This window comes from Micromonospora sp. WMMC264 (assembly GCF_027497275.1).
In the GTDB taxonomy this organism is placed as follows: Bacteria; Actinomycetota; Actinomycetes; order Mycobacteriales; family Micromonosporaceae; genus Micromonospora; species Micromonospora chalcea.
The window spans coordinates 4,556,847-4,612,014 of record NZ_CP114907.1 but is presented as its reverse complement, the minus strand read 5'-3'; the positions used below and the strand labels follow the sequence as shown (position 1 = coordinate 4,612,014).

The following is a 55,168-nucleotide window of genomic DNA, read 5'->3' as shown; positions in this document are numbered from 1 at the left end:
GCTTGGCCATCGTGGTGAACGTGCTGGTGCCCTCGTACGTCTGGCCGTCCTTGCCGGCGCCGGTGACGGTGGCGGTGTACTTCGTGCCGTACTTCAGCGCGGCCGACGGCACCCAGCTGGACCCGTCCCGTCGCATCCGTCCGGCGACGGCGGTGCCGTCGGCGGTGGCGAGCACCACCTTCGACACGGTGCCGCCGCCCGGGATGCGGGCGCTGATCTCGGTGCTGACCGGCCGGCTCGCCGCGCCGTCGGCCGGGCTGACAGTCAGCGCCGCCGCGGGGGCGCCGCCGGTCGGGGCGGCGCTCGGGTCGGCGGGCGCCGAGGCCGAGACGCCGCCGACCTGCTGCTGGCCGGGCTCGAACGCCGGCTTCTTCCCCTCGTCGCCGCCGCCGCACCCGGTCAGTGCCAGCGACGCCGTGAGGACCAGGGCGCCCACCGTCGCCCCGGCCCGCGAGAACCTGCCCATGCCCACCCCTGTCCTCACATGCCTGGCGGACATCGTGCCGTATCGACGCCATCTGACCCGCCCCGGCGCTGAACAGTCTGACCGTTTTGGTCGCTTTCGCCGGTTAAGCTCGACCGAAGGGGGGACCCCGGTATCGGATTGGAACCCGGCTCGGCGGGCGTGCTAATCTTCTTCCCGTTGTCAGCGAGCGCCGCTAGCTCAACTGGCAGAGCAGCGGACTCTTAATCCGCGGGTTCGGGGTTCGAGTCCCTGGCGGCGCACCAACGATCAAAGCCCCGACCTGGTGTCACGCACCGGGTCGGGGCCTTTTTCGCTTACGCGGGTCTCGTGTGCGTGTGGCGCGTACCGCTGGTTCTTCCCCGGGGTTGAAGGGCCAGACGTGTCCGGGCGTTAGGCGAGAGCTTCCGGAGCGCGCCGCCGCCACCACGCGGTGAAGAGGGTTACTACGTGCGTCTTGATCTCGTCCGTGATGATTTCGTGCGCGTCGTCCATGAGCGGCCTGACGGCGTGCTTGTAGACCTCTGGGTGGTGTTCGACCGAGGGGCAGGTGAAGATGGCCAGCATCCTCAGGACGCGCAGGGTGTCTGTTCCGAGGAGGGGAAAGTGAGCCTCCAGCAGCCTCGCCAGGGCTGACCACACCTTGTCCACGACAAGGCGGATTACGGCGTCGGTCACCAGCCGGGGCACCCCCGAACCGAACCGCTGCGACAACACGCCGGTGATGAACTGCTTGGCGGTATCCGAGAGCAGGTCGACGGCCTTGTTGATCCTCTCGATCAACTGGATCGGGGCCACCAACAGGCTGCACCACGTGTGATCGGCCAAGCATCTCTTGACCTCCCTGGCGTCAGCCTTGTTCCGGACGAGGCTGTCTATGCCGGCTGAGATCTCGGGCCACGTGTTCCCCATGACCTCTCGGCCGACGGTGTCTATCCGGCCAAGGTCTGATGACGTCGATGATGGTTCAACATCGCGGGGCAACCGACCGTTGATCTTGGCTCGATCGTCGGCGGCCCACAGGTAGTCGGCGATGTCCAGGCGTGCAAGGTCGAAGTAGACCTGGCGGTTGCGGGCGTTAAAACCCAGGCGTCCGGATCCTTGGTCTGCTTCTGCCTCTTCCTTGAGTTCGCGCCGCCGGTCGTCGCGTTTCTCTGGCTGGTCGGCGGCCAGGCTCATCCATGAGCCTTTTCCAGCCTGATCTTGCAGGTCAGCCCGGGTCGGCAAGGGGTGCTGATCGATGAGGGCGAGGCTCCAGGTAGGACAGCAAATCGACCAAAACCCGATGCCCCGACCGGGAGCCTCGCCATGCTGTCCTACCCTGCCACGATCCCGTTGTCCAACCGGACCCTGAACCACCTCGCCGAGCGAATCCGCGGCCACCGCCAGCAGCGCAAATCCCGGTGGAGGCGACTGACCCCGGGCCGCCAGGCACTACTCGCCCTGGCCCACCTGCGCAACGGCGACACCTACACCCGCCTCGCCGCCGGCTTCGAGATCGGCGTCGCGACCGCCTGGCGCTATGTTCAAGAAGCAATCGCCCTGCTCAGCGCTGCCGCCGAGGACCTGGACACCGCCATGCGGCGCATCCGACAACTGGCCTACGCGATCCTGGACGGCACGCTGACCCCGATCGACCGGGTCGCCGACCAGAAGCCGTACTACTCCGGCAAGCACAAACGTCACGGCGTGAACGTGCAGGTCATCGCGGATGCGGCCGGGCGTCTCGTCTGGGCATCGGCCGCGCTGCCCGGTTCAACGCATGACCTGACCGCCGCCCGCACCCACGGCATCATCGAAGCCTTGACCAGCGCCGATGTGATGACCTTCGCGGACAAGGGCTACCAGGGCGCCCGCGGCAGCCTGCGCATCCCGTTCAAGCGGCGCCGCTTCCGGCCGAAGCTGTCACGCCGGCAGAAGACGGTCAACCAGGCGCACGCGAAGATCCGCGCCCGCGGTGAGCGCGCGATCGCCACGCTCAAGACCTGGAAGATCCTGGCCAAGCTTCGCTGCTGCCCGCGCCGCGCTACCGCGATCGTGCAGGCCACCCTCGTCTTGCACCACGTCGAAGCCGCCCGCTACGCAGGATGAAAAAGGCTCCATCCTTGCCAGCCGTGTTGTGAGCCCCCGCAGCCGGAGCACTCGCAGCCCGGCCGTCGGGCGTTTGCGCAGTTAGCCCTGTGGGTGTTGGTCATCATCCGCAAGCCACCACCCGGTCTGTTGCACTCAAAGCGACTAGCTGATGACCTACGTAAGATAGTTATGGGTGCCAATGGGTGTCTGAAGGGGGTGGGGTGGCTCGACCCTTTCGGCCTCGACCTTCTGCGGGTGTTCTGCCTGTTGGGTGCCTATAGATCCGCTCCTTCGGCTGAGCTATGACGGATTATTGATAGACCACTCTTCCCTCATTTGCATTCACTTGCTTCGGTTGCGCAGGCCGATGACCAAGGCTCGGGCTGGACAGGTTGTGGTGCTCCGGAGCCTGTGCTGATCCCACGAGGGGACACCCTGAGAGCTCATCGTGGGTCTTTCGGATGCCACCCCAAGCGCCGACTCTGGATGGGCTGTCGACTCGGCCGCCATTGACTTGATGTGACGGCGCGGATGCGCTGTGCTGTCAGGTGGTCGTCGTCCGATCGGAGGTGATCGTGGCCGTGCAGGTGGATCCCGAGTGGTGGAGTTCGGGGCTGTGGAACGGCCGACCGATCCTCGAGCTCCTGCGACAACGTGACATCACTACGGTCTTCCGCTTCCTTCACGCCCGGGGCATGTCCTACGGCAGGATCGCCGCTCTCGTTGGCCTCTCGCCCCACCGCGCTACTGAAATCGCCAAGGGCGTCCGGCAGGTCACGGCGTACGAGGTGCTGGAACGGATCGCCGTGGGTCTGAATATTCCGCGTCCGGTCATGGGGCTCGGCCGCAACGAGGACAGCACTATGCCGCGCGACGTCAGCATCGAGACCGTGGCCGGTGGAGCGGATCGATCGCCTGCCCGTATGGGGAGCAGTGAGGCCGGAGGCCTGGTCAGACTCCGTCTGGGATTGGACGAGGCTCTGGCGGCGTCGAGTGTCGCCCCTCGGCAGCTTGAGCTGATCGAGCAAAGCGCCGGTTCGTCCATCGCGGAGGCCAACCAGCCGACCGCCTCCTCGAGCCGAACCGCCAGGGTGCGCGGCTGGTCTTGCCGCGGTGGTGCGGGTGATCCGGACGGCTTGGTGGGCGTGCGGAAACAGGATGTCGCCGCGATGTTCATGGAGACTGCCTTGGTGGTGCGGGGTCTCGTGGCGGCCGTGGCCACGGTCGCGGGATCGGTGGCCTACCGGGGTCTGCGCCAGGACGGTCTTGAGCTGGGCGTGCAAGGTCGGCTGCTTGGCCTTGACCGGGATCAGTAGATGGCCGCCGTGCCGTGTTTGGCGATCTTGTTCACGTGGCCGGTCGGCGTGTGCAGTTTGTCCGCGACGAATTTCAGAAACTTCAACCGATGCCGGGCAAGGAACTCCTGGGTATCCTCACCGTTTGTCAGGTTACGGCTATCGGAGGGGATGTCGCGTGCGGGCGATCGACCAGTATCGGAAGACCGAGCAGACGTTTCGCGAAGCCCCGGAGCCCTCTAGCCTCTACGAGAACATCGCTCAGGTCGATTTCGAGCTACGGTTTCTGACCCTATGCGTCGCCGGTTGCCTGCGGCAGAACGACCGAGAGGCGGTGAACCTGGGCCGTGCTCCAGGCTTCGGAAGCTGGACAAGCTATCTGCGCCGCTTCCTCTCGCTCGCACCGAACCTGCCGAGCACCCCGGCCGTACGCATTGTCACTAGTGCCGTGAGCCGAGTCCTCGGCGCGCTCGACTCCCGCTGGCCCAACGACTCCGGACTGACAAGCCTCCTGAAGCTGCGGAACCACCTAAGTCACGGGGGCCCCGTCCCCCATGAGCCGGATCGTTCGGCACTGGCAAGACATGTCAAGCGAGTTATCTCCGAGGTCACCGAGGCCGTTCACACGATGCTGGCCGACGCGGAGATGATGCAGGGTACGCGCACTGGCGACAGCATGTTCGGAGTGACGCTCGCCTGGCCGGACGGATGCCTTCCGCTGTGGCCGTTCGTGCTCTCCGACAACGCCGGAAGCTGGTGTCTCCTCGCCCAGTTCACCGGACTTCAGCCGGTCTATATTCGGCCCGGCGAATACGCGCCGGTCCGGTTCAATCTGGCCGACGAGGAGCTGGTGCATGCCATAGGCCAGTCCATCGAGGCGAAGAACGGCGACCGCGCGTTCGCCGCCTTCATTTCGGACGTGCGTGCCGACCTAGCCGGTTTTCGTGATCCGGACTTCGATCCCTACCACGATGAAATAGCCGGTGGTGTCGCGTTTTTCTGGAAACGCGCAACCAGTGAGGGAACCGAGGATCGCATCGACGGATTCCGGTTGGGCCCAGACGAGGCGCGGCAGTGGAAAGATGGTACACAGTGGCAGCCGTACTCGCACTTCCTCCGGCAGTTGGCGAACCTGACCGTGGTTGCTCGCAGGATCCGGCAGCAGCTTGTCGAACTCTACCAACAGTTGGTTACTGAGGAACAGACCGCGCTCGGCTGGGCTGCGATGCCGCCGAACCCAGTGGAGTCGAGAATCCGGATAAGAGATCTCTCCGGTCAACCGGCGGCCGAGAGCAGTGACATGCAGTCCTTCGACCAGCTCCTCACTCAGATCGACACCAGCGTCGAGTCACGAGGAACCCACACTCAAGTCTACTTCGTTACTGGTGAGGCCGGTATCGGCAAGACCCGGGTTCTCCTCAAAGCGGCACTCGACCGCGCCAGTCAGATCGAGGAGGGCAAGAGCCCGGAGGGCCCGCTCTTCCTCTACGTGTCGTCGGCCGGGCATGTTCTGGCTACATTACCGATGGTGGTGGACGCGGCGGTCACAGCGACCAGAAACCTCACCGAGGCCGCAGTTCGGGCGTTGTGCCGCAATGGCCTCATGGCACTCTTTGTCGACGGATTCGACGAGTTGCTCGGCGGCGTCGGTTACGACGACGCGCTGGGATCCTTGAGGCCCTGGATCGAGGATCTCGGCGGCCGCGGAGTGATCATCGTTTCTGCGCGCTCCTCTTACTACCTGAACCAGTACCGGTCCAGCATTCAGCGGGCTGACGGTTCACAGCGCCTCGCTGTCCGACACCAGGTGGCCGAGATCCAACGCTGGGACAAGTCCCTGGCGGCGCGCTTTCTGCAAATTAATGGCGTGCCGGAACGGGAGACCGCGGTCCTGAGCGAACAGGACCGCGATCTGCTAGGTCTACCCTTCTTCGCCAGAGTCTTCCTCGAGGATGTACGCAGGCGTGCGGCCAGCCGAGACGTCGAGGCCGCTGCCGGCCGGCCCCTGCCGCAGCGTCTCATCGATCAGTACATCAACCGGGAGATCGCGAAGCTCACTACCCCAGGCAGCAAACCACTCCTGACCAATATGGAGTTGGAACGAATGTTCGAGTATCTGGCCCAGCTGATGGCCGACCAGCGTGAGCGCGAGGTGTCCGTCGAGGAACTTCGGTTTGCCGCCTCGCTGGCGATCAATAGCGAGGATCTGGAGGTGCGCCGCGGCCTGACGAATCGTCTATCGGTTCTGTGCGGTGTCGCGTTCGCCGGGAACAGCAGATCCACCGAGAAGCGCTTCACCTTCCAACACGAACTCTTCTACGATCAGTTCCTCGCGAATGCAATTTTGGAGATGATTCGCAACGATAAACATGTCGAGTTTCATGACGTTCTGGCCAGCGTGGAATGGCGAGCCGCGACTGTCACGCATGTGGTCCGGTACAGCGCCGAAACTATCCCTGACCTTATGATCACCGAGATGGGCCAGACCCGGCACGTGTCGCCGGAGCGGCAGCAGACTTTCCGCAAGAACCTTGGTTCTCTCTGGGCTGAGGTGGCCCGGGTGCTTCGTCGCCTCGGTTCGGTGCGGATCCACGACGTCGAGTTCGACGTGCTGGATCTTTCGGACGTGACATGCGGGCAGCTGACCTTCGCCCATTGCGCCATCAACGAACTGATTCTGCCGTTGACACCGTGTATCAACTTCGACGACTGCGACATCGAGACCCTCCGGGTGAGGATGTTGATGCGGCTGGGAAATGTGACCGGACTGGATCCGGAACGGATCACGCTTCTGATCACCCCGCAGTCTTTTTGCGAGGGGACAGCGGATATCTCGCGCGAGTTGGTCCGGCTCGGTGTACCGCTGCAACGGGTGGCTGAGAGCCGTCCGGACAGCCAGTTCGCCAACCACGTCGACGTCTTCCTGTCCCGTGTCATCAGCCGGGCGGACTCGATCGTGGTCTACGAATCGGACTACCGCAGCGCCGAGGAACAGTCCGGCTGGCAACATCGCCATGGCCTCGACGTATGGAGGGATTTCGTCCGCTTGCTGGTCAACGCGGGCTTGGCGGATCTCGTACCGATCACGTCGGCCGGACCAGCGAAGGCCAAGGTCCGGTTCAAGGTGCCTCCCACGACGATCCGGGCAGAAGGCCCGGACAATGACAACGTCACCGCTTTCTGGAGTCAGGTCCGCGCTAAGCCCTGAGCTGAGCAGGCATCGTCGACGAATTGGCTCATGACCGGGTGCTCCACGGGTGCTCCGGCGCGATGGACGGACCAGCTTTCGACGGACTGGGCGGGACGCCGACCGGCCGAAGTCGGGGCGTGACCGCGAACAGGTGGACTCAGTCGGCCGGACTGGACGTCATCGCACGTTGTCCGTCTATCTCTTAATCCGCGGGTTCGGGGGTTCGAGTTCCTGGCGGCGCACCAACGAGCAAGGCCCTGAACAGGCGTTCCACGCCGGTCGGGGCCTTTTCGGGTACATCGCCGGCAGGCGGGACGGGCGCGCGCCGGGGCGACCGCCCGCGGGTGGAACGCCATGGATGTCAAACGGGCCGGGAGACACCCATGACGTTCCACCGAGGGGCGGTCAGCCCGGTGGCGGGGAGGGAACCGGCCCATGGGTGCGCCGCCCAAGTACCAGTCGTCGTGGACGAAGCCGCAGGCGTGCCGCCCATGTACAACTGGGACGGCACGAAGGTGATCGGGTACGCGTTCCTGGTGATCACCCGGACCTGATCGGCATTCGCCTGCGGCACGTGACGCCAGGGATGGAATGTGCGCGCCGAATCGGCCGGCAGCCCGGACACGATCCTCGTCTGAATCAGGGGCAACTCCGGCTCGGGCAAGAGCAGCATCGCCCGCGAGCTACGACACCGGCACGGCCGGGGATGCGCCCTCGTCGAACAGGACTACCTGCGCCGCATCGTCCTGCGCGAACGGGACAAGCCCGGCGGCGTCGCGCCCGCCCTGATCGAGCAGACCGTCCGGTTCGCGCTCGACCACGGCTACCACGTGGTCCTGGAGGGCATCCTGTACACCGGCCGCTACCGCGACATGCTGACCTCGCTGCGGGACGGCCACCGGGGGCGGTCGCTGTTCTGCTACCTCGACGTGTCGCTGGCCGAGACGCTGCGCCGGCATCTGACCCGCCCGCAGGCCGGTGACTTCACCGCCGAGCAGATGAGCGGCTGGTACGCCGCGCACGACATCCTGGGCTGGCCCGGCGAACTCGTCCTCCCGGAGAGCACCGGCTTGGAGCAGGCGGTCGAGACGATCGCGGCCGCCGCCGGGCTGCCCCAGCATTAGGCGGCGGCGCTTGCCCTTGCGGTTACTGAAGGGGGCAGGCTGGGATCATGTTGTCGATCAGCGAGTTCAGCCAGATGTGTCACCTGTCGCCGCAGGCGCTGCGCTTCTACCACGCCGAAGGGCTGCTCGTGCCCGCCGAGGTCGACGACCGGACCGGCCACCGCTCGTACGCCTTCGAGCAGGTGGAACGCGCCATGCTGATCACGCTGCTGCGGGACACCGGGATGAGCGTGAAGCTCGTCCGGCGTGCCCTCGACGAACCGGACCAGGCGCTCGCCCTGCTCGATCGGCACAGCGACGAGGTCAGCCGGGAACGCCAGGCGCAGGCGGACGCGATCGCTGCCGCCCGCGCCGTCTTCGAGGCGCAGCCGGAGCCGCGGCTGCGGCACGTGCCGGCCACGACTGTGGTGGCGCGGCTCGTGCCGGGCACGCCACTGGGCCGGGACGCGCAGGAGTGGGACCGGGCCGAGGAGATCATCCAGGCGGCGGCGGCCGAACTGGTCACCGCCGTGCGGCAGGCGGGCCTCACCTGCCTGGGTGAGCCGTGGCGGACGCTGACGCTGGAGACGCCGGAACAGGACCGGCGCGTACTCGACGGCACCGGGCCGTTCTGGACGGTCAAGGTCGCTGTGGCGGACACCCCGGAGACGCTGCCGTCCCTGCCTGCCGACCTGTTCGTGCAGACGCCGGACGCCCACGACGAGCTGTCCATCCTCATGCCGGGCCGCAACACCATGGCCAAGTACTGCACTGTGGTCCTGCGCCTGCTCGACGCCGTACCGCCCGACGGCGACCGGTTCGTCAACCTGGCGCGTCTGCGTCAGGAGGTCCGCCCCGACGGCGTGGTGAGCAGCGCGCCGGTCGAACGACGCCCGGAGTGACGGATCAGCGCCCCGGAACCGCGCCCTCCTCGGCGAGCCGCTTGAGGTTCAGCAACTGCCGGCGGGCCATTACCAGGTCACCGAGGCATCCGCCGAGGGCGATCACCGGGTTCGTCCGCATCACGACCTTGAGCAGCAGGCGGGTCGTGTTCCCGGCATCCGGCACCAGGACGTACGACAGGACCGCGCCCATGATCGAGGCGGTGAGGTGACGCCCCGGCTCGACCGCGAGGATCCGGCCCCTTCGCCGCCCGCCCGCGGTGGTGAACGGCTCGCCGACCACCGGCTCGGGAAGGCCCACCAGCAGTTGCGGTGAGCGGCGGCCGAGGTTGTCGATCCAGTCGTACGAGTAGGGCGCGAGCCGGATCTGGCCGACCCACTGCCACACGGCCGCCGGTGGCGCGTCCACGCTCACCCCGCGCCACGCCCGCAACGTGGGCGCGGGCACGAAGTCGTCGCACGGGTAGCGGCCCAGCGTCTCGTCGTCCGACACGCCCCACCGGTCACCGAGCATCGGCCCGGCCCAGCACCAGCGTGGTCCGCAGGTCGAGCACGACGGTGCCGCCGAAGTCGTCCACCAGCCGGTCCAGGGCGGCGATCCCGCGCTGCTGCTGCTCGGGGGTGCGGGACAGGTACGGCCCGAACGTGCGCATCAGCGCCAGGTACCGTTCCTTGTCCAGCGGCAGTTCCCGCCGGAACACCTCGCGGCGTACGTCGTCGAACTGCCCGCTGTCGAGGATGTCCTGGTGGAACCAGTCGACGGGCCGCTTCCGGACGGTGGGGTCGACGGATCGCAGTGCGGCCCGGACGGCGGCCTGCTGGCCGGCGTCGGCGTAGTCGTAGCGGTGCCCGAAGACGGCGAGCGTGCCGCCGGGTGCCAGGGCGCGCCGGGCCAGGGCGTTGCGGGTGGCGGCGTCCAGCCAGTGCCAGGCCATCGCGCAGGCGAGCACGTCCACCCCGCCGGCCGGCGGCGACCACCGCTCGAACGTCGTTGCCTCGATGCGCGCGTCCGGGAACCGTTCGGCCAGCCGGGCCGCCATCCGCGCGTCGGGCTCCACACAGGTCAGCGGCGCGCCGAGGCGGGCCAGCACGTCGGTGCCCTTGCCGGTGCCCGCGCCGACCTCGACCACTGAGGCCGGGGTACCGCCGTGGTAGCCGAGGATCGACTCGGCGATCTCCGGCGGATAACCGGGCCGCGCGCGCTCGTACAGGTCGGCGACCGTACCGAAGAGCTTCATCACCAGCAGGATACGGCTCCGACCGGTCCCCGACAGACCGCGCGGAAACCGGCCCACCCGCTTCTACAGTCCGCACCATGAGGTGGACCCTGCGGCTGGCTGCGGCGCTCGGCGTACTCGTGACCGCTCTGCCGACCGGGGCGGCGAGCGCCGCCGCGGCGCCCGCCGACGGCGGCCTCGGCCTGGCGCTGCGGCCCGGTCAGGCCGACTACCGCGCCGGGGACCAGGTCCGCCTCGACCTCACCGTCACGAACGCCACCGGCGCGGCCTGCGCGCTCGCCACCAGCGCCGTCGGCACCGTGCAGATCACCGGGGTACGCCGGGACGGGCGCGACGTCACGCCGACGCTCGCCCGCAGCTTCCACGACGACGGGATCGGCGCCGCCGCCACCGCCGGACTGACCACGGTGGAGCCGGGCGCGACCGCCACAGTGACCTCGACCGGGGTACGGCTGCGCGACGGCGAGGTGCTCCTCCGCTCGGTGGCCGCCACGCCGGACGGCGGCGGGCTGGACACGCTCTGGCCGGTCGGCGCACCCGGCCGGTACGAGGTGACAGCGGGCTATGTGACGCTGCCGGTGACCGGCGCGGCGGACCTGTGCGCGGGCGCGACGGCGCTGCGGACCAGCACGTTCACCGTGTCCGACGACGGCGGTCCCGGCCGACGCTGGCTCTGGCTCGTCGGTGGGGGAGTCCTCGCGCTGCTCGTCGTCGCACTGGTGGTGCTGCTGCTGGTACGCCGACGACGCCGGCCGACCGCCGCCGTCGTGGCGCTGCTGCTGGTCGCCGTCGGCGCGTACGTCGGCGGCGGTGCCCGGGCGGCGCGGGCCGACTACGGCGTCGACCCGACCGCCGGGGTGCCGGTCAGCGGCGTCGACTTCCAGGCGGCCGTCGACGGCTGCCTGGCCGGGTTCGCACTACCCGGCGGCGACCCGTCCGGCCTGCTGCCGAGGCTGCGCGACAAGAAGAGCCCCCGGGTGCGGATCATCCCGACCACTGGTGGCTCCGGCGCGTTCGAGACGCCGGACAGCGCCGACGGCAAGGGCTCCTCGACCGTCACCTGGAACCCGACCTCCACCGACCCGTACGACGACGGGGTGGCCCGCGACCCCTGCGCCGCGCTGTACCACGAGCTGAACCACGCCGACGACATCTCCCGCAACGCGGTGCCGCAGGGCGAGTGCGGCGGCACCGGCATCCGTACCGCCGAGGTGAAGGCGACGCTCGCGGAGAACCGCTACCGGGCGGCGAAGGGGTTGCCGCCGCGCACCGAGTACGACGGGAAGACGCTGCCGAAGAGCCTCGACGAGTGCAAGAAGCCGGCCAAGAAGACGCCGCCGCAGAAGGGGCCGGTGAAGCTCTGCGAGGACGGCGCCGACTGCGGCGGCAGCAACGGCGACCCGCACCTGGTCACGTTCGACCGGGTCGCCTACGACTTCCAGGCAGTCGGCGAGTTCACGCTGGTCGCCTCCACCGGTGGCGACCCGCTGGAGGTGCAGGTGCGGCAGGCCCCGATGGCGGGCACGCGGACCGCCTCGGTCAACTCGGCTGTCGCGTTCCGGGTCGGCGCGCACCGCGTCGCGCTGACCCTCACCGACGGCGGCACGCGGGTACACGTCGACGGCGCGCCGCTCGCCGTACCCCCGGACCGCACCGACCTGGCCGGCGGCGGCACGCTCACCCGCCGCCCGTCGGACACCGGCCCCACCGACGGGTACGACGTGACGTGGCCGGACGGGTCCGCGGCGGCGGTGGACCAGATCGGCCGGTACGGCTACCGGATCCTGGTGCGGCTGGCCGAGACCCGGGCCGGAAAGGTACGCGGACTGCTCGGCGACTTCGACGGCGACCCGGCCGACGACATCGCGCCCGCCTCCGGGGCGCCGTTGGCCCAGCCGGTGCCTTTCGGCAAGCTCTATCCCGCGTACGCGGACAGCTGGCGGATCGCCGCGGACCGCTCGCTGCTGTACTACGACGACGGGCAGAACACCGGCACGTTCACCGACCGCGCGTTCCCGGAACGAGAGGTCACCGTCGCCGACCTCGACCCGGCCCGGCGCGCGGCGGCCGAACAGGTGTGCCGCTGGGCCGGCGTCACCGCGCCCGCCCAGCTCGCCGAGTGCGTCTTCGACGTCGCGGTCAGCGGGCGCCCCGAGTTCGCCGTCGCCGGCGCGAGCACCGAACGGGTCGCCCCGCCGGCCGCCACCCCGATCACCGCCGTACCCGTCGCCGCCGCCTCGCTCACCCCCGGCGGCGCGCCGCTGACGTTCACCGCGCGAGCCGGGGACGCCGTCTTCGTCGACGCCACCGCGCCCGGGATCGGCGACCGCTGCTCGCCGTACGTGCTCACCGAGCCGGGCGGCCGGGAGATCGCCAGCGGCTGCAACATCAAGGGCAACGGGTACGTCGACCGCGTCGACCTCACCGCCACCGGCACGTACGCGCTGCGGGTCGTCGCGGCGCCCGGTGACACCGGCCGCGCCGTCGTGCGGGTGTACGCGGCCCAGGACAGCGACGGGACGCTGCAGCCGAACGGCCCGGCGGTCACCGCCACCGTCGAGCAGCCCGGCGCGCGGGCCCGTTACCGGTTCACCGGGCGCGCCGGTGAGCGCGTCTACGTGGAGGTGCCGACGAGCGCGCTCACCGACCAGTGCTCGCCGCTGGAACTGCGGGACGCCGAGGGGCGGCTGCTGCGCAGCGGCTGCGTGATCAACGGGACCGGCGAGGTCGACGGCACGGTGCTGCCCGCCGACGGGACGTACACGGTGGTGGTCGACCCGACCGAACGCGGCACCGGCACGACCACGCTGCGGCTGGTCACCAGCCGGGACCGCGAGGCGGCGATCACGCCCGGCGGGCCACCGGTCGTCGCCGTCGTGGAACGGCCCGGCGCGGTCATCGGCTACCGGTTCACCGCCGTCGCCGGCACGTCGGTGACGGTGAGCGCGACCGCCTCCGACCTGCCGGACCAGTGCGGCGTGCTGGCGCTGCGCGCGCCCGACGGCAGCACCGTCGGCAGCGGCTGCGTGATCAACGGGGCCGGTGAACTCGGGCCGACCGTGGTGCCGGCCTCCGGGGCGTACACCCTGGTGGTGGACCCGTCGGGGGCCGCGACCGGGCAGGTCACGCTGGCGGTGCGGTGAGGCCGACCCTGGATTTCGGGGGTGCTGGGCGGGCGTGCTAACGTCTCGTCCCGTTGTCAGCGAGCGCCGCTAGCTCAACTGGCAGAGCAGCGGACTCTTAATCCGCGGGTTCGGGGTTCGAGTCCCTGGCGGCGCACCAACGAGCAAGGCCCTGAACTGGTGGTTCACGCCGGGTCGGGGCCTTTTTCGTGTACGTGGGTGGTGGGTGGTCGCTCGGTGGGTGCTCGGGAGCCGTTGGACCGGGCCGGGGTTGCTGGGACATGTGGTTGTTCCGTGGACGACTGCCCTCATGGTCATCTCTGAGGTGGCCAGCCTGCATCGGGCCTTCGTGGTCATTGGGGCATTCGCCAGTCCGGGCGTCGACGCGCTTCCTTCGAGCATCCACGCGGGGCCGGTCGTCGCCGATTACGCTGGCGGCGTGGGGGGACAGCCTCGGGTTCGTGTGCAGGGGGATCTCTATCACCCGGTGGTACCACCGGGTGCCGTGTACGTGGGGCGGCAGGGGTTCGGGTTGCGGCGTTCTCCTTGGGCCAATCCGTTTAGCCTGCGGAAGCATGATCGGGCGGAGGCGTTACGCCTCTATCGGCAGTGGCTTGTGGGGCAGCCGGCCCTTGTTGAGCGGGCGCGTCGGGAACTCGCGGGGAAGCAGTTGGCGTGCTGGTGTCGGGTCGAGGATGCGTGCCATGCCGACGTGCTGGCCGACCTCATTAGTTGACGTGCAGCCGGTACCGGGCGGTGGGCCGTCTTGGTGCGTAGACGCCGCCGATGCTGAAGGACTGCGGTCGTGCCGCTTGGTTGCCTACGTAGAAGGCGACGTCGCGGTCGGCGGCGCAGAGCTGGGTGAGGAACTTGTCTCTCAGCTGCTCCTCGGCCTCCGCGTCGGTGAGCTTGCTCAGGCGACGTTGTAGGGCGACGAACTCCCAGTCCCAGAGTGTCTGCTGGTGACCGCGGCAATGACGGTCCGCGCAGCGGTAGCGGTAGGCGCCGGTGAAGCGCGGTGCTTGAAGCGGGCTGCGCTTGGCCGGTTCCAGTAGGTCGAGCTGGTTGAGGTAGCCAGTGATCTTCCTGCGATCCTCCGCCGACCAGCCGGGGTGTCGCTTGACCTTAAGCGCCGAGATGTCGGCCGCGCGAATGAGAGCGATCGATCGTGCGCTCGGGTCGTCGCGGGCCTGTCTGTTGAGTCGGCACATGGAGTCTTCGACGAGTGGATCGAGAAGGTTCCGACGCGACTGCCGATTGGCGATATGCCGTTCGGTGGTGATGGTGTCCACGATCGGCTTCCAGCTCTCGCGCCGCTGGTCCTGCCTGGCTGGGAGTGCCTCGACGTGGATGATGTCGTACTTGTGGAACTTGCCGTCGTCATCGAGGTGCCGGTAGTGGATTGGGTAGAGGCGAATCCAGCCCGTCCAGGGTGGGTCTATGCCGAGTGCCCCGACGCAGACAGTCTCCCCGTACTGCGCGGAGGGGTTGGGTGCCGCTTTCACTGTGATCAGAAGGCGGAGTTTCGTTGGTCGTGCCAGGACTGGTTTCGGTCTCGGCTCTTCGTCGGTGCTCGGTCCCCACAATGGAAGCTGTTCCAACGGAACCACCCACATCGCAAAATGCAGCTGCACAGGCACATTCAGTTACATAGACAGTCTCACATCTGGAGGGCTGGCGCTAGGCGGCCGGGGCAAGGGGTGGCTGATCAGCTGAACGCTGGCGCGGAGGGCTCGCGTGAATCCGTCACTTTCGGTAACCATTTTCTCAGTGTGTGGCGCTTCGTCGCCGAGTCGGGAAGGCGCGTGTCAGGCGTTTCTGGCGATCGGTGCTGGCGGTGCGGCGCTCTCCATGGAGATCGACTTTTGGTGGCCCGGTTTGACCGCTTCGTTTCTTCGTTCTCGGCTATTCGGCTGATTCACTAAACAGTGATCTCCAAAATCGGTCCCAAAACCACGGTTTGGTATGTGGGGCGCTCGCACGGCCCGCCGACGCCTCGCCCAACGGCCCACGACGGGCGCTGTCTCCGGTCGCGGCGGTCCCTGGCCTCCGATCTCCCGGTCAGAGCATCGATCACTCTCTGTTGGGGCTTTGGGAAACAGGATGTCGAACCGCCGAGGCTCGGAGGGATCACCAGGGAATGGGTGACCAGCATGCCGCGAGGCGGTTGTCCCCGAGGCGGTGGCGGATCCTGTCGTACCTGATTGTGACGTGGCCAGCGGCGTGGTGCTGGACTCAGCGGCGTGGTGCTGCCCTGCTACCCCTACGCTGGCGGCATGAGGGAACCCAGCGCGGACCGGACTGGTAGGTGCTGATGGACCGGCATGCGGCGGCACCTTCCGAGGCGATCCGTGACGCGATCCGAGCGGACGTGGAGACGCTGTGGCGCTACCACGACATGCGTCACGAGTTGCGCCCGTGCGACGTGGGAATCGGGTTGGGGAGTCATGACCTCGGCGTGGCTGTCATCGCGACGCGCTTGTTTCACGAGGGACTGTTCCCAAGGATCGTGTTCACGGGCGCGAACGCCCCGACGACCGTCGACCGTTTTCCGCGTGGAGAAGCAGTGCACTACCGCGAGTACGCCATCGAGCAGGGTGTACCCGGGGAAGCGATTCTCGTGGAGCCACGTGCCACGAACACCGCGCAGAACCTGGAGTACTCGCGTCGGCTCCTGACCGAACACCGGATCCCGGTGAAGTCGGTGCTGATCATGTCTCGGCCGTACCAGCAGCGTCGGGCCTACGCCACCTGCAGGCTGATGTGGCCCGAGGTCGATGTGGTGTGCGCGTCGAACCCGCTCGACCTGGACGACTACGTGCGCAGCATCGGCGACCCGCGGCGGGTGGTGGACATGCTGGTCGGCGACACGCAGCGGATCGAGGTGTACGCCGAGCGCGGGTTCGCGATCCCCCAGGAGATGCCGGACGAGGTACGGGAGGCCTTCGAGCGCCTGGTAGCGGCTGGCTACACGAGCCGGCTGATCTGAGCCCAGCTACCAGCGCGGTCCTCCCGACCGGACGCCCATCCGGTCGCTGAGTTCGACGGCCAGTCGAGGTGGCCGGGGGCGGGTGAGGATGTCCCGGACAAGGTCGCGGGAGAGCGAGTGGTAGCGCACCTGGTCGGGGCCGATGACCTCGGCGTCCAGGAGCGCGGCGAGCGCGTCGTCGATGCGGTTCCACCGGGCAAGGGCTCGGGCGGTTTCGATGGCGTGCCGAACCTGTCGCTCGACGGGCACGGTGCTGGTGTCGAGTGGGGCGCCGATGGCGATGGCGCGTTGCACGTCGCCGAGTTCCATCGCCACGGTCGTTTTGTGGATCGACACGTTGGTCGGGCCGAACGCGGTCCACACGTGGTTGCCGTCGGCGCCGAGCCGTCTCGCGGCGGCGTCGGCCTCGGTGATGTGGGTGTCGGCCGAGGCGCGATCGTCGTCTCGGGCGGCGGCCAGCGCGCAGACGAGGTGCAGGCTGCCGTAGACCGACAGCAGCTGCGGAGTCGGCTTGGCGAGCCGGGGTTCCAGGAACCGCGCCGCCGTGGCGGCGAGGCCCAGGGCTTGGGCGTACTCCCCGATGGATGCCAGCGAGTGTGCGGCGGAGCGGCTGAGTGAGCCGATGACGACGTGATCCTGGCTAACGTTGGCGGCGGCCAGCCCTCGGCTGGCAGCGGTCCACGCGAGGTCGCCCTCGCCGAGCTTGGTAAGGAACAACGCGGCGAGCTGGTGCGCGTAGGCGGTCATCGCATGCGCGCGCTGGCCGTCGTCGCCGTCGTACGCCTCGGTGGCGGTGAGGCAGTCGTGGATGAGGTAGGGCAGTCGGCGGGCGAGGGTGCCGTACCGCGAGTGCTGGTAGGCGGTCCAGATCTCGGCGACGTCGTTCTCGATCTCGCGCAGGGCGGGTGCCTCGACGTCCACCGTGCTGGCAAGCGCCGGCGCGAGGTGACGGTAGTCGTGGAGCGCGGCCCGCAAGGCCGGGATCGTCTCGCGCCCGGAGTCATCCGACCACTCGAACAGGCTCGGCGCACCGATCAGGTCGCCGAGGGACACGTCGAGGGCCTTGGCGATCGCGCGGATGACCGACAGCCGGTCGAGGTCGGCCCGGTTGGTCTCGACCTTGCGTAACCACTCCTGCGTCTTGCCGACCAGACCGGCCAGCACCTCCTGGGAGAGCCCGCGTCGACGCCGGTAGAAGGCGACGCGCTGGCCGATCGTCATGTCGTCCGTCATTCCTCGCACACCGTCACCCTGCCCGCTGAAGGCCGCCGGACCCGGTACGGATTTTCCCGGTCCTCCGGACGGACCGCCCTTACGTTCAGTTCACCCCAGATCACCGGCGCGTGTCGATGCCGATGTCAGGGATGACTGACACGGAGCTGCAGATGGAGGGATCGATGAGCGGCGCACCACACCACGGCTTGGGCCGCTGGCTCGGCCCGTCCGGGAGCGAACTGTCTCGGCGCTTTCCCCGCCTGCGTACCGCCATGAGGGCTGCGTGGGTGGGTGATCGGCGGTCTGCTCCCAGCCGCCGCGGTGCGGCGGCGGGCTCGCCCTTCCCCCGGCGGGCCCGCCGCTCATCGTCCCTGACGGGGGTGGCGGCATGACGGTGTATGTCTCGCGTAACGCCATGGCCACCCAGCCCCGGCACCCCGAGCCCAGGTGGACGGCCTCGCCGGGACGGGTGTGGCCGGCTGATCCGCCGCTGCTCACCTTCGTGTGGCGTCGGCTGTTCGAGCAGCAGGCCCGCGAGGGCGGTCGCCGGTGACCGGGCCGCAGCGTCGTCCCGCGGTGAACCGGCTCGTACCCGCCGAGGTGGAACATCTGCCGACGCGCCCGCTGTGGCTGTGCCGCCGATGCGGGCAGCCGTGGCCCTGCGGCGCAGCGAAGCTCGCGCTCCTGGCCGAGTACCGAGAAGTGCCGGTGAGCCTGTTCCTCTACCTGGCCGGCTGCCTGCACGACGCGATCGACGACCTGCACCGGCTCAACCCGAGCGTCACGGGCAGCGCCGCCGACATGTTCGACCGGTTCCTCGGCTGGCCGGCCCGCCACGCTCCCGCCTATCGGGTCAGCACCACCACGGCCAGCATCGACGAGGAGGCCACCTCGTGAACGGCCTCGGCCTCATCAACGCCACCGGCCAACCGGCGGTCTCCGGCAGCTTCCACACCCTGGTCGTGCAGCCGACGAGCTACTGCAACCTCGACTGCACCTACTGCTACACACCCATAGGGCTCTTCCGGAGCCTGCTGGCCCCTTCGAGAAGCTCCGGCGCGCGGGAATGGTGCGTCACGAGATCCAGACCAACGGCACTCTGATCAACCGCCAGTGGTGCGAGCTGTTCACCACCTACGGGTTCGAGGTCGGGGTCAGCATCGACGGACCGGGCGCGTTGAACCGTAACCGCCTCGACCGGGCCGGCAACCCGACGGACGCCCGAACCCTGCGCGGCATGCAGACCTTGGCCGAAGCGGGGCTGCCGTGCTCGGTGATCTGTGTGGTCACCCCGGAAACCATCGACCACGCGGAAGCTCTCGTCGGCTTCTTCACCGGCCTGCCCGGCTGCGAGTCGGTCGGCTTCAACATCGAAGAGCAGGAGGAGCACCATGACCGACGCTCTCGCGGTCCTCGTCAACGCCGCACCCGAGCAACTCGCCCGCCTCGGCGTCGACCCGCAGCGGTCGGTAACGTCGATCGACGCGGGGAAGTTCGACAACCGCCCCACCTGGGCCAACAAGGGTAGGTTCGACAGCCGACCCGGCTGGGACAACTGGAACAAGAAGAAGTAGCCCCCGCGACGGGGCGCGCGGGGTGACGTGCCCACCCCGCGCCCGCAGAGGTTGAGGACACATGCGCACCACCACGATCGGCGACGTGAAGGTTCTGCTGCCGGACCTCGAACCGGATGACCTCGACGCCACGACGGACCTGGTGAACGGCCTCACCGAGGCCCTCGTCGAGGGCTCGGCGTGGCGCGGCTCGCACCTTGAGGACGCCAGTATCCGCAGCAGCCTGATCACCGGTGTGGACCTGAGCGAGAGCACCTGGGAAGCCGGCAGCCTCTACGGCTGCGAGATCACCCGCACCGACTTCTCCGGAGCGACCCTGACCGGCATCACCATCGAACGCTGCGCGATCACCGGCTCCCGGTTCACCGGCACCAGACTCACCGACGTACGCCTCAAGGACGTCCTGTTCGACGGCTGCCGCTTCGACTACGCCACCCTCCAGCGCGTCGCCGCCGCCGGCTCGGTCGCCTTCACCGACTGCACTCTCACGAACGGCGCGTGGTCGTCCTGTCGTCTACCGCGCACCGCACTGCGGTCATGTGACCTTGCAGGCCTGGAACTGGATTCCTGTCACCTCGACGGTGCCGATCTGCGGGGCAGTCGCCTTCACGGGCTGAAGACGGCGCTGGACAACCTGCGCGGTGTCACGCTCGGCGAGGATCAACTTCCTGACCTCACTCAGCTGACCGTCGCTGCCCTCAACCTCGCCGTCCGCAAAGACTGATGACGAAGGCCATGGTCCGGCGACTCCGTACCGGGGTCTTTTCGTCGTGCCCGCTCGGACGCAGCTGCCTGGCCGACCCCGGACCCATCGACGGCCGGGCGGGACGGATCATATTCTGACCCGTCGAAGGAGGCCGTCGTGTCCGCCACCCGGAGCGTGCTCACCCCGGCTACCTCGGCCGGTCCGGTCGGGCTGCGCCCCCGCACCTGGACCGCGCTGATCGTGCTCGGCCTCGTCGGGCAGATGGCCTGGACCATCGAGAACATCTACCTGAACCTGTTCGTGTACGACACGATCACCGACGACCCCAACGCGATCGCCACGATGGTCGCCGCCAGCGCCGTGACCGCCACTGTCGCCACCCTGCTGCTCGGGGCCCTCTCCGACCGGACCGGGCGGCGCCGGTCGTTCATCGCGGGCGGCTACCTGCTGTGGGGCGTCTCCACCGCCGCCTTCGGCTTCCTGACAGTGGGTTTCGTGGAGGACATCGCGCCCGTCGCGAACGTCGTGCTGGTCACGGCGATCGCGGTCATCACCCTCGACTGCCTGATGTCCTTCCTCGGCTCGGGCGCAAACGACGCGGCGTTCCAGGCGTGGGTCACCGACGTGACCGAGCCGGCGAACCGTGGCCGGGTCGAGTCGGTGCTCGCCATCATGCCGCTGGTCTCGATGCTGGTGATCTTCGGCGGGTTCGACGGGCTGGCCCGCGCCGGGAACTGGCGGCTGTTCTTCGTGGTCATCGGCGCGATCATGGCCGTGGCCGGTCTGCTGGCCTGGTTCCTGGTCGAGGACAGCCCGTCACTCGTCCGGCACGAGGGCGGCTACCTGCGCGCCGTCGTCCACGGTTTGCGCCCGGCCGCCGTCCGCGCCAACCCGGGGCTCTACCTCGCCCTGGCGGCCTGGTCGATCTGGGGGATCTCCACGCAGGTGTTCCTGCCGTATCTGATCATCTACCTGCAGCGGTACCTGCGGATCGAGGGGTACGCGATCGTCCTGGCCGTCGTCCTCGTCACGGCGTCGGCAGTCAGCGTGGTCGGCGGGCGGCTCATCGACCGCGTCGGCAAGGTGCGCTTCCTCCTGCCGGCAGTAGTGGTGTACGGCGCCGGCCTGGCGCTGATGTTCTTCGCCCGCGGCATGGTTCCCGTGATCGCCGCCGGGATCGTGATGATGTCGGGCTTCATGCTCGTCCTCGCCCCGATCGGCGCCATCGTGCGCGACTACTCGCCACCGGATCGGGCCGGCCATGTCCAGGGGCTGCGGATGGTCTTCGCCATCCTCGTGCCGATGCTCGTCGGCCCGTACCTCGGCGCCGCCGTGATCACCGGCGCCGGCGAGGTCTACGAGGATCTCGGCGTGGTGAAGCAGGTTCCGACGCCGGGCATCTTCCTCATGGCGCTCGCAGTGCTGGTCCTCATCGCGGTGCCGGCCGTGGCGCTGCGGCGGCGGGAGCGGGAGGCCCGGGCATGACGCTGCTGACCCCGTGGGGCTCCACGCTCGACCCGGAGCGTGTCCTGCCCGAATACCCCCGCCCGCAGTTCGCCCGGGACAGCTATCTCAACCTCAACGGCCGGTGGGAGTACGCGATCACCGGTTCGTCCACCGAGCCGGAACGCTACGACGGCGAAATCCTCGTGCCGTTCTCCCCGGAGTCCACGCTCTCCGGCGTCGGGCGGCAGCTCCAGCCGGGCGAGACGCTCTGGTACCGCCGACCGCTGACCCTCCCGGTGGGCTTCCACGCGGCCGGCTCGCGCCTGCTGCTGCACTTCGGCGCGGTCGACCAGACCTGCCAGGTCTACCTGAACGGCGTTGCTGTCGGCGGCCATACCGGCGGGTATCTGCCGTTCACCTGCGACATCACCGACGCGCTCCGCGACGACGCCAACGTCCTGGTCGTGGCGGTCCAGGACGACAGCGACACCGGCCACCACTCCCGGGGCAAGCAGCGGTTGCGCCGCGGCGGCATCTGGTACACCGCCCAGTCCGGGATCTGGCAGACGGTGTGGGCCGAGAGCGTGCCCGCCGTACACCTGCGGCACCTCACCCTGACCCCGCTCCTCGACGAGCGGTGCGTCGAGGTGACGGTGCACGCGACGGCGGATGCCGGCGACGCAGGCATCCGGATCCTGGCCGACGGGGTCGCGGTGGCCGAGGCCACCGCACCCGTCGGCGTGGCCGTTCGCATCCCGATCCCCGAGGTACGGCAGTGGAGCCCCGAGGATCCGTTCCTCTACGACGTGACCGCCGAGTTGGGCGCGGACCGGGTACGCAGCTACTTCGGCATGCGCTCGTTCGGTGTCGGACCGGACGGGGACGGCGTGCCCCGGCTGCTGCTCAACGGGCGGCCGTACTTCCACGCCGGCATCCTCGATCAGGGCTACTGGTCGGACGGCATGTACACGGCGCCCTCCGACGAGGCGATGATCGCCGACATCGCCACCATGAAGCGGCTCGGGTTCACCATGCTGCGCAAGCACATCAAGATCGAGCCGCTGCGCTGGTATCACCACTGCGACCGGCTGGGGATGCTGGTCTGGCAGGACATGGTCAACGGTGGCAGCAGTTACCACCCGCTGGTCGTCACCGCCCCGGCGGTGACGCCGCTGCGGCTGCCCGACCGGGGCCGGTGGCGGCGCTGGTTCGGCCGTGCCGACGCCGGTGGACGGGACCGGTTCCGGGCCGAGCTGCGCGACACCGTCGAGCACCTGCGCAACGTGGTGAGCCTCGCCGTGTGGGTGCCCTTCAACGAGGGCTGGGGGCAGTTCGACGCGGCCCGGATCGCCCGCGAGGTCGCCGAACTCGACAGCACCCGTACGGTCGACCACGCCAGCGGCTGGCACGACCAGGGCGGCGGCGACCTGCGCAGCCTGCACATCTACTTCCGCCGCTTCCGGGTGCCGCGGCGACGCGGCGACCGCCGGGCGCTGGTGCTGTCCGAGTACGGCGGCTACAACCTGCGCGTCGACGGGCACGCCTTCAGCCGCAAGGATTTCGGTTACCGGCGCTACCGGAGCGCCGAGGACCTGGCGGAGGCGTTCACGCGGCTGCACACCGAGCAGATCGTGCCCGCGATCCGGGCCGGTCTGAGCGCGACCGTCTACACCCAGCTGTCCGACGTGGAGGACGAGCTGAACGGTCTGCTCACGTACGACCGGCGCGTGGTCAAGCTTCCCGAGGACGTGGTCCGGCAGGTCAACGAGCGGCTGCGTCACCAGCGGTTCTGAGCTTCCTCCGCCCAGCCGACCAGGCCGTCCAGAGCCACCCGCTCGCCGTCGTCCGCCTGGGCCCAGCCGGAGAAGTGCCCGAAGCACTGGTGGGTCTCGCTGGCCACGACGCCGAGGTTGGTGCGGGAGACCTTCTCGTGGAACGGGTGGAACTCCACAGCGACGCGATCACCGCTGATCCGCCACGGCCGCAGCCAGTCGCGGCGTTCGTAGCTCCAGCGCAGTTCGGCGCCGAGCTTGTGCAGCCGGCCGCCGACGAACAGAGCGTTCTCGGTCGAGCCGGTGCCGTCGGTCCACTTGCCGCCGAGCTGGATCGACACGTCCGATCCGCTGCCCGCCGCCCAGTTCCACGTGATCGCGTACGGCCACCTGCCCCGGCCGTGGTCGAGCACGGCGAACGAGTCCCGCTCGTCCACGACGTGCGTCGTACCGTCGACCCGTAGCGAGCCGCGTACCGGACGGCCGACGTCCTTGACCGTGTACTGGAACCGGCGCGTGCTCCACGGGACCACGACGCCGAGCGACTCGTGGCCGGGCGGGAGCGGCACCACGAGGTCGATCTGGATGCCTGGTGCGGTGGCACGGATCGTGCTGCCCTCGGTGGTCTGGTCGATGTCGATCGACAGGCCGCCTCCGTGCGCGTGCACGGCGCCCACGCCGCTGATCGGCGGCATGACGACGCCGCGGGCGAACGGGACCACGGCGTCCGTGCCGGTCTCGACCTTCGTGGCGCGGTCGAGCACGTAGACGCCGTGCACCCCGGCGTAGTCCAGCGACGACGCGACGAGGCCGACGATGTGGGTCGGCGTCACTATCCCCCAGTACTCCCAGCGCTTGGTTCTACCCCAACCGCGTAGGTTCGCCCGGTGCAGCGGCCGGCGGGTCCAGCCGACCGCGGCGGGGTTGAGCCGCCCGTCCGGAAGGCACAGGTCGACCGGCTCGACGATCTCCTTCTCGTGCGTCATCGGGGGAGCGTAGCGACCGCCTCAGTAGTCGATGTTGATGGCGGCGACCTGGCGGCTGCCGTTGAACACGATCGCCGGGCCGGCGAAGCGGGAGCTGGCGTACGTCAGCGCCGTCTTGTGCCCAGGGCTGTTGAACCACGCCTCGATCATCTGCTCCGGCGAGGAGTTGCCCGACGAGGCGAACAGCACCTCGTGCCCGCAGTGCTGCAACCCGCTCGCGTTCAGGTTCCGCCGTACGCAGGACTCCGCCTCCCGGTGTTGCGCCGCGCCCAGCTTGACCTCGGTCAGCCCGAGCGCGCGGCGCCGCTCGTTGAGCAGCACCAGCAGCCGCCGTTCCGCTGCTGACAAGCCGTTGGACGTGGCGGTGGACTTGACCGGCGACGGGGTCGGCTTTGGCGACTTGCTGGGCTTCGCCGCCCTGCTCGGGGTGGGGCTCGGGAGGGCGGCGGTCGGGGAGGCGGCGGTCGGGGAGGGTGTGAGCGCGGGAGCGGTGGTCGCGGTCGCGGGCTGCGAGGCCGCCACGCTCGTCGGCTGCTGCTTCGATCCGCTCGGGTAGTTGGCAAGGATCAGACCACCCCCGCCGAGCACGGCAACGGCCGCGGCGACGCCGACCAGGGTCTTGGACAACGAGAGCCCGGACCTCGCTCCGGCCGCCACGGCGTGCGTACCGGCCGGGGCGACGGGCGACACGGAGGCGACGGCGTGCAGCTTCTGCGTGACGTCCGAGGCGAGTGCGGCCGGGGGCGGCGTGAGCGCCAGGCCGGCGAGCAGCCGTTCCGCGGGCACCAGGTCGCTCGTCGCGTCCGGGCAGTGCGCGCAGTCCCGGAGATGCCGCGCGAACCGCTTGCGCCACAGCGGCGCCGGCTGACCGTTCCAGCCCGACGCGGTGTCGCGCAGGCCGGCGCAGCCGGGCCGCGCGGTGAGGGCTCGCACCACCAGCCGGGCGGTGTCCAGTTGCGCCTTCATCCGGGACACCCGCACGGTCACGTGATGTGGCTCCAGGCGCAGGGCGTCGACCAGGTCGGCGCGGGTGAGGTGACCGGCCTCGACCAGCCACCACAGGGACAGCAGGTGGCGGTGGTCGTCGTCCAGCCAGCGCGTGGCCAGCACGACCTCGCGGCGCTGGTCGGCGAGGCGGAGCTGGGTCAGGGTCAGGTCCTCGAAGTCCGCGCGCGGGTCGATCACGTTGTCGATGTCCTCCGGCGGCGCCGGTGTGGTCGGCCGGCGCTGCGTGTGGGTGCGGATCTCGTTCATGGTGACGGCGACCAGCCACGACCGGAACAGCCGCGGCTCGCGGACGCCCGGCAGGCCGCGTACGACGCTCAGCATCGTGTTCTGCACCACGTCGTCGACGTCGGCCGACCGGTTCAGCGCCCGGCCCACGATGTTGTAGACCAGCGGCAGACAGTGCGAGACCACCTCGTCCGTCGCCGCCCGGTCGCCGCGGCGAGCCGCGTCCACCACCGCCGACATGTCGGCCCTGTTCGGGTACGCGGGATAGGACACGCTCACAACCTCGCCTTCACGGAATGATCTCGTACACCGTGGAGACTGTCCGGTACGCGGTCAGGTCACACAAAATGCTGAGGTGTCGGAGGGAAGCGTTACCTTCTCCGCCATGCCATTGATCACAGTCACCGACGAGGTGGTCGGAGCTCCGGGCGGGCCCGCGTGGACCATTGAGGTCTTCGAGGAGACGCTGCCCCTCGCCGAGTTGATCCGCCGTCGGGTTTCCCTCGGGATCGCCGAGTCCGGCGCGGACGCCGATCCCGAGGAGCGGACGCGGATGACACTCGACGCGTTCGGCCGCAACGCCTTCGTGGTGCTCGTGGACGACCACCAGGTCACCGACCTGGACGAGAAGGTCCGCCTGCACGCGGGATCGCGCGTCACCTTCCTCAAGCTCGTCCCGCTGGTGGGTGGCTGAGTGGACACGTACGACCCCGAGTCGGCCGTGCGCGATGTGGTCGCCACCGTCAAGAGGTGGTGCGAGCGGAGCGGCCAGACCCTCAACGAGCCCACTCAGCGGGAATCCATCAGCCTGGTGGTGACCGTGTGCGGCTGGGCGCCGGCCGGGACGGTTCCGTCGCTGCTCGCGGCACTGAACGATCCGCACGGGCCGTACGATCTCGCTCCGCCGCTGGTCGAGCTGCTACCGGAGGCGACCCGGCAGGCGCAGACGGTCGCCGCCGCCGTGGCCGACCTGGCCGGTGACGACGCGGATCACGACCGCCGTGTCACCGCTGCGTCGACACTGATCGACCGCCTGCCGTCGCTGCCGTACGCGCACGAGGACCCGCGGGACCGGGCCCGGGGTGAGGCGTGGCGCCGCACGAAGGAACTCCTGGCCGCACAACCGGCGCCGGTACGGCAGGTGGTGTTCGACGCGTTGGCCGTGCCGGGCTCGGGCAAGGACGGGTGGGCCACGCTGATCCGTGCCGTGTGTTCCGGCGGCGGCCTCGACGGCTCGGCCTGGCTCGGCCGGCTGAGCACTCAGGCCTGGCTGGGATTCAACTACTGGAGCTCCCATCTCACGCGGTTCACCTGGGAGGCCATCCAGGCGGAGGCCGCGGCCGGGCGGGTGAACCCGGCGGCGCTGGCGACCTGGCGCCGGACCGGGATCGAGCGCTCGCTGAGCTACATCAGCGACGAGGCCGACCGGATGTGGCCGATCCCCAACGTCGGTGAGCAGTGGGCCGACCGCGCCGTGGCGGACATCGAGGCGATGCCGGCGGATCGCCGGTCCGCGTGGGAGGCGCTGCTGGCGCACTGCCCGGTCGAGGCGGACAAGGCGAAGCCGACGGCCGCCTGGCGCAAGCAGGCCCGGTCGCTGCTCGACGCGGTGGGCGTCGACGAGTTCACCGCCCGGCTCGACGACTGGCTCCCGCTCGTCGGGCAGTCCCGCAGCCTGCCACTGCGCATGACCACGTGCTGCGCCGGCCACATCAAGGACATGCCACCACGGATGATCGACCGCTACAACGTCAGGCTGCTGTGGGGCCTGCTCTGGATGCGGACGATGTGCCCGCCGTCCGAAGAGACCCTGCGCAGCTTCGGCCAGATCGCGGAACGGGCCGCCCGCAAGATCTCCGGCCACGGCCCGGCGAGCCCGAAGCTGGCGAACGCCGCGGTCGCGGCGCTCGTCGACACCGATCACCCGGCCGCGCTCGCCCAGCTGGCGCGGTTGTCCTCGCGGCTGACCTACAAGAGCACCCTGCGCCTGGTGGAGAAGGGGCTGACCCGGCACGCCGAGGCGCTCGGTGTCAGCCGGGAGGACGTCGAGGAGATGGCCCTGCCCGGCTTCGGGCTGCCGCTCGCGGACAAGCTGGGCGACTGCTCGTACGAGCTGGAGGTGCGCGGTGTCGACGCCGTAGTGGTGTGGCGCAACGCGGACGGCAAGGTGGTCAGGACGCCTCCGGCGCAGGTGCGCAGGGAGCACGGCGAGGAGGTGAAGGAGCTGAAGGCGACTGTCGCCGACGTCGCCGCGACGCTCGTCGCCACCCGCGACCGGCTGGAAGGGCTGCTGCGGCGCGACCGTTCGTGGACCGTCGAGCAGTGGCGCGAACGGCTCCTGGACCATCCGCTGGCCCGTACGCTGGCCCGGCGGCTCGTCTGGACGGTCGACGGCGTCGCCTGCTGCTGGGCCGGTGAGGCGCTGCGCACAGTGGACGACACCGTGTTCGAGCCGGCCGACGACGCGACGGTCCGGTTGTGGCATCCGGTGCTCGACCCCGACGCGGTGGGGCCGTGGCGGGACTTCCTGACCCGGCACGCGATCACCCAGCCGTTCAAGCAGGCGCACCGGGAGCAGTATCTGCTCACCGACGCGGAGCGAGCCACTGGCGTGTACTCCAACCGGTTCGCCGCGCACATCGTGCGTCAGCACCGGCTCAACGCGCTGCTGTCCCGGCGCGGCTGGTCGTACGTCCAGCACCGCAACGACGGGGCGTCCTACAACCTGCCCTGGCTGGCCCTCCCGGACTGGGGGCTGCGCGCCGAACTGGGTGTCGCCGGGATCGAGCACCGGGACGACGACCTCGTGTTCGACACGATGGGAACCGACCAGCTGTTCTTCATCCGGGGCGAGCGCCTGCCGGTTCCGCTGGCGCAGGTTCCGCCGGTCGTGCTGAGCGAGGTGATGCGCGACGTCGACCTGTTCGTGGCCGCGGCCGGGGTGGGCGCCGACCCGAACTGGTACGACGGTGGGCCGGAGGGCCGGTATCGCGACTACTGGGCGCAGAACAGCTTCGGCGAGCTGAACCCGACCGGCCGGACGCGCCGGGACGTGCTGGCGGAGCTGATCCCCCGGCTGGCGATCGCCGGTCGCTGCACGCTCACCGACAGGTTCCTGGAGGTACGCGGCGACCTGCACACGTACCGCATCCACTGCGGCTCGGGCAACATCCTGATCGCCCCGGACGAGCGGTACCTGTGCGTCATCCCGGACTCGGCGAAGGCGAAGGAGCCGGAGATGTTCCTGCCGTTCGAGGGTGACAGCCGGCTCGGCGAGATCATCAGCAAGGCGTTGCTGCTGGCCGCCGACAAGAAGATCAAGGATCCGGTGATCCTGCGCCAGCTGTGAGGCGGCCGGCGGGCGCCGGGCCCGGAGTCAGCTCGGCGCCCGCTTCGGCAGCAGCAGCTCCTCGTGGTCGAGTTCGCGTTCCAGCACGCGCAGTCCCTCGTCCGGCAGCCGGCCGGAGTCGCGCCACCGCAGCAACTCCTCGCGCTGTGCCTCCAGCGCGGTCCGGTGGACCCGCAGCGCCGTCTCGTACTCGGGTGAGGTGGGCAGCTCCGACGATCCGCTCTGCTGGAGCAGGTCGAGCCGCCCCCGGTAGCGGGCCAGCCGGGTCAGCAACTGGGCGCGTGTGGTGTCGACCGCCACCCGCGTGTCCGGCTCCTCGGCGGCGACGGTGTCGAGGCGGGCCAGGGCGGCCTCGACGGCGGCGGAGCGGGCCTCGTTGCGTACCCGGGCCTGGTCTGCCTCGTCGGCGCGCAGGCCGAGCATCCGCACGAGCGGCGCGAACGTCAGGCCCTGCCCGACCAGCGTCACCAGGACCACCACGAAGGTGCAGAACAGCAGCAGGTCGCGGTCGGGGAACGGGTCTCCGCTGTTGGTGGTGAGCGGCAGCGTGAAGATGGCGGCCAGACTGATCACGCCCCGGGTGCCGGACCAGCTCAGCGCCACCACCTCGCGTGCGGTCAGTCCGCGGGCGTTGCGGTCGGCTCGCCCGGCCCGCCGCGCCGCGCCGGGCGGGTCGGTGTCGTCCTGTTCGGCGACGCCGCCCAGCCGGGTGTGCAGCGACCGGGGGAGCCACTGGGTCAGGATCAGCCAGGCCGGGCGCAGGAGCAGGACCACGCCGACGGACACGGCGACGGCGACGACGATGGTGGACGTCTCGTACTGGCGCAGGCCCCGCACGACGGCGGGGAGTTGCTGGCCGATGAGCAGGAAGACGAAGCCTTCGAGCAGGAAGTCGACGAGCCGCCACACGGCGTTGGTCTGGAGGCGGGCCGCCCCGGACCCGAACTGCGGCGTCTGGTGGCCGACGATCAGGCCGGCGACCACCACTGCGAGTACGCCGGAGACGTGCAGCGCCTCGCCGAGCAGGTACGCCACGAACGGTGTCGCGAGCGAGATGGCGTTGGACAGCAGCGGGTCCGCGGTGAGCGGCCGGACCAGCCGTTTGGCCCGGGCGACGACGACACCTACGGCGATTCCGCCGGCCGCCGCGAGCACGAACTGCCCGACCGCTGCGTGGAACGAGAACTCGCCGCCCACGGCGGCGGCCACCGCGACGCTGAGCATGGTCAGCGCGGTGGCGTCGTTCAGCAGCCCTTCGCCCTGGATGATCGTGACCATCTTCGGCGGCAGGTTGACCCGGCGGCCCACGGCCAGGGCGGCGACCGGGTCGGGCGGGGCGACGGCGGCGCCGACCGCGATGCCGGCGGCCAGGGTCGCGCCGGCGACGAACAGGTGGAACCCGACGCCGACGAGCAGTCCGGTGAGGAGCACCAGCAGCACCGAGAGGCTGACCACGATCCGCAGGTTGCGCCGGATGTCCAGCAGGGACGAGTCGAGCGCGGCACTGTAGAGCAGCGGCGGCAGCACGACCATGAGCACCAGCTCGGGATCGAGGCCGATGTTGGGGCCGGGGAGCAGCGCGTACGCGATGCCGATGAGCGGCAGGAGCGCGGCGGCGGGCAGGCCGGTGCGGGAGGCCACCCACCGTACGGCGATGACGACCGCGACGGCGGCGAGCACGAACAGCAGTGTCGAATGGGTGCTCACCCCGGTCGACACTACCGGGATCGAGATCATCGCGCGATGGGAAAGGGGCCGTCAACCGAGGGTTGACGCATCCGCATCGTCAACCTATGGTTGACGCATGGAGGAGACGGAACCGCACAAGATGACCCACCCGGTACGCCTCGACGACCTCATCGACGGCATCAAGAAGGCACACACCGACGCGCTCGACCAACTGGCCGACGCCGTCCTCGTCGCCGACCACCTGGGCGACGTCGCGGATCACCTGATCGGGCACTTCGTCGACCAGGCGCGCCGCTCCGGCGCGTCGTGGACGGAGATCGGCCGCAGTATGGGCGTGAGCAAGCAGGCCGCCCAGAAGCGTTCCGCGGCCAAGGCGGAGACCGCCGCCGCGCTCGACCCGAACTCCGGGTTCGGCCGGTTCACCCCGCGCGCCCGCAACGTCGTGCTGGCCTCGCAGGAGGAGGCGCGGGCGGCCGGCAACGCCGAGATCACCCCGGGACACGTCGCGCTCGGGCTGCTGGCCGAGCCGGAAGGGCTGGCCGCCGCCGCGATCGTGGCGCAGGGCGTACCCCTGGAGCGGCTGCGGGAGGTCGTCACCGCGACGCTGCCGGCGAAGGCCGGCCAGGTCCCGGACCTGATCCCCTACGACGCGCGGGCCAAAAAGGTCCTGGAGCTGACGTTCCGGGAGGCGCTGCGGATGGGACACAACTACATCGGTACGGAGCACATCCTGCTCGCCCTGCTGGAGGAGGAGGGCGGCGACGGTGTGCTGACCGGACTCGGGCTGCGCAAGGACGCGCTGGAGTCGGCGTTCGAGGCGGCGCTGGCCGAGATCACCCGAAAAGGGGCCTGACACCGGGCCGGGCACGCGCCACGGGGGCGCGTGCCCGGCCCGCGTGTGTCAGTCGGCGGTGGGGAACCCGTAGCGGGCCGCGTGCTCCGGGTCGGCCGGGTCGATCTGGCGGATGCCGGCGTCGGCGAGGCGCTTGTTCACCTCGTCCAGGCGTTCCCGGACCAGCCGGGCCTCCTCCTCGGTGACGCGGCCGCGGTGCGGGCGCCCGGCGTGCTCGATGGTGCCGTAGTCGATCTTCTCGGTGGCGCGGCGTGCCTTGGGCGGCTTGACCCGCTCGGCGGTACGCAGCAGTTGCGCCATCGGCACGTCGGTGGCCATCGCGTCGAACTCGCTGGCGGTCAGCACCACCCGGCGCGGCTCACCGTGGCCGTGCCGGTCGTGGATCTCCACCACCGCGACGTCCAGTGCCGCGTCGTCGATGCTCTCCACGTCGACCGGGGTGGCGTCCAGTTGCACGGGCCCGGCGACCAGGTCCGGGTGCTCCAGTACGACGACCTTGACCACCTCGTCGTCGGCGCTCAGCACCTGGCCGGTGAAGTCGGAGACGTGGATCGTCTTCTTGCCCATGCGCGGAGCTTCTCCTGTCGTAGGCCGGAAATCGGACCACAAGACGCTACCGCACAGGTGTGCGAAGACCGGTACGCCCGCCCGGCCGGTGTGTCGCCGCCCGCGTTCCTAGAGGCTGCCTTTCGGGGCGACCCACTCGGTGGGCTGGTGGGTGAGCGCGGCGATCCGGTCGTAGTCGGCGTCGTAGTGCAGCACCGTGGCACCGTGCAGCTCGGCGGTCGCCGCGATGATCAGATCAGGCAGCCGAAAGTTGCGGTGCTGGCTCTCGGCGGCCAGTAGGCGGTGCACCGCCATGGCGCGGTCCATCGCCTCGGCGGTGACATCCAGCCAGCGGTGTCCCCGGAGCGCCTGCCACAGGATCTCGTATCCCTTCGGTGTGGGGGCGTTGTTCAGATATTCCAGCGAGGTCATCTGGCACGCGGCGAGGCGCCCTTCTGCCAGCAGCGTCTCGAAGCGCTTCCGGACGGCCTGGTGCCGAGCCTGAAGCACGTACACCGACGTGTCCGCCAGGTAGACCTGGCCGGCCATCAGGCCGCGGCCTCGCCGTCGCGGGCGTCCTCGGCGAGCCGGCTCAAGTCGCGCCCACCGCCGTAACGCCAGCCCTCGTCCGACTCGGCGAAGTCCATCTCGACCTGATCGAACGCGGCGACGATCTCCTTCGCCTGCCGCCGGACGGCGAAGGCGTGCAACGCGGCGTTGATGGTGGCGACCTTGGTGTCGGTGCCCAGCACCTCGCGGGCGGACTCCAGCCACTCATCGTTGACGTCCACCGTGATGCGGGTCATGCGTTCGACCGTACACCAGGAAGTGCTGGATCTGCGCACCAAGCTGCGCTTGAAATTGGTGCGTCAGGCGGCCGCCGACCCGCGCCAGGCGGCGGCGCCCGATGGTTGCGTGTTCAGCTCGGCCCAGGAGAGCCTCCGGTTGCGGGCTTCGCGGTACGCCCGCTGCGCCGGGAAGCGTCCGGCGTCGTCGGCGGCCCGCCAGCTCCGCTCCGGGTCCTGCTGGAATCGGTCATTCGGTTCGTGAGGCATGACCACTACCGTCCCAGAAAAACTTGTCCATGTATGGAAATGAATATGACGCAGGGTCGATGCCTCGGGTTCCCGTGAAGCGTCAAATTCCTGCGGCCATCCGCCGGACCACACATCGTCATCCGTCGCTGACGTGCCGCCCCACTACCCATCCGCCGCGGGTCTCAACCCCGGTGGGATCAGTTGATTACGCGAGCACGGGCGGTCCGGCCCGGCGTACCATGATCACGTGCTCGACCGGCGGGTCTTCCTCCATCTGGCGACCTGGCTGGGACAGTGGCCGGCGGGCCCGGGACTGCACGTGGTGCGGTCCCACCGCCGCGCCCGTCCGGCCTGGGACGGCCGCCTGCGCCCGGCCCTCGCGGTGACCGCCCACGGCAGCACCGTCCTCTCGGTCGCCGTCGATCGGGTGGAGGCGGTCCGGGCGCTGGTCCGGGGACGGCCGCCCGGCGAGTGGCTGCCCGCCCTCCCGGCGGCGGTCGGCACGCCCGACTTCATCTCGCACACGTCCGTCTTCCGCTGGTGCGCCGACCCGGCGCCGCTGCCCGAGGTGGGGGAGTGGGTGCCGCCCACGCTGCCCGGGCTGCCGCCGTGGCTGCGGCTGTTCGACCGGGAGGTGCTCGTGGTCCGGGGCGCCGACGGCGCGTACCGGGCCGGGGTGGGGATCAAGCGGCACGACTCGTACGGGCACGAGCTGGCGGTGGGCACGGTGCCGGCCGCGCGCGGGCGCGGCCTGGCCCGGCGGCTGGTCGCGCAGGCGGCGCGCCGGGTGCTGGACGAGGGAGCGATTCCCACCTACCTGCACGACCCGGGCAACGCGGCGTCCGGCCGGGTGGCCGAGGCGGCCGGGTTCCCGGATCGCGGCTTCACCGCGTTCGGCGTGTTCCCCCGCTGAGCCGGCCCGGCTCGGCGCGGACCGTGGATCCCGGGCCGGATCCACGGTCCGCAGCTCTCCCCCAGGCCCCGACACCGGTAACGCTATGTGTAGTACCGGCCGTGAACAAGGGGTGTGTTGCTGTCCGGTTGCGGACTCTCACCTGCGAAATCGCTGGCAGGTGCGCGGGCGAGGTCAGTGACGCAGCGTATGGATGAGGGCGAGCGCCTGCCGGGTGGCCGGCCGCAGCACGCGCAGCCGGGACAGCCCCACCAGCCGGTCCACGAGCGGCACCACGCCGTCGATGAGCTGGCGGGTCTTGACCTGCCCGTCCGAGCGGTCGTGCACCCAGTAGAGCACCACACCCATGTAGCCGAGCCAGAGCAGCTCGGGCAGCGCCTCGCGCAGCTCGTCGTCGAGCTTGACGGTGGACCCGGTGAGGGCCTCGCGGAACAGCGCTATCGACATGTCCCGCGGCTCCGACGACTCGGCGGAGAACGGGCTGAGCGGCGAGGTCGGCTCGGCCGCCGTCTTGAAGAAGGCGCCCGCGAACGCGTGGTACGGGCTCAGCACGTCGATGCCCGCGTGCAGCACCCCGGCCAGCCGCGCGGCGAACTCCCGTTCCCGGGCGAGCACCGGGCCGGCCGCCTCCCGGTGATCGCGCTGGGTGCCCGCGTAGAACTCCTGGACCAGGTGCTCCTTGGAGTCGAAGTAGTAGTAGGCGTTGCCCACCGCCACGCCGGCCTCCTGGGCGACCGCCCGCATGGTGGTGCGCGCGTACCCGCGCTCGCGGAACAGCCGCATCGCGGTGTCCAGGATCAACTGGCGGGTCTGCTCACCCCGGGCCGTCGACCCCTGCCCACCCGCAGCGGTCGTCGGCGCACTCTGCTCGGTCATCGTCGTCACCGTATCCCGGTTCCCGGATCCGTTCGCGGACCGCGGAGGCCGCCGCCACCACCCGCCGGGCCAGCGGCAGCAGGTGCGGGCGGGCCAGCCGCTCGGCCGTACCCCGATGCTCGGCGAGCGCCCAGAGGCAGGCGAACCAGGCGCCGTCGCCGCTGTAGACCGCGCCCGTGTCGGCCACCACTGTCAGGTCCCGCAACGTCGCGTCGTGGTCGAGGCCGGGGAAGCGCCGCCGGGCCTCGGCGGACCCGGCCGGCACGAACTCCAGGGGTACGAGCTGGGGCCGCGAGGCGAGCCACCGCCGGGCGCCCCGGCACATCGGGCAGCCCGCGTCGAACAGGACGGTGAACCCGCGGATCCCACCGGCCCCGTGCCCGGTGGGATCCGACGGGCGCCCGCCCGGGGCGGACGTCACCGGGCCGGCGGGTTCGGGCCGCCTGCCGGTACGGGCCCACCCTGCGGCGGGAGGATACGGACCGGCGGCAGCGGCGGGTGGGTGGCCTGCTGCCGCAGGCGGCCGCGCCGGTAGCGGCCGAGCGCGAAGACGTTGAAGAAGTGCAGCGCGCCCAGTACCAGCAGGACCAGGCCCACCTTCATGGAGAGCTGCTCCAGCGCCTGGCTGGTGTCGCCGACCGGGCCGGACTCCTTCATCGCCACCGTGACGTAGCCGAGGTTGAGCAGGTAGAAGCCGACCACGAGCAGGCTGTTGACCGCCTCGGCCAGCCGGCTGTCGGCGAACACGTCCTGCAGGAACACCAACCCGTTGCGGGACAGTGCCCGGGCCACCCAGATGGTCAGACCGATGCTGACCGCGAGGTAGGCCAGGTACATCCAGACCTTCACGTCCATCCCCGTCGCCTCTCTTGAACGTGTTCAAATCAAGGACGCCCTGAGCGTACGACAGATTTTGAACGTGTTCAAGAGTGATGCGGTCAGCCGGTCAGGCCCAGCGTCTGCGCGGCGGCGCGGCCGTTGGCGTGGCTGGCGCCATGGGTGGCGACGAACGCGCGCGCGCCAGCCGGCCGCCACGCGCCCGGCCAGCCCATCTCGACCACTGTCACCTGATGCGTGGCGGCCAGCGCCTCGACCAGCTCCCGCGCGCCGGGCAGCCGGTGCAGGTGCCGCCCGACCAGCACGACCGGCCGGTCCCCGGCGAGCCGCCGCAGCTTCTCCGGGTCGGTCTCGCCCGCCACCGCGCGGGCCTGCTCGATCCCGGCGGCCAGGTGCGGGCCGAGCCCCCACGGCACCCGCCCCTCGGCGACGGTGGAGGTGGCGTGCACCTGCACCACCAGGGGTGCGGCGGCGCGGGTGAGGTCGCCCTCGACCCGTACCGCCCGCAGCGCGGCGGCGTAGCCGAGGCCGTCGGTGGCGGGCGGCGGGGCGTCGGCGGGGCCGGTGGCGGCGAGCGCGGCGGTCCGGCCGGCCGCCTCCTCGACCCGCTCGCGCGCCAGCCGCCCGTCGCCGATCGCCGCGACGATCTCGGCGGCGACCGACTCGACCAGCTCGGCGTCGACCCGGGCGCCGATGCAGAGCAGGTCCGCGCCGGCCGCCAGCGCCCGGACCGCGCCCGTGCCGACCCCGCCGGCGGCGAGCACCGCGCCCTTCATCTCCAGCGCGTCGGTGACTACCGCGCCGGTGAAGCCGTACTCGACGCGCAGCAGGTCGTGCAGGACTGCGCGGCTGAACGTGGCCGGGCCGTCGCCGGTCAGCGCCGGCACCCGGATGTGCGCGGTCATCACCGCGCGGACGCCCGCGTCGACCACCGCGGCGAACGGCGGCAGGTCCCGTTCCCGCAGGACGGCCGGCGGCACGTCGACTGTGGGCAGCTCGTGGTGGGAGTCGGCGACTGTGGCGCCGTGCCCGGGGAAGTGCTTGGCGCAGGCGGCCACGCCCGTCGACTGGAGGCCGGCGACGGCGGCGGCCGAGTGGACCGCCACCCGCTTCGGGTCGGCGCCGAACGAGCGGGTGCCGATGACCGGGTTCTCGTCGGCGGTGTTCACGTCGACGGTGGGCGCCAGGTCGAGCGTGACGCCGAGCGCGGCCAGCTCGGCGCCGATCGCCGCGTACACCTCGCGGGTCAGCGCGGGGTCGTCGACGGTGCCGAGCGCGGCGTTGCCCGGGTACGGGCTGCCGGTGGCGTGGGCCAGCCGGGTGACGTCGCCGCCCTCCTCGTCGATCGCGACGATCACGTCGGGGCGGCCGGCGCGCAGCGCCGCCGTGGACGCCGCGACCTGGGCCGGGTCGTGGATGTTGGTGCCGAACAGGGTGTGCCCGGCGAGCCCGGCGGCGAGCAGGTCGACCGCCCAGTCCGGCGGGACCGGACCCGGGTACGCGGCCAGCAGCGTGCCCAGCGCGAGCCGCCGGAGTCCTGGATCCTGACCCACGAGTATCCCCTTTCCCTGCCGGGTCGTCCGACCTTCGCGGATCGGGGCGGCCGATACGCTAACGGACGCCCCTCGGCAGGCGTTTTGTGGTTAGAAAACTTTACTGAAAATTGAGGACGACGGCATGAGTGCGACCCGGCTGCCCGGTACCCCCCGACTCCTGCGGGCGCTCAACGATCGTGCGGCGCTGGAGCTGCTGCTCGAACGCGGCCCGCTGACCCGGGCCCGGATCGGTGAGCTGACCGGGCTGTCCAAGGTCACCGCGTCCCAGCTCGTCGAGCGGCTGGAGGAGCGCGGCCTGGTCGCCCGGGTCGGCGAGCAGGCCGGCGGGCGGGGCCCGAACGCCCAGCTCTACGCCGTCCGGCCGGGCAGCGCGTACGTGGTGGGTGTGGACGTCGGCGCGGAGCGGGTGGTGGCGGCCTGCGCCGACATCACCGGTACGGTGGCCGGCCGGGTCGAGCAGTCCACGAAGGACACCGACGACCCGGTCGGGGTGGTGCACAACGCGGTGGTCCAGGCGGCCAGCAGCGCCGGGGCGGAGCTGTCCGCCGTCCGGCGCGTCGTGCTCGGCACCCCCGGCCTGGTGGACCCGCAGACCGGCGACATCACCTTCGCGTTCAACCTGCCGCGCTGGCACAGCGGCCTGCTCGCCGCGCTGCGCGAGGACCTGGACACCCCGGTCGTGTTCGAGAACGACGTGAACCTCGCCGCGGTGGCCGAGGCGCAGTCCGGCGCGGCCCAGGGCACTTCCGACTTCGTGCTGGTCTGGGTGGACGCCGGCGTCGGCCTGGCGATCATGCTGGGCGGGCGGCTGCACCACGGCAGCAGCGGCGCGGCCGGCGAGATCGGCTACCTGCCGGTGCCCGGCGCGCCCATCCCGCGCGACGTGTCCAAGCGGGCCAAGCCGGCATTCCAGCAGCTCGTCGGCGCCGACGCGGTACGCGCGGTGGCCGCCGAGCACGGCTTCGCCACCCCGAAGGCGGCGGAGCAGGGCGTCGCGGCGGCCCGGGCGGCCGAGGTGGTACGCGCGGCGATCGCGGCCGGCACCGCCGGTGGGCCGATGCTGGACGAACTGGCCCGCCGGCTGGCGCTCGGCGTGGCGAGCACCTGCGTGGTGCTGGACCCGCCGCTGGTGGTGCTCGCCGGCGCGGTCGGGCAGGCGGGCGGGGCGGCGCTGGCCGAGCGGGTGCAGCACGAGGTCGCCGCGATCACGCTCGTCCGGCCCCGGGTGGTGACCACCGGGCTGACCGAGGAGCCGATCCTGCGCGGCGCGCTGCGTACCGCGCTGGACGCGGTGCGCGACGAGGTGTTCGGCTCGACGGTCGGCTGACCGCGTCGTGCGCCCTGACGCCATGTGAAGGAATCCTTCATCATGGCGTCAGGGTTCGCAAGGAGTTGCCGGGACTGCCCTTCCGTCACATCAGGTCGCGGCGGCGGAACACCGTGAACGCCGCGGCCACGAGCGCGCCGGTGAGCCCGAGCAGCACCACCAGACCCGACGGCCAGGTCACCGTGTACGAGCCGTCGCAGTAGCCGGAGATCCCGGGGCCGCAGGCGTTGCCGTCCCAGAGCCGCACCTCACCGGAGAGCCAGGCCGCCAGATAGCTGGACAGCATGTACCGGTCCGGCCGGCCCACCTGGAGGATCTGGAACACCAGCCGTGCCCCCAGCTCCCACACCACCACGTACGCGGCCACCGCGCCGAGCGCCGCCGACGTCAGCCGGCCCAGCGTGGCGACGGCGAAGCCGAGCGCCGCGGCGAGCAGCACCAGCACCAGGCCGCGCCCCCAGATCGCGGCGAGCGACGGCCAGAAGTCGCCACCGGTCCGCCCCACCAGACCGGACGCCTGGCCGATCAACCAGAACGCCCCGAGGTACGCCACCGAGGCCAGCACCGACAGGCCGACCAGCCCGCCCAGCAGGGTGCCCAGCTTCGCGGCGAGCACCGTCGACCGCCGGGGCCGCCACAGCAGCAGGTTGACCACCCCGCCCGAGTTCAGGTCGGCCCCGATGTACGAGGCGCCGACCAGGAACCCGAACAGCGTCAGGAACGCGATCAGGAAGTAGAGCAGCGGCTCGGCCTCCTTGGCGAAGACGAAGACACCGCTGAGGTAGTCGGCCGCGGTCGGCAGCTCGTCGAGCTGGGCCGGGTCGATCTGGGCGCAGTCGCGCGGCAGGTAGTCGTTCTCGGCCGGCGGGAGCGAGCCCTCCCGGATCCGCAGGCAGCGGTCGTACGTCATCTCCATCTCGCGGACGCTCTCCGCCGCCTGCGCCTGCGCGCGGCTCAGCTCCGCCGGGCTGGGCCGGTGCGAACCGGCGAGCGTGGTCACCACCGTCACCGCGAAGGCGGCAGCCAGCAGCACCACCATGAGCTGCACGAAGCGCCGGGCGGCCAGCCGCTCCAGCTCGGCACGGACCAGGTTCACGCGTCCACCTCCCGGCTCTCCCGGACGTCGAGGTCGATCACTCCGTCGCTCGGCGGCGCGCCGTCGACCTGCCGCGGCACCTCCACGCCCATGTGCTCGTGGTCGCCGGTCAGTTCCAGGAAGACGCTTTCCAGGTCCGGCCGCAGCGGGACCAGCTCGCGCACCCACACGCCCTGCTCGCCGAGCGTCCGGCTGATCGTCTCCGGATCCTCCACCCCGGTCACCACCAGGTGGTCCGGCCCGGCCGTCACCGACAGACCGGCCCGGCCCAGCAGGTCACCGGCCTGCTCCGGGTCGGCCACCCGCACCCGCCACTGGTGCTGGTCGAAGCCGGCCAGCACCTCCTCCACCGGCCCGTACGCGACCCGCCGCCCCCGGCTGACGATCGTCACGTGGTCGCAGATCAACTGGATCTCGGCCAGGATGTGGCTGGAGAGCAGCACCGTCACCCCGGCCTCGGCGAGCGACCGGGTCAGGTCGCGCATCTCCCGGATGCCGGCCGGGTCCAGCCCGTTCGCCGGCTCGTCCAGGATCAGCAGCTCCGGGTTCTTCAGCAGGGCCGAGGCGACCGCCAGCCGCTGCTTCATGCCCAGCGAGTAACCCTTGACCCGCTCGTGGCCCCGGTCCCGCAGCCCGACCTGCTCCAGCACCTCGTCCACCCGGACGGTCGGCACGCCACCGGCCACGGCCAGCAGCCGCAGCGTCCGGTGCGCGGTGAAGTTGGCGAAGAACTGCGGGCTCTCCACGATCGCGCCGACCCGGCCGGCCACGTCCGGCAGGCGCTCGGGTGAATCGGCGCCCAGCACGCGCATCCGCCCGGCGTCCGGCCGGACCAGCCCGAGCAGCGCACGCAGCGTGGTGGTCTTGCCGGAACCGTTCGGCCCCAGGAAACCGTGCACCTGACCCGCCTCGACCAGCATGTCGAAGCCGTCGACGGCGACCCGGCGCCCCTGACGCAGCGAGTGGAACGTCTTGCGGAGGCCGGCGATCTCGATGACCGCGCTCATCCGCGCGCCTTCCGGCAGCGGTCGGGCATGGGTGTCCTTCCGGAAGCGGTGACCAACGACACGGCGCCCCACCCTATGGTGGCGACGCCTCCCGTGGGGGGCACCGTGCCGGATGCGTGATTGGATGGTGCGGTGACTGGTGACCTGATCCCCGGCGCCCAGGGCGCCCCCGCCCCCTCGACCGTGGACGCGGATCTGGTGGTCAGCCTCGACGGGGTCGGCGTCAAGCGCTCCGGCACGGCGCTGGTGCACGACGTCGACTGGCGGGTCGAGCTGGACGAACGGTGGGTGGTGCTCGGGCCGAACGGCGCGGGCAAGACGACACTGCTCAACCTGGCCTCCGGCCGGCTGTACCCGACCAACGGCGTCGCCCACGTGCTCGGCGAGCGCATCGGCCGCACCGACGTCAACGAGCTGCGTACCCGCATCGGCCTGTCCACCGCGACGCTCGCCGAGCGGATCCCCGCCGACGAGCGCGTCACCGACGTGGTGGTGACCGCCGCCTGGTCGGTGGTGGGCCGCTGGCGGGAGAGCTACGACCGCACCGACGAGGCGCGCGCCGCCGCGCTGCTGCGCCAGCTCGGTGTCGGGCACCTCGCCGACCGCGCGTACGGCACGCTGTCCGAGGGCGAGCGCAAGCGGGTGCAGATCGCCCGCGCCCTGATGACCGACCCGGAGCTGCTGCTGCTCGACGAGCCGGCCGCCGGGCTCGATCTGGGCGCGCGCGAGGACCTGGTGGCCCGGCTGGCCGAGCTGGCGTACGACCCGGACGCGCCGGCGATGGTGCTGGTCACCCACCACGTCGAGGAGATCCCGCCGGGCTTCACGCACGCGCTGCTGCTGCGCGAGGGCGGCGTGGTGGCGCAGGGCCTGCTCGGCGACGTGCTCACCGCCGACAACCTGTCGAAGACGTTCGGCCTGCCGCTGGTGGTCACGCGGTCCGGCGACCGCTGGGCCGCCCGCGCCGCCTGAGCGACGGGACGGACACCGTGCCGCAGACCCGGATCGCCGTCGTCGGCAGCGCCAACATGGACCTGGTCGGCATCGGCGCCGCGCTGCCCCGGCCGGGTGAGACGGTGCTGGGCAGCGACTTCGTCATGCTGCCCGGCGGCAAGGGCGCCAACCAGGCGGTCGCCGCGGTACGCGCCGGCGCCTCCTGCGTCTTCCTCGGCGCGATCGGCTCGGACTCGTTCGGCGTGACGCTGCGGGCCAGGATGACAGCGGCCGGCGTGGACACCGGCCACCTGCGGGTGGTCTACGGCCCGTCCGGCGTCGCCCTGGTCATGGTCGGCGGCGCGGGGGAGAACGCCATCCTGGTCACGCCGGGCGCGAACGCCGCGTTCACGTCGCCGACCGCCGACGAGCTTTCCGCCGTACGCGATGCGGACGTGCTGGTCGCGCAGCTGGAGGTGCCGGTCGAGACGGTGACCGAGGCGGCGCTCGCGGCCCGGTCGGCGGGCACCCGGGTGGTGCTCAACGCCGCGCCGGCCCGGCCGGTGCCGGCCGAGCTGCTGGCGGCCACCGACCTGCTCGTGGTGAACGAGCCGGAGGCGCAGGCGCTGACCGGTCGCGGCCGGGACGAGCCGGCGGCGCTGCTGGATCTGGTGCCCCGGGCGGTGCTCACGCTCGGCGGCGACGGCGCCTGGTACGTCGACCGGGAGCGGCCGGCGACGCACGTGCCGGCGGTGCCGGTGGACGTGGTCGACTCGACCGCCGCCGGCGACGCGTTCACCGCGGCGCTCGCCGTGGCCTGGGGTGAGGGGCGGGACCTGGCCGACGCGGTGCGCTGGGCGGCGGCCGCCGGTGCGGCGTGCGTACGCAAGCTCGGCGCCTCGGTGGCGCTGCCGCACCGCGCGGAGATCGACGAGCTGTTCGCCGACTGTTAAGAAGGGCCCCTTTCACTACCGGAGGCGTTAACAAGGGGCCCTTCCTTACACCTCGTCGGTGAGGCGTTCTCCGCGGCGGCGCAGCATGCCGAGCCCGGGGATGCCGGCGACCGCGAGCTTGAGATCCCGGGTGACGTCCAGCAGGTCGTGCAGGTCCGGGCCGACCCGGTCCAGCGTGGCCAGGATCGGCAGCACGTCCGAGGTGAGGTGGTCCTTGAGCTTCGGCAACTCGTCCACGAGACGGATCGCTGCGGTCACCTCCTCCGGGCTGAGCTGCTCCACGAAACGCGCCGCCATCGGCGCGGCCCGGCGCAGCGTCGACTCGTACGCGGCCAGCAGCTCGTTCGCGACGCCGGTGGCCTTCTCGGCGGTGGCGAGGGTGCCCGCCGCCCGCGCGGTCACCGTCTCCGCCTCGGTGACCACACCGGCCGCGCTGCGGGCCACCCGGTCCGCCTCGCCGACCACGGTGGCCGCCGCCGCGGAGACCCGCTGCGCCTCGCCGACCACCACCGTCGCGGCGGCGGCCACCTCGGTCGCCGTGTCGATCGCCGCGGTCGCGGCGGCACTGATCACCGCCACCTCGCGGACCGCCGTCTCGGCGTCGGCCAGCACCCGGTCGGTGCGGTCGAGCGTGCCCTCGATCCGGTCCACCACTCCGTCGATCCGCCGGACCAGCGCCTCCACCTGGTCGAGGACGGCGAAGGCGCGAGCGGGTACCGAGGCCATCGTGACGGCCGAGCCGAGCGCCTGGTCCACTGCGGTACGGGTGAGGCCGAGCAGGGCGCCGGGCCGGGGGAGAGGGATCGCCATGGCTTCCAGTGTGCGGCGTCGCGGCCAGTGCCGCCCGGCGGCAGCCGGGCGGCGAAGGTCACGCCGGGCCGCCGACGCGGCGTAGGGTGCCGGCATGCCCACCCCCGGCCCGGCGTCGCGGCGAACGCTCGCCTGCGGCGTGGTCGCGCTGCTCGCCGTCGTCCTCGGCGCCCTGCTCCTGGTCCGCGCCGACGCCGGGCTGAGCACCGCGCGGGCGACGGTGGCCGGGGTGCCGCTGACCGAGGTACGTGCCGACGGCGGGGCCGGTGGCCTGCGGCCCGGGGTGGTGATCGCGCACGGCTTCGCCGGGTCGGCCCGGCTGATGCGGCCGCTGGCCGACTCGGTGGCCCGCCAGGGCGGCGTCGCGGTGCTGCTCGACTTCGCCGGTCACGGCGCCAGCGGGTCCCGGCTGCCCGGCGCCGGGCGGGACGACGAACGCGCGCGGGCGCGGCTGCGGCACGACCTGGACGTGGCGGTCGGGTGGCTGCGCGGGCGTCCCGGCGTCGACAGGGACCGGATCGTCCTGGTCGGGCACTCGATGGGCGCCGGCGCTGTCGTCCGGTACGCGGTGGCGCATCCGGAGATCGACCGGACGGTGGCGATCTCGCTGCCCGACGGCGGTGACGTGCCGGCCGGCTGGCCGGGGAACCTGACGCTGGTGGTGGGCGGGCTGGAGTTCGCCGGCTTCCGCCAGGCCGTCGACGAGGCGACCCGGGACGCGCCACCGGGTTCCCGGACGCGGGTGGTGGCGCCCGGCGTCGAGCACGTGTCGGTGCTGTTCGCGCCGCGTACCCACGCCGCGGTGCTCGACGCGCTCCCGGGCCGTACCGGCGGGCCGGAGCCGTCCCCGCTGACCCGGCCGGGCGGCGCCGGGCTGCTGCTGGCCGGGCTCGCGCTGGGTTTCGTGCCGCTTGCGGCCCTGCTGCCGCGCCGGGCGCGGCCGGGCGCGGGCGGTCCGCGTACCGGCTGGTGGCTGGCCGCGACGGTGCCGGCGGCCGGGCTGGGCGCGGTGTCCGCCGCGCTGCTGCCGACCACCCGCCTGCCGCTCGCCGTGGGCGGATACGTCGCCGTGTTCCTGCTGCTCACCGGCGTGCTGCTGGCCGCCGCGGCACGCTACGCGCGCCCCGGTGGGACACCGCCGACCGCGAGCGGCGTCCGGTCCGCGGTGGTCGCTGTCGCGTTCCTCGGGTACGCGGTGCTCGCCGTCGCGCTGCCGCTTCATCTCGGGCTCACCTCGACCGTGCCGGTCGGGGCCCGGTGGTGGCTGCTGCCCCTGGTGGCGTTCTGCTGCCTGGTGTTCCTGCTCGGCGCCGAGCGGCTCGCGGGCGGCGACGGCCTCCGCTACGCGGCCACCGGCGGCATCGCCGTGCTGGTGCTGGCCGCCGCGGCGGTGCTCGGCCTGGCGCCCGGGTTCGTGCTGCTGGTGGTGCCGCTGTTCGCCGCGCTGGTGGCCTGGCAGGCGGCCTGGGCCGCGGTGTTGCGCCGCCGGGCCGCGCCGTGGTGGCTGGCGCCGCTGCTCGGGGCGGTGCTGCTGGCCTGGCCGATCGCTACCACGCTGCCGCTGGCCTGACCGGCGCCGGTCGGCTCAGCGCCGGTCGGTCTGCTGTTCCACGGCGCGTTGCACGGCCCGGTAGATCTGCCCGAACCGCAGCGCGTCGGGCGTGCGGACCAGCATCGTCTCCCGGCCGTGGTGCTGCACCCACAGTTCGTGCACCCGGTTGCCGCGCTCGTAGGAGCGGTCCAGCCAGCCGAGTGGCACCTCCAGGAACGGAGTGAGCGCCAGGCCGATCACCACGAACGCGGCCAGGATGATCAGGGCCAGTTTCCACTCGCCCCGGTCCTGCGCCGACCAGGCGAGGGAGAGCACGCAGACCACGGCGACGAGTGGTGGCAGCGACAGCAGCAGGACCAGCACCCCGCGTCCCAGCACCCGCCCCCGGACCGCGAGGGTGGTGGCGCCGCGCTCGTGCCAGACGTACGTGACGTCGGCGAGCGCGACGACCCGACCACCCGCGTGGATCGCGTCCGAGGTGACCTGCACCGCGTCGTCCCGGTAATAGAGGGCCATAAATCAGCCTAACCGCGTGTGTCGACACCGGACGGTCGAGCGTCGGTAGGGTGACGGTATGGCGGGCGGGGCCGGGCGAACAGGACGCCTACGGCCTGTTGCGCGGGCTGGGCCTGCTGCCGGACGAGCCGATCACGTTCTGGCCGGGTGCGGCCGGCAGGCTCTCCATGGCCCGCTGCACCGCCCGGTAGATCTGGCCGAAGCGCATCGCGTCCCGGGTGTGCAGCAGCCGCACCGGACGACCCCGCCAGTCGGCCCACATCTCCATCTCCCGGCTGCCCCGGGCGTAGGAGCGGTCCAGGTACTCGAAGAGGAAGTCGGCCACCGGCCCGACGGCCAGGCCGATCAGCACCGAGATCCCGACGATGGCGATGGTGACCACCGCCGAGCGTTGCAGCCACACGGCCAGCCCGATGCCCAGCACGGCGGTGACCAGCGGCCCGGCGATCGCGGCCCCGATCGCGCCGCGCCCGGCGAGCACCCGCCACGAGCGTTCGCCCCGCCGGTGCCACACCGTGGTGAGTTCGGCGAGCGGGTAGGTGCGCCCGTCCACCCGTACCGTGGTGGAGGTGACCTGGACGGACCGGTCGTCGAAGTAGGTGATCATGACCTCACTCCCGGTGGCGGGGCGGCGGCGACTCCGGCGGCTACCTGGGGAGTCGCCGACACCACACTGTCTACCCCAACGAGGCGAGCCGTAAGGTTGGCACGCGACTTCGACGAGGAAGTGAGGGCAGCGTGGGCGAGTTCGTCAAGCTGGAATCCAAGGACGGCATCGGCACCATCCGGCTGGAGCGGCCGCCGATGAACGCGCTCAACACCCAGGTGCAGGAGGAGTTGCGCGCCGCCGCTGCGGCGGCCACCGCCGACGCCGAGGTCCGCGCCGTCATCGTGTACGGCGGCGAGAAGGTCTTCGCGGCCGGCGCGGACATCAAGGAGATGGCCGACATGTCCTACGTGGACATGGCGGAGCGCGCGGCCGACCTGTCCAGCGCGCTCGGCGCGATCTCCCGTATCCCGAAGCCGGTCGTGGCCGCGATCACCGGGTACGCGCTCGGCGGCGGCTGCGAGCTGGCGCTGGCCTGCGACTGGCGGATCGTGGCCGAGGACGCCAAGCTCGGCCAGCCGGAGATCAAGCTCGGCATCATCCCGGGCGCGGGCGGCACGCAGCGGCTGGCCCGCCTGGTCGGCCCGGCCCGCGCCAAGGACCTGATCATGACGGGTCGGATGGTCGACGCCGCCGAGGCGCTGCGGATCGGCCTGGCCGACCAGGTGGTGCCGGCCGCGGAGGTCTACGACGCCGCGGTGGCGTACGTGAAGCCGTTCCTGACCGGGCCGGCGCAGGCGCTGCGGGCGGCGAAGGCGGCCGTCGACGCGGGTCTGGACATGGACCTCACCTCGGGCCTGGCCTGGGAGAGTCAGCTCTTCGCGGCGCTGTTCGCCACCGACGACCGGCGCGAGGGCATGACCGCGTTCGTGGAGAAGCGCAAGCCGGGCTTCACCGGCCGCTGACGCGAGAGCTGTTCACATCTGCTGTACCGGCCAGTAACGTGACCCCGGTCGGTCGATGAAGGGGAATGGCATGACGGAACGGGTCGAGGGCCACGGCGGCGATCTGGCGCTCGCGGCACTGCGCGCGCACGGCGTACGGGAGATGTTCACGCTCTCCGGCGGGCACGTCTTCCCGCTCTACGACGCCGCCCACAAGGCGGGCTTCCCCCTCTACGACGTGCGGCACGAGCAGTCCGCCGTGTTCGCCGCCGAGGCGGTGGCCAAGCTCCAGCGCCGCCCCGGCCTGGCCGTGCTCACCGCCGGCCCCGGCGTCACCAACGGCGTCTCCGGCCTGACCAGCGCGTTCTTCAACGCCTCGCCGGTGCTGGTGCTCGGCGGGCGGGCCCCGCAGTTCCGCTGGGGCTCGGGCAGCCTCCAGGAGATGGACCACCTGCCGCTGGTCGCGCCGGTGACCAAGCACGCCGAGACGGTGTTCAGCGCCGACGACATCCCGCGCGCGGTGTCGGCGGCGCTGACCACCGCGCTCACCCCGCACCGCGGCCCGGTGTTCCTGGACTTCCCGCTGGAGGCGGTCTTCTCGGTCGGTGACGCCGACCTGCCGGCGGTCACGCCGCCGGCACCGATCGAGCCGGACCCGGACGAGGTCGCGAAGGCGGCCCGCCTGATCGCCGGCGCGTCCCGGCCGGTGATCATCGCCGGCTCCGACGTGTACGCGGGCGACGCCGTCGAGGCGCTGCGTGCCGCCGCCGAGTCGCTGCGGGTGCCGGTGTTCACGAACGGGATGGGCCGGGGCGCGCTGCCGCCGGAGCACCCGCTCGCGTTCGCCAAGGCCCGCCGGGTCGCGCTCAAGGGCGCCGACGTGGTCGTGGTGATCGGCACCCCGCTGGACTTCCGGCTCTCCTTCGGCGACTTCGGCGACGCCCAGGTGGTGCACGTGGTGGACGCGCCCAGCCAGCGGGCCGGGCACGTGCAGCCGGCCGCCGCGCCCGCCGGTGACCTGCGGCTGATCCTCGGCGCGTTCGCCGACCACACCGGTGACCGGGCCGACCACGCCGACTGGATCGCCGAGCTGCGTACCGCCGAGGACGCGGCGAAGGCCCGCGACGCCGAGGAGATGGCCGCCGAGAGCGACCCGATCCGCCCGGCCCGGATCTACGGCGAGCTGCGCAAGGTGCTCGCCCCGGACGCCGTCACCATCGGCGACGGCGGCGACTTCGTGTCGTACGCCGGGCGCTACCTGGAGCCGGCCCAGCCCGGCACCTGGCTCGACCCCGGCCCGTACGGGTGCCTCGGCACCGGCATGGGCTACGCGATGGGCGCCCGGATCAGCCACCCGGACCGGCAGATCTGCGTGCTGATGGGCGACGGCGCGGCCGGCTTCTCGCTGATGGACGTGGAGTCGCTGGTCCGGCAGAAGCTGCCGGTGGTGATCGTGGTCGGCAACAACGGCATCTGGGGGCTGGAGAAGCACCCGATGCGGGCGATGTACGGCTACGACGTGGCCGCCGACCTCCAGCCCGGGCTGCGCTACGACAAGGTGGTCGAGGGGCTCGGCGGCGGGGGCGAGACGGTGGAGAAGGCGGCCGACCTCGGGCCCGCGCTGGGGCGCGCGTTCGACTCGGGCGTGCCGTACCTGGTGAACGTGCTGACCGACCCGGCTGACGCGTACCCCCGGTCGTCGAACCTGGCCTGACCGCGGCGCGTGCGGGGCCGTCCGCCGGGTGACCGGCGGGCGGCCCGCGGCGCGTGTCAGACCTCGGGGCGGTCCCGGTCGTCCGGGCGGCGCAGCTCCTCCTCGCGGCGGCGCAGGTCCTCCTCCCACAGCCGCAGCCGTTCCTGGTCCTCGCGGCGGGACCGCTCGTCGAGCGAGGCGAGGAACTCCGGGTCGTCGTCCGGGGCGAGCGGGCGACCGGCCGGGGCGGCGGGCCGGGCCGCGCCGGTGACGCCGGTGGTTCCGGCCGGGCGCTCGCGGCCCACCAGGAACCAGGCGATCGAGCCGACCAGCGGGAAGAACAGAATGATCAGCACCCAGATCATCCGGGGCAGCGCCTTGACCTTCTCCTCGTCGGCGGAGAGGCAACTGATCAGCGCGACGACCGCGAGGACGACCTGAACCAGGAAGAGCAGCACGTAGAGGCGGGCCATGCCCCATGATGGCTCACCCGCGCACGTCAGCGCACCCCGCCCAGCACGTGCGCCACGCCGAGCGCCGCAAGTCCGGCCGCCCCGATCGCGGTCAGCGGCACGGACCAGCTGTCGAACCGCCGCGGCCCTGCGCCGGTGGCCCGGTGCCACGTCACCACGAGCACGGCGAGCCAGACCAGGAGCGCTGCTCCGGTCAGCAGCGCGTCGAGGATCCGGCCGGTGAACGCCAGCCGGAGCTGCAGCAGCAGCACCGCGGTCAGCGTGAGCAGCGTCCGCCGCCAGGCCAGCCGGGTACGTTCGGGTTGCAGGCCGGGGTCGCGGGTCATCCCGCGCCACCCAGCAGCACGGCGGCCACCAGCAGCAGCGCGCCGATCGCGACGATCAGCGCCAGCACGGCCGGGAAGCGGGATGCGGGCAGTTCCTCGTCCAGCCGCATGGCCCGTTCGGTGCGCGCCCAGTGGTCGACCGCCCGGATCGAGACGGTCGCGCCGAGCAGCAGCAGCGCGATCGCGAGCGCCTCGCGCAGGTGGGCCAGGCGCAGCGGCGGGAGGAACTGCGCCGCGGCGAGCCCGCCCGCCACCAGCGCCAGGCCGGTACGCAGCCAGGCCAGGAACGTCCGTTCGTTCGCCAGCGAGAAGCGGTAGTCCGGCGGGTTGCCGACCGAACGCAGCTCACGCGGGTCGAACCAGTTCTTGATCGACTCCCACACGCTGCCGATTATCCGCTTTGCCCCGCGCCTAGCCTGGGGGGATGACCGATCTTGACGCGCGTGAGCTGCGCGCCGCCTACGACGCACAGATCCGACCGGAGCTGCCGGACCCGCTGCCGGACGGGGTGACGGTGGAGCGCGACGGCCCGCTGTTCCGCGTGCTCGGCCTCGACCACCGCGGCTTCCTCACCTACCGGACGCTGGACGGCCTGGCCGGCGCCGAGCTGGACGCGCTGATCGCCCGGCAGGTCGAGGTCTTCCGGGCCCGGGGCGAGTCGGTCGAGTGGAAGCTCGCCGGTCACGACGAGCCGGCCGACCTGGGCGACCGGCTGCGCGCCGCCGGCTTCGTACCGGAGGACCAGGAGACCGTGGTGGTCGGGCCGGTCGCGCCGCTCGCCGCCGCCGTTCCGGTGCTCCCCGAGGGGGTACGCCTGCGCGAGGTCACCAGCCGGGCCGACCTGGAGCGCATCGCCGCCATGGAGGAGGAGGTCTGGCGGGAGGACCGCAGCCACCTGGTGTACGGGCTGGCCCGGGAGATCGAGGCCGATCCGCAGTCGATCACGATCGTGGTGGCCGAGGCCGGGGAGACGGTGGTCAGCGCCGGCTGGATCCGCTACCAGCGCGGCACCGGCTTCGCCAGCCTCTGGGGCGGCTCGACGCTGCCGCAGTGGCGCAAGAAGGGCATCTACCGGGCGCTCGTGGCGTACCGGGCGCGGCTGGCGCAGCAGCGCGGCAAGACGCTGCTGCAGGTGGACTGCTCGCCGGACAGCCGGCCCATCCTGGAGCGGCTCGGACTCGTTGCGGTCACCACCTCCACGCCGTACGTCTACACTCCGTGATCATGGAACGGTTGACGGCGGACGAGCGGCTCACCCTGAAGACCGGCGCGTTCGGCGCGGTCTTCCTGGTCTCCAACGCCGTACCCGGGGTGCTGGCGATGGTGCGGGAGAGCTTCGCCGCCTCCGGCGCGCTCGCCGAGGTGGGGGGCGTGGTCAAGGAGGCGCTCACCACCGGCCCGCTGCCGCAGCTGCCCCGGGACTCGGCCCTGGAGGTCGAGTCCGTGGTGCTGCCCGCGCTGGGCCGGTCGATGGAGATCCTCCGGGCCAAGTCGCCCGCCGACGCCGAGACGTACCGGTCGGTGGTGCTGGCCGCCGCGGAGCGGGTGGCGCAGGCGCACCGGGGGATCGAGCCCGCCGAAGCGGCGGCGATCGAGAAGATCACGCAGGCGCTGGCCGGATCGGTCTGATGCCGGTGACCTGCGTCACTGCGGGCGGCCGGGGCCGTCATGCTACTTGCGGGTAACATTGCGCTCGTGGGGAAGTGCACAGCTGCCCGCGGTTGACCCACGTTCCGTCACGCGGGAGGCTGCGCCCGTGACCGGGCGAGTGATCGCTACACCAAACAGGAGGGTCGTCGAAGCGCGATGAATATCGTCGTACTCGTCAAGCAGGTGCCTGATTCGGGCGCGGACCGCAGCCTGCGTTCTGACGACAACACCGTCGACCGCGGTTCGGCGAACAACGTGATCAATGAGATGGACGAGTACGCCATCGAAGAGGCGTTGAAGATCAAGGAAGCGCATGGTGGTGAGGTCACCATCCTGACGATGGGTCCGGACCGGGCGACCGAGTCGATCCGTAAGGCGTTGTCGATGGGCCCGGACAAGGCCGTGCATGTGGTGGATGACGCGCTGCACGGTTCCTGCGCGGTGGCGACCTCGAAGGTCCTCGCCGCGGCGCTCGGGCAGTTGAACGCCGACCTGGTCCTGTGCGGTGCGGAGTCGACCGACGGCCGGGTGCAGGTGATGCCGCACATGATCGCCGAGCGGCTGGGTGTGGCCGCCCTGACCGGCGCGCGGAAGCTCACCGTGGACGGGTCGACGCTGACGGTGGAGCGGCAGACCGAGGAGGGCTACGAGGTGGTGACCGCCTCGACCCCGGCCGTGGTCTCCGTCTGGGACACGATCAACGAGCCGCGGTACCCGTCGTTCAAGGGCATCATGGCGGCGAAGAAGAAGCCGGTGCAGACGCTCTCCCTGGGCGACCTGGGCGTGGCCCCGGCGGAGGTGGGCTTCGACGGCGCCACCAGCGCGGTGGTGGAGCACTCCAAGCGCCCGCCGCGTTCCGGCGGCGAGAAGATCACCGACGAGGGCGACGGCGGCGTGAAGCTGGTCGAGTTCCTCGCCTCCGAGAAGTTCGTGTGAGAGGTCACTGACATGTCTGAGGTTCTCGTCGTCGTCGAAGCCACCCGGGAGTTCGGCGTCAAGAAGGTCACCCTCGAGATGCTCACCCTCGCCCGCGAGCTGGGCACCCCGAGCGCCGTCGTGCTCGGTGGTCCTGGTGCCGCCGAGGCGCTGAGCGGCAAGCTGGGCGAGTACGGGGCGGAGAAGATCTACGCGGCCGAGGGTGAGGAGATCGACGGCTACCTGGTCGCCCCGAAGGCGACTGTGGTCGCCGACCTCGTCGCGCGGGTGCAGCCGGCGGCGGTGCTGCTGGCTTCGTCGCAGGAGGGCAAGGAGATCGCCGCGCGGCTGGCGGTGAAGCTGGACAACGGCATCCTGACCGACGTGGTCGGCCTGGCCGCCGACGGCACCGCCACCCAGGTGGCGTTCGCCGGGTCCACCATCGTCAAGGCGAAGGTCACCAAGGGTCTGCCGCTGGTCACCGTTCGGCCGAACTCGCTGAACCCGGTCCCGGCCGCGGCCAGCCCGGCGGTGGAGCAGCTCACCGTTTCGGTCACCGACGCGGACAAGCTCGCCAAGGTCGTGGAGCGGGTCGCCGAGCAGAAGGGCTCCCGCCCGGAGCTGACGGAGGCGTCGGTGGTCGTGTCCGGCGGGCGGGGTGTCGGCAACGCCGACAACTTCAAGCTGGTCGAGGAGATCGCCGACCTGCTCGGCGGCGCGGTCGGCGCGTCCCGCGCGGCAGTCGACTCCGGCTACTACCCGCACCAGTTCCAGGTCGGCCAGACCGGCAAGACCGTGTCTCCGCAGTTGTATGTCGCGCTGGGTATCTCCGGGGCGATCCAGCACCGGGCCGGCATGCAGACCTCGAAGACCATCGTCGCGGTCAACAAGGACGCCGAAGCGCCGATCTTCGAACTCGCCGACTACGGCGTGGTCGGCGACCTGTTCAAGGTCGTCCCCCAGGCCGCCGAGGAGATCCGCAAGCGCAAGTGAGCGTCGCGTGAAAAGGCCGCCGCCCGGTGCACCGGGCGGCGGCCTTTCTCGTAGGGAGCTGATCGGCGGGCCGGGGAGCTGAGCCGGCCCGCCGATCAGCCCGTCAGGGTGCCCCTCAGCAGGCTGTCGCCGGAGTGGCCGGGCTTGTTGTCGTACTGCTCCGCGCTGACGTCGACAACGGTGTAGGTGCGCAGGTCGACGTTCGGGGGGATCGGCAGCAGCGCGTCCCCCGAACCGTTGCTCAGCGTACCCACGGAGAACATCTTCATCGTGTTCGGATCGATCAGCCAGACCTCGTAGTACCCCGGAACGCTCGGGAGATTCGCCACGTGCAGATGCAATCGATTGTCACCGAGCACCCGGGCGTCGCCGGAGGCGTCCTTCGGCGTCGAGCCGAACGCGGCGAGCGGCGCGCTGGCCACCACCGGCGGGTCGGGGTCGGCCGGCTCGCCACCGCCGCCGCCGAGCACCGCGGCCGTGCCGGCCACGCCGATCACCGCGGCGGCGGTGGCGGTGACCGCCGTGGTCGCCCACCCCGGCCAGCGCCGGCTCCGCCGCGGACGACGTGCCACCACGGGTACGGCAGCCGGCTCCACCGGGTCGGCCGGGCGCGGCAGGCGCCGCTCGGTCAACGCCGGCAGCTCCTCGGCGGCCCGGATCTCGGCCACGATGCCCTGCCAGATGTGCTCCGGCGGGTCGGGCAGCTCCGCCAGGCCCTGCGTGCCCGCGCCGAGCCCGGCGACGTGCTGGAGCGTCTCCATCTCGCCCCGGCAGTGGTCGCAGGTGCCCAGATGGGTGGCCTCGCCGTCAGCCGCCTCGCTCTCACCGAGCGCCAGAAAGACCAGCCGGTCGTGGTCCAGGTGCTGCACCGTCCACCTCCCATCTGCGTTTCAGGCTCTGCATGCCGCGTCTGATGTGACTCTTGACGGTGCCGAGCGGCACTCCGGTCACCGCCGCGATCTGCTGATGTGTCAGGTCGTCGTAGAACGCCAGCTCCAGCATCCGGCGCTGCTCGTCGGGGAGCCGGGCCAGCTCGTCGGCGACCACCAGCCGGTCGACCACCGTGTCCGGGTCGGGGCCGGTGGAGACCGGTTCCGGTAGTTGCTTCACCGTCTCGACCACCCGGGTCTCCCGGGCCGAGGCCCGGATCCGGTCGACCACCTTGCGCCGCCCGATTCCGAGCAGCCAGCCGACCAGTGAGCCTTTCGCCGGGTCGAACGTCTCCCGGCCGAGCCAGGCGGCGACGAACGTCGCCTGGGTCACGTCCTCGGCGTCACTGCGGTTCACGAGCGTCGTGGTGGCCAGGTGCAGCACCGCCCGCCCGTACCTGTCGTACGCCTCTCGCAGGGCCGCCTCGTCGCCGTCGCGGAACCGGGTGGCGAGGTCGTCCTCGCCCGGCGGTTCGGGGCCCTGCCTGGCCGCCGTCACCGGGCGGCTCGCCTTCCGTGGGGCATGCCCGACTGTAACTCCCACAGCCCCCGCCCCACTCTCCCGGTGTGTCCGTCACGACCCTCGTCACCTCTCCTTCGTCGCCGGAGGCTCCGGCGGATGCGCCCGGAGACGGGAAAAAGAAATCGGATCCGGGCGCATCCGGGGGCCACGGAGCCGGCGTAACCCGTTCTGCAAGCCAGGCCTGACGAATCAGCATGAACTACCAGGAGGCAGACAATGCAGTACGCGATGTTCCGTCGGGTCGCCGCGGGCGGCGCGGTGGCCGCCCTCACCTTCGCCGGCGTCGGCGCCGCCACCATGAGCCCGGCCTACGCCGCCTCGTCGAAGGTCTCCGTGGTCCACGGCATTCCGGACACCCCGGTCGACGTGTACGTCAACGGCGAGAAGACGCTGAACAACTTCAAGCCGGGCGACGTGGCCGGCCCGCTCACCCTGCCCGAGGGGGAGTACGACATCGCCCTGACCAAGCCCGGCGAGGCGATCGACAAGGCGATCCTGAAGGTGGACGACGCCGCGGTGCCGGGCGGGGCGAACATCAGCCTCGCCGCGCACCTGAGCGCCGACGGCAACCCGCAGATCACGCCGTTCGTCAACGACGTGTCCAAGGTGGGCGCCGGCAAGGCCCGGCTGATCGTCCGGCACACCGCGGCCGCCCCGGCCGTCGACGTGCGGGCCGGCGGCAAGCCGGTCTTCGAGGACCTGACCAACCCGAAGGAGGCCAAGGCGGACGTGGCCGCCGGCTCGGTGAAGGCGGACGTGGTGCTCGCCGGCACCGACACCGTCGCCATCGGCCCGGCCGACCTGAACCTCAAGGAGGGCACCGCCACCATCGTCTACGCGATCGGCTCGGCCGAGGCGAAGAACCTGAGCGTGGTCGCCCAGACCATCACCGGCCTGCACTCGGCTCCGGGCGGCGTGCCCAGCGGCACCGGCGGCCAGGCCGGCACCGGCGTGGACACCTGGTGGTACGTGCTGGCCGGGGCCGGCGTGCTGCTCCTGGTCGGCGGCGGTGCGCGGG

At 71.3% G+C, this 55,168-nt stretch carries 56 protein-coding genes, 2 tRNA genes and 1 pseudogene (2 of these 59 only partly in view); 32 read left to right on the top strand and 27 right to left on the bottom strand.

The window, feature by feature from the left end; all coding sequences use genetic code 11:
* Positions 1-466, bottom strand: partial view of an Ig-like domain-containing protein gene (locus O7542_RS19985; RefSeq protein WP_281605041.1) — the start only. The gene continues 812 nt to the left of window position 1, outside the view; the window shows 466 of its 1,278 coding nt (coding positions 1-466); it begins with the start codon at positions 464-466; its stop codon lies off the left edge, out of view.
* A gap of 187 nt (positions 467-653) precedes the next feature.
* On the opposite strand from O7542_RS19985, the gene O7542_RS19980 reads away from it, so the two are divergent.
* A tRNA-Lys gene (locus tag O7542_RS19980) sits at positions 654-729 on the top strand.
* 127 nt (positions 730-856) lie between these two features.
* On the opposite strand, the gene O7542_RS19975 is transcribed toward O7542_RS19980, so the two are convergent.
* Positions 857-1,642 (bottom strand): hypothetical protein, encoded by a 786-nt coding sequence (locus tag O7542_RS19975; RefSeq protein WP_281605040.1) that lies wholly within the window; start codon positions 1,640-1,642, stop codon positions 857-859.
* Between the two features lie 129 nt (positions 1,643-1,771).
* On the opposite strand from O7542_RS19975, the gene O7542_RS19970 reads away from it, so the two are divergent.
* From O7542_RS19970 to O7542_RS19950, 5 genes are all read left to right on the top strand, one after another.
* Positions 1,772-2,554, top strand: a complete 783-nt coding sequence (locus tag O7542_RS19970; RefSeq protein WP_281605039.1) for a transposase family protein — start codon at positions 1,772-1,774, stop codon at positions 2,552-2,554.
* Between the two features lie 557 nt (positions 2,555-3,111).
* Positions 3,112-3,852, top strand: coding sequence for a hypothetical protein (locus O7542_RS19965; RefSeq protein ID WP_274477542.1), 741 nt, complete (start codon positions 3,112-3,114; stop codon positions 3,850-3,852).
* 157 nt (positions 3,853-4,009) lie between these two features.
* Positions 4,010-7,039: a hypothetical protein gene (locus tag O7542_RS19960; RefSeq protein WP_281605038.1), complete on the top strand. Its 3,030-nt coding sequence runs from the start codon at positions 4,010-4,012 to the stop codon at positions 7,037-7,039.
* Between the two features lie 620 nt (positions 7,040-7,659).
* The gene (locus tag O7542_RS19955; protein ID WP_281606487.1) at positions 7,660-8,145 is read left to right on the top strand and encodes a kinase; all 486 of its coding nucleotides are present in this window, start codon (positions 7,660-7,662) and stop codon (positions 8,143-8,145) included.
* A 47-nt stretch (positions 8,146-8,192) separates the two neighbouring features.
* A complete protein-coding gene (locus tag O7542_RS19950) occupies positions 8,193-9,026 on the top strand; it encodes a MerR family transcriptional regulator (protein WP_281605037.1) in 834 nt (277 codons plus the stop codon).
* A gap of 4 nt (positions 9,027-9,030) precedes the next feature.
* Here O7542_RS19950 and O7542_RS19945 read toward each other — a convergent pair whose 3' ends face one another.
* Positions 9,031-9,540, bottom strand: coding sequence for a polyketide cyclase (locus tag O7542_RS19945; RefSeq protein ID WP_281605036.1), 510 nt, complete (start codon positions 9,538-9,540; stop codon positions 9,031-9,033).
* Positions 9,530-10,264 (bottom strand): class I SAM-dependent methyltransferase, encoded by a 735-nt coding sequence (locus O7542_RS19940; RefSeq protein WP_281605035.1) that lies wholly within the window; start codon positions 10,262-10,264, stop codon positions 9,530-9,532. Before O7542_RS19940 ends, O7542_RS19945 begins: the two co-directional genes overlap by 11 nt.
* Positions 10,265-10,341: 77 nt before the next feature.
* On the opposite strand from O7542_RS19940, the gene O7542_RS19935 reads away from it, so the two are divergent.
* The 3 genes from O7542_RS19935 to O7542_RS19925 all read left to right on the top strand — a co-directional run bounded on the left by O7542_RS19935 (position 10,342) and on the right by O7542_RS19925 (position 14,122).
* Positions 10,342-13,407, top strand: coding sequence for a VWD domain-containing protein (locus O7542_RS19935; RefSeq protein WP_281605034.1), 3,066 nt, complete (start codon positions 10,342-10,344; stop codon positions 13,405-13,407).
* A gap of 63 nt (positions 13,408-13,470) precedes the next feature.
* Positions 13,471-13,546: transfer RNA gene (locus O7542_RS19930), tRNA-Lys, on the top strand.
* A gap of 150 nt (positions 13,547-13,696) precedes the next feature.
* Positions 13,697-14,122 carry a DUF4326 domain-containing protein gene (locus O7542_RS19925; protein WP_084789521.1) on the top strand — a complete coding sequence of 142 codons (426 nt, stop codon included), beginning with the start codon at positions 13,697-13,699 and terminating at the stop codon, positions 14,120-14,122.
* Here O7542_RS19925 and O7542_RS19920 read toward each other — a convergent pair.
* Positions 14,115-15,002 carry a hypothetical protein gene (locus O7542_RS19920; RefSeq protein WP_043330585.1) on the bottom strand — a complete coding sequence of 296 codons (888 nt, stop codon included), beginning with the start codon at positions 15,000-15,002 and terminating at the stop codon, positions 14,115-14,117. The genes O7542_RS19925 and O7542_RS19920 overlap by 8 nt on opposite strands.
* 692 nt (positions 15,003-15,694) lie before the next feature.
* Here O7542_RS19920 and O7542_RS19915 point away from each other — a divergent pair.
* Complete coding sequence (locus O7542_RS19915) at positions 15,695-16,375, top strand: YdcF family protein (protein WP_281605033.1); 681 nt, start codon at positions 15,695-15,697, stop codon at positions 16,373-16,375.
* Positions 16,376-16,381: 6 nt separating this feature from the next.
* Here the strand turns inward: O7542_RS19915 and O7542_RS19910 are convergent, their stop codons facing one another.
* Complete coding sequence (locus O7542_RS19910; RefSeq protein ID WP_176722749.1) at positions 16,382-17,608, bottom strand: helix-turn-helix transcriptional regulator; 1,227 nt, start codon at positions 17,606-17,608, stop codon at positions 16,382-16,384.
* Positions 17,609-17,978: 370 nt separating this feature from the next.
* Here O7542_RS19910 and amcA (O7542_RS19905) point away from each other — a divergent pair, with 370 nt between their 5' ends.
* The 7 genes and pseudogenes from amcA (O7542_RS19905) to O7542_RS19875 all read left to right on the top strand — a co-directional run bounded on the left by amcA (O7542_RS19905) (position 17,979) and on the right by O7542_RS19875 (position 23,109).
* Positions 17,979-18,143 carry a multiple cyclophane-containing RiPP AmcA gene (amcA, locus tag O7542_RS19905; protein WP_281605032.1) on the top strand — a complete coding sequence of 55 codons (165 nt, stop codon included), beginning with the start codon at positions 17,979-17,981 and terminating at the stop codon, positions 18,141-18,143.
* Positions 18,140-18,487, top strand: coding sequence for a hypothetical protein (locus tag O7542_RS19900; RefSeq protein ID WP_043326124.1), 348 nt, complete (start codon positions 18,140-18,142; stop codon positions 18,485-18,487). Before amcA (O7542_RS19905) ends, O7542_RS19900 begins: the two co-directional genes overlap by 4 nt.
* Positions 18,484-18,971 (top strand): annotated as a pseudogene (locus O7542_RS19895) (radical SAM protein); the annotation flags it as partial. The gene O7542_RS19900 and the pseudogene O7542_RS19895, both read left to right, overlap by 4 nt.
* A 10-nt stretch (positions 18,972-18,981) precedes the next feature.
* Positions 18,982-19,164, top strand: coding sequence for a multiple cyclophane-containing RiPP AmcA (gene amcA / locus O7542_RS19890; RefSeq protein ID WP_281605031.1), 183 nt, complete (start codon positions 18,982-18,984; stop codon positions 19,162-19,164).
* Positions 19,165-19,225: 61 nt separating this feature from the next.
* Positions 19,226-19,888 carry a pentapeptide repeat-containing protein gene (locus tag O7542_RS19885; protein ID WP_281605030.1) on the top strand — a complete coding sequence of 221 codons (663 nt, stop codon included), beginning with the start codon at positions 19,226-19,228 and terminating at the stop codon, positions 19,886-19,888.
* 138 nt (positions 19,889-20,026) lie between these two features.
* Complete coding sequence (locus O7542_RS19880) at positions 20,027-21,355, top strand: MFS transporter (RefSeq protein ID WP_113971873.1); 1,329 nt, start codon at positions 20,027-20,029, stop codon at positions 21,353-21,355.
* A complete protein-coding gene (locus O7542_RS19875; protein ID WP_281605029.1) occupies positions 21,352-23,109 on the top strand; it encodes a sugar-binding domain-containing protein in 1,758 nt (585 codons plus the stop codon). Before O7542_RS19880 ends, O7542_RS19875 begins: the two co-directional genes overlap by 4 nt.
* Here the strand turns inward: O7542_RS19875 and O7542_RS19870 are convergent.
* Positions 23,094-24,074 (bottom strand): DUF2804 domain-containing protein, encoded by a 981-nt coding sequence (locus O7542_RS19870; protein WP_281605028.1) that lies wholly within the window; start codon positions 24,072-24,074, stop codon positions 23,094-23,096. The genes O7542_RS19875 and O7542_RS19870 overlap by 16 nt on opposite strands.
* 21 nt (positions 24,075-24,095) lie before the next feature.
* Complete coding sequence (locus O7542_RS19865) at positions 24,096-25,580, bottom strand: sigma-70 family RNA polymerase sigma factor (RefSeq protein WP_231915521.1); 1,485 nt, start codon at positions 25,578-25,580, stop codon at positions 24,096-24,098.
* Between the two features lie 112 nt (positions 25,581-25,692).
* Between O7542_RS19865 and O7542_RS19860 the strand changes: the two genes are divergently transcribed.
* Positions 25,693-26,001: a hypothetical protein gene (locus O7542_RS19860; RefSeq protein ID WP_281605027.1), complete on the top strand. Its 309-nt coding sequence runs from the start codon at positions 25,693-25,695 to the stop codon at positions 25,999-26,001.
* Positions 26,002-28,656, top strand: a complete 2,655-nt coding sequence (locus O7542_RS19855; protein WP_281605026.1) for a DUF4132 domain-containing protein — start codon at positions 26,002-26,004, stop codon at positions 28,654-28,656.
* A 27-nt stretch (positions 28,657-28,683) separates the two neighbouring features.
* On the opposite strand, the gene O7542_RS19850 is transcribed toward O7542_RS19855, so the two are convergent.
* Positions 28,684-30,393 carry a Na+/H+ antiporter gene (locus O7542_RS19850; RefSeq protein ID WP_281605025.1) on the bottom strand — a complete coding sequence of 570 codons (1,710 nt, stop codon included), beginning with the start codon at positions 30,391-30,393 and terminating at the stop codon, positions 28,684-28,686.
* A 67-nt stretch (positions 30,394-30,460) separates the two neighbouring features.
* On the opposite strand from O7542_RS19850, the gene O7542_RS19845 reads away from it, so the two are divergent.
* The gene (locus tag O7542_RS19845; protein WP_043326103.1) at positions 30,461-31,198 is read left to right on the top strand and encodes a Clp protease N-terminal domain-containing protein; all 738 of its coding nucleotides are present in this window, start codon (positions 30,461-30,463) and stop codon (positions 31,196-31,198) included.
* Between the two features lie 48 nt (positions 31,199-31,246).
* Here the strand turns inward: O7542_RS19845 and O7542_RS19840 are convergent, their stop codons facing one another.
* The 4 genes from O7542_RS19840 to O7542_RS19825 all read right to left on the bottom strand — a co-directional run bounded on the left by O7542_RS19840 (position 31,247) and on the right by O7542_RS19825 (position 32,799).
* Positions 31,247-31,765, bottom strand: a complete 519-nt coding sequence (locus O7542_RS19840) for a hypothetical protein (protein WP_187693456.1) — start codon at positions 31,763-31,765, stop codon at positions 31,247-31,249.
* A gap of 108 nt (positions 31,766-31,873) precedes the next feature.
* The gene (locus tag O7542_RS19835; protein WP_043326099.1) at positions 31,874-32,293 is read right to left on the bottom strand and encodes a PIN domain nuclease; all 420 of its coding nucleotides are present in this window, start codon (positions 32,291-32,293) and stop codon (positions 31,874-31,876) included.
* Positions 32,293-32,550: a type II toxin-antitoxin system VapB family antitoxin gene (locus O7542_RS19830; protein WP_043326097.1), complete on the bottom strand. Its 258-nt coding sequence runs from the start codon at positions 32,548-32,550 to the stop codon at positions 32,293-32,295. Before O7542_RS19830 ends, O7542_RS19835 begins: the two co-directional genes overlap by 1 nt.
* A 63-nt stretch (positions 32,551-32,613) precedes the next feature.
* On the bottom strand, positions 32,614-32,799 hold the full coding sequence (locus O7542_RS19825) for a DNA repair protein (protein ID WP_281605024.1): 186 nt from the start codon (positions 32,797-32,799) through the stop codon (positions 32,614-32,616).
* Positions 32,800-33,028: 229 nt separating this feature from the next.
* Between O7542_RS19825 and O7542_RS19820 the strand changes: the two genes are divergently transcribed.
* A complete protein-coding gene (locus O7542_RS19820; RefSeq protein WP_113971868.1) occupies positions 33,029-33,694 on the top strand; it encodes a GNAT family protein in 666 nt (221 codons plus the stop codon).
* Positions 33,695-33,868: 174 nt separating this feature from the next.
* On the opposite strand, the gene O7542_RS19815 is transcribed toward O7542_RS19820, so the two are convergent.
* From O7542_RS19815 to O7542_RS19800, 4 genes are all read right to left on the bottom strand, one after another.
* Positions 33,869-34,570: a TetR family transcriptional regulator gene (locus tag O7542_RS19815; RefSeq protein ID WP_281605023.1), complete on the bottom strand. Its 702-nt coding sequence runs from the start codon at positions 34,568-34,570 to the stop codon at positions 33,869-33,871.
* The gene (locus tag O7542_RS19810; RefSeq protein WP_043326091.1) at positions 34,509-34,991 is read right to left on the bottom strand and encodes a DCC1-like thiol-disulfide oxidoreductase family protein; all 483 of its coding nucleotides are present in this window, start codon (positions 34,989-34,991) and stop codon (positions 34,509-34,511) included. The genes O7542_RS19815 and O7542_RS19810 overlap by 62 nt, the downstream gene beginning before the upstream one ends.
* Positions 34,988-35,425, bottom strand: a complete 438-nt coding sequence (locus O7542_RS19805; protein WP_043326089.1) for a hypothetical protein — start codon at positions 35,423-35,425, stop codon at positions 34,988-34,990. The genes O7542_RS19810 and O7542_RS19805 overlap by 4 nt, the downstream gene beginning before the upstream one ends.
* Before the next feature lie 83 nt (positions 35,426-35,508).
* Positions 35,509-36,960, bottom strand: coding sequence for a glycoside hydrolase family 3 N-terminal domain-containing protein (locus O7542_RS19800; RefSeq protein WP_281605022.1), 1,452 nt, complete (start codon positions 36,958-36,960; stop codon positions 35,509-35,511).
* A 124-nt stretch (positions 36,961-37,084) separates the two neighbouring features.
* On the opposite strand from O7542_RS19800, the gene O7542_RS19795 reads away from it, so the two are divergent.
* The gene (locus O7542_RS19795) at positions 37,085-38,290 is read left to right on the top strand and encodes an ROK family transcriptional regulator (protein WP_069087605.1); all 1,206 of its coding nucleotides are present in this window, start codon (positions 37,085-37,087) and stop codon (positions 38,288-38,290) included.
* Between the two features lie 85 nt (positions 38,291-38,375).
* On the opposite strand, the gene O7542_RS19790 is transcribed toward O7542_RS19795, so the two are convergent.
* Both O7542_RS19790 and O7542_RS19785 read right to left on the bottom strand, forming a co-directional pair.
* Positions 38,376-39,386 carry an ABC transporter permease subunit gene (locus O7542_RS19790; RefSeq protein ID WP_043326085.1) on the bottom strand — a complete coding sequence of 337 codons (1,011 nt, stop codon included), beginning with the start codon at positions 39,384-39,386 and terminating at the stop codon, positions 38,376-38,378.
* On the bottom strand, positions 39,383-40,393 hold the full coding sequence (locus tag O7542_RS19785; protein ID WP_043326083.1) for an ABC transporter ATP-binding protein: 1,011 nt from the start codon (positions 40,391-40,393) through the stop codon (positions 39,383-39,385). Before O7542_RS19785 ends, O7542_RS19790 begins: the two co-directional genes overlap by 4 nt.
* A gap of 120 nt (positions 40,394-40,513) precedes the next feature.
* Between O7542_RS19785 and O7542_RS19780 the strand changes: the two genes are divergently transcribed.
* Both O7542_RS19780 and O7542_RS19775 read left to right on the top strand, forming a co-directional pair.
* Complete coding sequence (locus O7542_RS19780; protein WP_281605021.1) at positions 40,514-41,365, top strand: ABC transporter ATP-binding protein; 852 nt, start codon at positions 40,514-40,516, stop codon at positions 41,363-41,365.
* 17 nt (positions 41,366-41,382) lie between these two features.
* Entirely contained in the window at positions 41,383-42,279 is an 897-nt protein-coding gene (locus O7542_RS19775; protein WP_069087606.1) for a ribokinase, read from the top strand.
* Positions 42,280-42,324: 45 nt separating this feature from the next.
* Here O7542_RS19775 and O7542_RS19770 read toward each other — a convergent pair whose 3' ends face one another.
* A complete protein-coding gene (locus O7542_RS19770) occupies positions 42,325-43,089 on the bottom strand; it encodes a hypothetical protein (protein WP_281605020.1) in 765 nt (254 codons plus the stop codon).
* Between the two features lie 94 nt (positions 43,090-43,183).
* Here O7542_RS19770 and O7542_RS19765 point away from each other — a divergent pair, with 94 nt between their 5' ends.
* Positions 43,184-44,659 carry an alpha/beta fold hydrolase gene (locus O7542_RS19765; protein ID WP_281605019.1) on the top strand — a complete coding sequence of 492 codons (1,476 nt, stop codon included), beginning with the start codon at positions 43,184-43,186 and terminating at the stop codon, positions 44,657-44,659.
* Between the two features lie 15 nt (positions 44,660-44,674).
* Here the strand turns inward: O7542_RS19765 and O7542_RS19760 are convergent, their stop codons facing one another.
* Together O7542_RS19760 and O7542_RS19755 are read right to left on the bottom strand one after the other, a co-directional pair.
* Positions 44,675-45,157 (bottom strand): DUF6232 family protein, encoded by a 483-nt coding sequence (locus O7542_RS19760; RefSeq protein ID WP_064446971.1) that lies wholly within the window; start codon positions 45,155-45,157, stop codon positions 44,675-44,677.
* Between the two features lie 88 nt (positions 45,158-45,245).
* Entirely contained in the window at positions 45,246-45,764 is a 519-nt protein-coding gene (locus O7542_RS19755) for a DUF6232 family protein (protein WP_281605018.1), read from the bottom strand.
* Between the two features lie 131 nt (positions 45,765-45,895).
* Here O7542_RS19755 and O7542_RS19750 point away from each other — a divergent pair, with 131 nt between their 5' ends.
* Both O7542_RS19750 and O7542_RS19745 read left to right on the top strand, forming a co-directional pair.
* Positions 45,896-46,669: an enoyl-CoA hydratase-related protein gene (locus O7542_RS19750; protein ID WP_043326074.1), complete on the top strand. Its 774-nt coding sequence runs from the start codon at positions 45,896-45,898 to the stop codon at positions 46,667-46,669.
* 70 nt (positions 46,670-46,739) lie between these two features.
* Entirely contained in the window at positions 46,740-48,362 is a 1,623-nt protein-coding gene (locus tag O7542_RS19745; protein WP_281605017.1) for an acetolactate synthase, read from the top strand.
* Between the two features lie 56 nt (positions 48,363-48,418).
* Here O7542_RS19745 and O7542_RS19740 read toward each other — a convergent pair whose 3' ends face one another.
* Genes O7542_RS19740 through O7542_RS19730 form a run of 3 tightly spaced genes read right to left on the bottom strand, consistent with a single transcriptional unit; the run spans position 48,419 to position 49,523 of the window.
* Positions 48,419-48,814, bottom strand: a complete 396-nt coding sequence (locus O7542_RS19740; RefSeq protein ID WP_043326070.1) for a PLD nuclease N-terminal domain-containing protein — start codon at positions 48,812-48,814, stop codon at positions 48,419-48,421.
* A gap of 26 nt (positions 48,815-48,840) precedes the next feature.
* Entirely contained in the window at positions 48,841-49,140 is a 300-nt protein-coding gene (locus O7542_RS19735; RefSeq protein WP_281605016.1) for a DUF202 domain-containing protein, read from the bottom strand.
* Positions 49,137-49,523, bottom strand: a complete 387-nt coding sequence (locus tag O7542_RS19730) for a DUF202 domain-containing protein (RefSeq protein WP_030500920.1) — start codon at positions 49,521-49,523, stop codon at positions 49,137-49,139. The genes O7542_RS19735 and O7542_RS19730 overlap by 4 nt, the downstream gene beginning before the upstream one ends.
* Before the next feature lie 41 nt (positions 49,524-49,564).
* Between O7542_RS19730 and O7542_RS19725 the strand changes: the two genes are divergently transcribed.
* The 4 genes from O7542_RS19725 (at position 49,565) to O7542_RS19710 (ending at position 52,698) form a co-directional block, all read left to right on the top strand.
* Complete coding sequence (locus O7542_RS19725; RefSeq protein ID WP_030500919.1) at positions 49,565-50,362, top strand: GNAT family N-acetyltransferase; 798 nt, start codon at positions 49,565-49,567, stop codon at positions 50,360-50,362.
* A 2-nt stretch (positions 50,363-50,364) separates the two neighbouring features.
* The gene (locus O7542_RS19720; RefSeq protein ID WP_030500918.1) at positions 50,365-50,769 is read left to right on the top strand and encodes a hypothetical protein; all 405 of its coding nucleotides are present in this window, start codon (positions 50,365-50,367) and stop codon (positions 50,767-50,769) included.
* A gap of 177 nt (positions 50,770-50,946) precedes the next feature.
* Positions 50,947-51,726, top strand: coding sequence for an electron transfer flavoprotein subunit beta/FixA family protein (locus O7542_RS19715; protein WP_281605015.1), 780 nt, complete (start codon positions 50,947-50,949; stop codon positions 51,724-51,726).
* 12 nt (positions 51,727-51,738) lie between these two features.
* On the top strand, positions 51,739-52,698 hold the full coding sequence (locus O7542_RS19710; RefSeq protein ID WP_281605014.1) for an electron transfer flavoprotein subunit alpha/FixB family protein: 960 nt from the start codon (positions 51,739-51,741) through the stop codon (positions 52,696-52,698).
* Positions 52,699-52,793: 95 nt separating this feature from the next.
* Here O7542_RS19710 and O7542_RS19705 read toward each other — a convergent pair whose 3' ends face one another.
* Both O7542_RS19705 and O7542_RS19700 read right to left on the bottom strand, forming a co-directional pair.
* Positions 52,794-53,567: an anti-sigma factor gene (locus O7542_RS19705; protein ID WP_064446974.1), complete on the bottom strand. Its 774-nt coding sequence runs from the start codon at positions 53,565-53,567 to the stop codon at positions 52,794-52,796.
* Complete coding sequence (locus O7542_RS19700; protein ID WP_013284457.1) at positions 53,521-54,126, bottom strand: sigma-70 family RNA polymerase sigma factor; 606 nt, start codon at positions 54,124-54,126, stop codon at positions 53,521-53,523. The genes O7542_RS19705 and O7542_RS19700 overlap by 47 nt, the downstream gene beginning before the upstream one ends.
* Before the next feature lie 240 nt (positions 54,127-54,366).
* Here O7542_RS19700 and O7542_RS19695 point away from each other — a divergent pair, with 240 nt between their 5' ends.
* Positions 54,367-55,168, top strand: the 5' portion of a protein-coding gene (locus tag O7542_RS19695; RefSeq protein ID WP_069087611.1) for a DUF4397 domain-containing protein. Its footprint extends 32 nt past the window's final position; the window shows 802 of its 834 coding nt (coding positions 1-802); the start codon lies at positions 54,367-54,369; the stop codon falls past the right edge of the window.

Excerpts from the sequence above, each read along its gene's own strand:
- O7542_RS19975 (WP_281605040.1), bottom strand. The coding sequence starts at position 1,642 with ATGAGCCTGGCCGCCGACCAGCCAGAGAAACGCGACGACCGGCGGCGC.
- O7542_RS19970 (WP_281605039.1), top strand. The coding sequence starts at position 1,772 with ATGCTGTCCTACCCTGCCACGATCCCGTTGTCCAACCGGACCCTGAAC.
- O7542_RS19950 (WP_281605037.1), top strand. The coding sequence starts at position 8,193 with ATGTTGTCGATCAGCGAGTTCAGCCAGATGTGTCACCTGTCGCCGCAG.
- O7542_RS19945 (WP_281605036.1), bottom strand. The coding sequence starts at position 9,540 with ATGCTCGGTGACCGGTGGGGCGTGTCGGACGACGAGACGCTGGGCCGC.
- O7542_RS19940 (WP_281605035.1), bottom strand. The coding sequence starts at position 10,264 with ATGAAGCTCTTCGGTACGGTCGCCGACCTGTACGAGCGCGCGCGGCCC.
- O7542_RS19935 (WP_281605034.1), top strand. The coding sequence starts at position 10,342 with ATGAGGTGGACCCTGCGGCTGGCTGCGGCGCTCGGCGTACTCGTGACC.
- O7542_RS19925 (WP_084789521.1), top strand. The coding sequence starts at position 13,697 with ATGGTCATCTCTGAGGTGGCCAGCCTGCATCGGGCCTTCGTGGTCATT.
- O7542_RS19920 (WP_043330585.1), bottom strand. The coding sequence starts at position 15,002 with ATGTGGGTGGTTCCGTTGGAACAGCTTCCATTGTGGGGACCGAGCACC.
- O7542_RS19910 (WP_176722749.1), bottom strand. The coding sequence starts at position 17,608 with ATGACGGACGACATGACGATCGGCCAGCGCGTCGCCTTCTACCGGCGT.
- amcA (WP_281605032.1), top strand. The coding sequence starts at position 17,979 with ATGACGGTGTATGTCTCGCGTAACGCCATGGCCACCCAGCCCCGGCAC.
- amcA (WP_281605031.1), top strand. The coding sequence starts at position 18,982 with ATGACCGACGCTCTCGCGGTCCTCGTCAACGCCGCACCCGAGCAACTC.
- O7542_RS19885 (WP_281605030.1), top strand. The coding sequence starts at position 19,226 with ATGCGCACCACCACGATCGGCGACGTGAAGGTTCTGCTGCCGGACCTC.
- O7542_RS19875 (WP_281605029.1), top strand. The coding sequence starts at position 21,352 with ATGACGCTGCTGACCCCGTGGGGCTCCACGCTCGACCCGGAGCGTGTC.
- O7542_RS19870 (WP_281605028.1), bottom strand. The coding sequence starts at position 24,074 with ATGACGCACGAGAAGGAGATCGTCGAGCCGGTCGACCTGTGCCTTCCG.
- O7542_RS19860 (WP_281605027.1), top strand. The coding sequence starts at position 25,693 with ATGCCATTGATCACAGTCACCGACGAGGTGGTCGGAGCTCCGGGCGGG.
- O7542_RS19850 (WP_281605025.1), bottom strand. The coding sequence starts at position 30,393 with ATGATCTCGATCCCGGTAGTGTCGACCGGGGTGAGCACCCATTCGACA.
- O7542_RS19845 (WP_043326103.1), top strand. The coding sequence starts at position 30,461 with ATGGAGGAGACGGAACCGCACAAGATGACCCACCCGGTACGCCTCGAC.
- O7542_RS19840 (WP_187693456.1), bottom strand. The coding sequence starts at position 31,765 with ATGGGCAAGAAGACGATCCACGTCTCCGACTTCACCGGCCAGGTGCTG.
- O7542_RS19835 (WP_043326099.1), bottom strand. The coding sequence starts at position 32,293 with ATGGCCGGCCAGGTCTACCTGGCGGACACGTCGGTGTACGTGCTTCAG.
- O7542_RS19830 (WP_043326097.1), bottom strand. The coding sequence starts at position 32,550 with ATGACCCGCATCACGGTGGACGTCAACGATGAGTGGCTGGAGTCCGCC.
- O7542_RS19825 (WP_281605024.1), bottom strand. The coding sequence starts at position 32,799 with ATGCCTCACGAACCGAATGACCGATTCCAGCAGGACCCGGAGCGGAGC.
- O7542_RS19815 (WP_281605023.1), bottom strand. The coding sequence starts at position 34,570 with ATGACCGAGCAGAGTGCGCCGACGACCGCTGCGGGTGGGCAGGGGTCG.
- O7542_RS19805 (WP_043326089.1), bottom strand. The coding sequence starts at position 35,425 with ATGGACGTGAAGGTCTGGATGTACCTGGCCTACCTCGCGGTCAGCATC.
- O7542_RS19795 (WP_069087605.1), top strand. The coding sequence starts at position 37,085 with ATGAGTGCGACCCGGCTGCCCGGTACCCCCCGACTCCTGCGGGCGCTC.
- O7542_RS19785 (WP_043326083.1), bottom strand. The coding sequence starts at position 40,393 with ATGAGCGCGGTCATCGAGATCGCCGGCCTCCGCAAGACGTTCCACTCG.
- O7542_RS19770 (WP_281605020.1), bottom strand. The coding sequence starts at position 43,089 with ATGGCGATCCCTCTCCCCCGGCCCGGCGCCCTGCTCGGCCTCACCCGT.
- O7542_RS19765 (WP_281605019.1), top strand. The coding sequence starts at position 43,184 with ATGCCCACCCCCGGCCCGGCGTCGCGGCGAACGCTCGCCTGCGGCGTG.
- O7542_RS19760 (WP_064446971.1), bottom strand. The coding sequence starts at position 45,157 with ATGGCCCTCTATTACCGGGACGACGCGGTGCAGGTCACCTCGGACGCG.
- O7542_RS19755 (WP_281605018.1), bottom strand. The coding sequence starts at position 45,764 with ATGATCACCTACTTCGACGACCGGTCCGTCCAGGTCACCTCCACCACG.
- O7542_RS19745 (WP_281605017.1), top strand. The coding sequence starts at position 46,740 with ATGACGGAACGGGTCGAGGGCCACGGCGGCGATCTGGCGCTCGCGGCA.
- O7542_RS19740 (WP_043326070.1), bottom strand. The coding sequence starts at position 48,814 with ATGGCCCGCCTCTACGTGCTGCTCTTCCTGGTTCAGGTCGTCCTCGCG.
- O7542_RS19735 (WP_281605016.1), bottom strand. The coding sequence starts at position 49,140 with ATGACCCGCGACCCCGGCCTGCAACCCGAACGTACCCGGCTGGCCTGG.
- O7542_RS19725 (WP_030500919.1), top strand. The coding sequence starts at position 49,565 with ATGACCGATCTTGACGCGCGTGAGCTGCGCGCCGCCTACGACGCACAG.
- O7542_RS19720 (WP_030500918.1), top strand. The coding sequence starts at position 50,365 with ATGGAACGGTTGACGGCGGACGAGCGGCTCACCCTGAAGACCGGCGCG.
- O7542_RS19715 (WP_281605015.1), top strand. The coding sequence starts at position 50,947 with ATGAATATCGTCGTACTCGTCAAGCAGGTGCCTGATTCGGGCGCGGAC.
- O7542_RS19710 (WP_281605014.1), top strand. The coding sequence starts at position 51,739 with ATGTCTGAGGTTCTCGTCGTCGTCGAAGCCACCCGGGAGTTCGGCGTC.